General features: G+C 53.7%; 52 protein-coding genes, 1 tRNA gene and 2 other annotated features (1 of these 55 running past the window's edge). Of the genes, 3 read left to right on the top strand and 50 right to left on the bottom strand.

Annotated features, from left to right (window positions below; genetic code table 11):
* The 4 genes from ruvB to M6D81_RS20550 form a co-directional block, all read right to left on the bottom strand.
* Positions 1-596, bottom strand: the 5' portion of a protein-coding gene (ruvB, locus tag M6D81_RS20565) for a Holliday junction branch migration DNA helicase RuvB (RefSeq protein WP_262678893.1). It extends 409 nt beyond the left edge of the window; only the first 596 of its 1,005 coding nucleotides appear in the window; the start codon lies at positions 594-596; its stop codon lies off the left edge, out of view.
* Positions 597-614: 18 nt separating this feature from the next.
* Positions 615-1,244, bottom strand: a complete 630-nt coding sequence (gene ruvA / locus M6D81_RS20560) for a Holliday junction branch migration protein RuvA (protein WP_262678892.1) — start codon at positions 1,242-1,244, stop codon at positions 615-617.
* On the bottom strand, positions 1,241-1,744 hold the full coding sequence (ruvC, locus tag M6D81_RS20555; protein ID WP_262678891.1) for a crossover junction endodeoxyribonuclease RuvC: 504 nt from the start codon (positions 1,742-1,744) through the stop codon (positions 1,241-1,243). Before ruvC ends, ruvA begins: the two co-directional genes overlap by 4 nt.
* Positions 1,745-1,881: 137 nt before the next feature.
* Positions 1,882-2,535, bottom strand: coding sequence for a BofC C-terminal domain-containing protein (locus M6D81_RS20550; RefSeq protein ID WP_262678890.1), 654 nt, complete (start codon positions 2,533-2,535; stop codon positions 1,882-1,884).
* Between the two features lie 504 nt (positions 2,536-3,039).
* On the opposite strand from M6D81_RS20550, the gene M6D81_RS20545 reads away from it, so the two are divergent.
* Positions 3,040-3,261 carry a hypothetical protein gene (locus M6D81_RS20545; RefSeq protein WP_262678889.1) on the top strand — a complete coding sequence of 74 codons (222 nt, stop codon included), beginning with the start codon at positions 3,040-3,042 and terminating at the stop codon, positions 3,259-3,261.
* Between the two features lie 92 nt (positions 3,262-3,353).
* Positions 3,354-3,983 carry a TetR/AcrR family transcriptional regulator gene (locus M6D81_RS20540; RefSeq protein WP_262678888.1) on the top strand — a complete coding sequence of 210 codons (630 nt, stop codon included), beginning with the start codon at positions 3,354-3,356 and terminating at the stop codon, positions 3,981-3,983.
* Positions 3,984-4,298: 315 nt separating this feature from the next.
* On the opposite strand, the gene M6D81_RS20535 is transcribed toward M6D81_RS20540, so the two are convergent.
* The 46 genes from M6D81_RS20535 to M6D81_RS20310 form a co-directional block, all read right to left on the bottom strand.
* On the bottom strand, positions 4,299-6,485 hold the full coding sequence (locus tag M6D81_RS20535; RefSeq protein ID WP_262678887.1) for a LysM peptidoglycan-binding domain-containing protein: 2,187 nt from the start codon (positions 6,483-6,485) through the stop codon (positions 4,299-4,301).
* A 901-nt stretch (positions 6,486-7,386) separates the two neighbouring features.
* Positions 7,387-8,268 (bottom strand): branched-chain-amino-acid transaminase, encoded by an 882-nt coding sequence (gene ilvE, locus M6D81_RS20530; protein ID WP_262678886.1) that lies wholly within the window; start codon positions 8,266-8,268, stop codon positions 7,387-7,389.
* Positions 8,269-8,304: 36 nt separating this feature from the next.
* Entirely contained in the window at positions 8,305-9,177 is an 873-nt protein-coding gene (pheA, locus tag M6D81_RS20525) for a prephenate dehydratase (protein ID WP_262678885.1), read from the bottom strand.
* The gene (gene thrB, locus M6D81_RS20520; protein ID WP_262678928.1) at positions 9,174-10,178 is read right to left on the bottom strand and encodes a homoserine kinase; all 1,005 of its coding nucleotides are present in this window, start codon (positions 10,176-10,178) and stop codon (positions 9,174-9,176) included. Before thrB ends, pheA begins: the two co-directional genes overlap by 4 nt.
* A gap of 8 nt (positions 10,179-10,186) precedes the next feature.
* Positions 10,187-11,473 (bottom strand): homoserine dehydrogenase, encoded by a 1,287-nt coding sequence (locus M6D81_RS20515; protein ID WP_262678927.1) that lies wholly within the window; start codon positions 11,471-11,473, stop codon positions 10,187-10,189.
* A 31-nt stretch (positions 11,474-11,504) separates the two neighbouring features.
* Positions 11,505-11,942 carry an ACT domain-containing protein gene (locus M6D81_RS20510; RefSeq protein WP_262678884.1) on the bottom strand — a complete coding sequence of 146 codons (438 nt, stop codon included), beginning with the start codon at positions 11,940-11,942 and terminating at the stop codon, positions 11,505-11,507.
* A gap of 113 nt (positions 11,943-12,055) precedes the next feature.
* Positions 12,056-13,378, bottom strand: a complete 1,323-nt coding sequence (gene obgE / locus M6D81_RS20505; RefSeq protein ID WP_262678883.1) for a GTPase ObgE — start codon at positions 13,376-13,378, stop codon at positions 12,056-12,058.
* A 13-nt stretch (positions 13,379-13,391) separates the two neighbouring features.
* The gene (locus tag M6D81_RS20500; protein ID WP_262678882.1) at positions 13,392-14,129 is read right to left on the bottom strand and encodes a Spo0B domain-containing protein; all 738 of its coding nucleotides are present in this window, start codon (positions 14,127-14,129) and stop codon (positions 13,392-13,394) included.
* A 127-nt stretch (positions 14,130-14,256) separates the two neighbouring features.
* The gene (rpmA, locus tag M6D81_RS20495) at positions 14,257-14,568 is read right to left on the bottom strand and encodes a 50S ribosomal protein L27 (protein ID WP_262678881.1); all 312 of its coding nucleotides are present in this window, start codon (positions 14,566-14,568) and stop codon (positions 14,257-14,259) included.
* A 50-nt stretch (positions 14,569-14,618) separates the two neighbouring features.
* Complete coding sequence (locus tag M6D81_RS20490) at positions 14,619-14,954, bottom strand: ribosomal-processing cysteine protease Prp (RefSeq protein WP_262678880.1); 336 nt, start codon at positions 14,952-14,954, stop codon at positions 14,619-14,621.
* Between the two features lie 13 nt (positions 14,955-14,967).
* Entirely contained in the window at positions 14,968-15,279 is a 312-nt protein-coding gene (gene rplU, locus M6D81_RS20485; RefSeq protein ID WP_262678879.1) for a 50S ribosomal protein L21, read from the bottom strand.
* A gap of 16 nt (positions 15,280-15,295) precedes the next feature.
* Positions 15,296-15,372, bottom strand: a sequence feature (ribosomal protein L21 leader region).
* Positions 15,373-15,446: 74 nt separating this feature from the next.
* Complete coding sequence (locus M6D81_RS20480; protein ID WP_262678878.1) at positions 15,447-16,658, bottom strand: Rne/Rng family ribonuclease; 1,212 nt, start codon at positions 16,656-16,658, stop codon at positions 15,447-15,449.
* Positions 16,659-16,690: 32 nt separating this feature from the next.
* The gene (locus tag M6D81_RS20475) at positions 16,691-17,572 is read right to left on the bottom strand and encodes a M50 family metallopeptidase (protein WP_262678877.1); all 882 of its coding nucleotides are present in this window, start codon (positions 17,570-17,572) and stop codon (positions 16,691-16,693) included.
* Positions 17,565-18,629, bottom strand: a complete 1,065-nt coding sequence (locus M6D81_RS20470; RefSeq protein WP_262678876.1) for a M23 family metallopeptidase — start codon at positions 18,627-18,629, stop codon at positions 17,565-17,567. Before M6D81_RS20470 ends, M6D81_RS20475 begins: the two co-directional genes overlap by 8 nt.
* 188 nt (positions 18,630-18,817) lie before the next feature.
* Positions 18,818-19,966 (bottom strand): FtsW/RodA/SpoVE family cell cycle protein, encoded by a 1,149-nt coding sequence (locus tag M6D81_RS20465; RefSeq protein WP_262678875.1) that lies wholly within the window; start codon positions 19,964-19,966, stop codon positions 18,818-18,820.
* Between the two features lie 7 nt (positions 19,967-19,973).
* Positions 19,974-20,765: a septum site-determining protein MinD gene (gene minD, locus M6D81_RS20460; RefSeq protein WP_262678874.1), complete on the bottom strand. Its 792-nt coding sequence runs from the start codon at positions 20,763-20,765 to the stop codon at positions 19,974-19,976.
* Between the two features lie 99 nt (positions 20,766-20,864).
* Positions 20,865-21,497, bottom strand: coding sequence for a septum site-determining protein MinC (locus M6D81_RS20455; protein WP_262678926.1), 633 nt, complete (start codon positions 21,495-21,497; stop codon positions 20,865-20,867).
* 101 nt (positions 21,498-21,598) lie between these two features.
* A complete protein-coding gene (gene mreD, locus M6D81_RS20450; RefSeq protein WP_262678873.1) occupies positions 21,599-22,123 on the bottom strand; it encodes a rod shape-determining protein MreD in 525 nt (174 codons plus the stop codon).
* Entirely contained in the window at positions 22,120-23,001 is an 882-nt protein-coding gene (gene mreC / locus M6D81_RS20445; protein WP_262678872.1) for a rod shape-determining protein MreC, read from the bottom strand. The genes mreD and mreC overlap by 4 nt, the downstream gene beginning before the upstream one ends.
* A gap of 46 nt (positions 23,002-23,047) precedes the next feature.
* Positions 23,048-24,076, bottom strand: a complete 1,029-nt coding sequence (locus tag M6D81_RS20440) for a rod shape-determining protein (RefSeq protein WP_262678871.1) — start codon at positions 24,074-24,076, stop codon at positions 23,048-23,050.
* Between the two features lie 85 nt (positions 24,077-24,161).
* Entirely contained in the window at positions 24,162-24,851 is a 690-nt protein-coding gene (gene radC, locus M6D81_RS20435; protein ID WP_262678870.1) for a RadC family protein, read from the bottom strand.
* Positions 24,852-24,907: 56 nt separating this feature from the next.
* Positions 24,908-25,540, bottom strand: coding sequence for a Maf family protein (locus tag M6D81_RS20430; protein ID WP_262678869.1), 633 nt, complete (start codon positions 25,538-25,540; stop codon positions 24,908-24,910).
* 46 nt (positions 25,541-25,586) lie between these two features.
* Positions 25,587-25,829, bottom strand: a complete 243-nt coding sequence (locus tag M6D81_RS20425) for a DUF4321 domain-containing protein (RefSeq protein WP_262678868.1) — start codon at positions 25,827-25,829, stop codon at positions 25,587-25,589.
* 96 nt (positions 25,830-25,925) lie between these two features.
* Positions 25,926-27,230, bottom strand: coding sequence for an SPOR domain-containing protein (locus tag M6D81_RS20420; protein WP_262678867.1), 1,305 nt, complete (start codon positions 27,228-27,230; stop codon positions 25,926-25,928).
* A 1,197-nt stretch (positions 27,231-28,427) separates the two neighbouring features.
* The gene (murC, locus tag M6D81_RS20415) at positions 28,428-29,837 is read right to left on the bottom strand and encodes a UDP-N-acetylmuramate--L-alanine ligase (protein WP_262678866.1); all 1,410 of its coding nucleotides are present in this window, start codon (positions 29,835-29,837) and stop codon (positions 28,428-28,430) included.
* Positions 29,838-29,844: 7 nt separating this feature from the next.
* Positions 29,845-31,230 (bottom strand): bifunctional folylpolyglutamate synthase/dihydrofolate synthase, encoded by a 1,386-nt coding sequence (locus tag M6D81_RS20410; protein WP_262678865.1) that lies wholly within the window; start codon positions 31,228-31,230, stop codon positions 29,845-29,847.
* A gap of 19 nt (positions 31,231-31,249) precedes the next feature.
* Positions 31,250-33,892, bottom strand: a complete 2,643-nt coding sequence (locus M6D81_RS20405; protein ID WP_262678864.1) for a valine--tRNA ligase — start codon at positions 33,890-33,892, stop codon at positions 31,250-31,252.
* 52 nt (positions 33,893-33,944) lie between these two features.
* Positions 33,945-34,198: a binding site (T-box leader), on the bottom strand.
* A 142-nt stretch (positions 34,199-34,340) separates the two neighbouring features.
* Entirely contained in the window at positions 34,341-35,663 is a 1,323-nt protein-coding gene (locus M6D81_RS20400; RefSeq protein WP_262678862.1) for a LysM peptidoglycan-binding domain-containing protein, read from the bottom strand.
* A gap of 95 nt (positions 35,664-35,758) precedes the next feature.
* On the bottom strand, positions 35,759-36,745 hold the full coding sequence (locus M6D81_RS20395; RefSeq protein ID WP_262678861.1) for an RluA family pseudouridine synthase: 987 nt from the start codon (positions 36,743-36,745) through the stop codon (positions 35,759-35,761).
* A complete protein-coding gene (gene hemL / locus M6D81_RS20390) occupies positions 36,742-38,052 on the bottom strand; it encodes a glutamate-1-semialdehyde 2,1-aminomutase (RefSeq protein ID WP_262678860.1) in 1,311 nt (436 codons plus the stop codon). The genes M6D81_RS20395 and hemL overlap by 4 nt, the downstream gene beginning before the upstream one ends.
* Positions 38,052-39,053 (bottom strand): porphobilinogen synthase, encoded by a 1,002-nt coding sequence (gene hemB / locus M6D81_RS20385; RefSeq protein ID WP_262678859.1) that lies wholly within the window; start codon positions 39,051-39,053, stop codon positions 38,052-38,054. Before hemB ends, hemL begins: the two co-directional genes overlap by 1 nt.
* Positions 39,054-39,069: 16 nt before the next feature.
* Positions 39,070-40,620: a uroporphyrinogen-III C-methyltransferase gene (gene cobA / locus M6D81_RS20380; RefSeq protein WP_262678858.1), complete on the bottom strand. Its 1,551-nt coding sequence runs from the start codon at positions 40,618-40,620 to the stop codon at positions 39,070-39,072.
* Between the two features lie 3 nt (positions 40,621-40,623).
* The gene (gene hemC / locus M6D81_RS20375) at positions 40,624-41,586 is read right to left on the bottom strand and encodes a hydroxymethylbilane synthase (protein WP_262678857.1); all 963 of its coding nucleotides are present in this window, start codon (positions 41,584-41,586) and stop codon (positions 40,624-40,626) included.
* A gap of 4 nt (positions 41,587-41,590) precedes the next feature.
* Positions 41,591-42,244: a precorrin-2 dehydrogenase/sirohydrochlorin ferrochelatase family protein gene (locus tag M6D81_RS20370; RefSeq protein WP_262678856.1), complete on the bottom strand. Its 654-nt coding sequence runs from the start codon at positions 42,242-42,244 to the stop codon at positions 41,591-41,593.
* Positions 42,245-42,263: 19 nt separating this feature from the next.
* Positions 42,264-43,085 (bottom strand): cytochrome C assembly family protein, encoded by an 822-nt coding sequence (locus M6D81_RS20365; protein ID WP_262678855.1) that lies wholly within the window; start codon positions 43,083-43,085, stop codon positions 42,264-42,266.
* A 61-nt stretch (positions 43,086-43,146) separates the two neighbouring features.
* Positions 43,147-44,511 (bottom strand): glutamyl-tRNA reductase, encoded by a 1,365-nt coding sequence (gene hemA, locus M6D81_RS20360; protein WP_262678854.1) that lies wholly within the window; start codon positions 44,509-44,511, stop codon positions 43,147-43,149.
* A gap of 200 nt (positions 44,512-44,711) precedes the next feature.
* Complete coding sequence (gene speD / locus M6D81_RS20355) at positions 44,712-45,110, bottom strand: adenosylmethionine decarboxylase (protein ID WP_262678853.1); 399 nt, start codon at positions 45,108-45,110, stop codon at positions 44,712-44,714.
* Positions 45,111-45,468: 358 nt separating this feature from the next.
* A complete protein-coding gene (locus tag M6D81_RS20350; RefSeq protein ID WP_262678852.1) occupies positions 45,469-46,059 on the bottom strand; it encodes a non-ribosomal peptide synthetase module in 591 nt (196 codons plus the stop codon).
* Between the two features lie 227 nt (positions 46,060-46,286).
* A complete protein-coding gene (gene yihA / locus M6D81_RS20345) occupies positions 46,287-46,874 on the bottom strand; it encodes a ribosome biogenesis GTP-binding protein YihA/YsxC (RefSeq protein WP_262678851.1) in 588 nt (195 codons plus the stop codon).
* Entirely contained in the window at positions 46,871-49,246 is a 2,376-nt protein-coding gene (gene lon / locus M6D81_RS20340) for an endopeptidase La (RefSeq protein WP_262678850.1), read from the bottom strand. The genes yihA and lon overlap by 4 nt, the downstream gene beginning before the upstream one ends.
* Positions 49,247-49,283: 37 nt before the next feature.
* On the bottom strand, positions 49,284-50,987 hold the full coding sequence (gene lonB / locus M6D81_RS20335; RefSeq protein ID WP_262678849.1) for an ATP-dependent protease LonB: 1,704 nt from the start codon (positions 50,985-50,987) through the stop codon (positions 49,284-49,286).
* A gap of 170 nt (positions 50,988-51,157) precedes the next feature.
* Positions 51,158-52,270: a flavodoxin-dependent (E)-4-hydroxy-3-methylbut-2-enyl-diphosphate synthase gene (gene ispG / locus M6D81_RS20330; protein ID WP_262678848.1), complete on the bottom strand. Its 1,113-nt coding sequence runs from the start codon at positions 52,268-52,270 to the stop codon at positions 51,158-51,160.
* A gap of 92 nt (positions 52,271-52,362) precedes the next feature.
* Positions 52,363-53,619 (bottom strand): ATP-dependent protease ATP-binding subunit ClpX, encoded by a 1,257-nt coding sequence (gene clpX / locus M6D81_RS20325; RefSeq protein WP_262678847.1) that lies wholly within the window; start codon positions 53,617-53,619, stop codon positions 52,363-52,365.
* 24 nt (positions 53,620-53,643) lie between these two features.
* Positions 53,644-54,231 carry an ATP-dependent Clp endopeptidase proteolytic subunit ClpP gene (gene clpP / locus M6D81_RS20320; protein ID WP_262678845.1) on the bottom strand — a complete coding sequence of 196 codons (588 nt, stop codon included), beginning with the start codon at positions 54,229-54,231 and terminating at the stop codon, positions 53,644-53,646.
* Positions 54,232-54,464: 233 nt separating this feature from the next.
* Positions 54,465-55,754 (bottom strand): trigger factor, encoded by a 1,290-nt coding sequence (gene tig / locus M6D81_RS20315; protein WP_262678844.1) that lies wholly within the window; start codon positions 55,752-55,754, stop codon positions 54,465-54,467.
* Positions 55,755-55,842: 88 nt separating this feature from the next.
* Positions 55,843-56,718: a hypothetical protein gene (locus tag M6D81_RS20310; protein ID WP_262678843.1), complete on the bottom strand. Its 876-nt coding sequence runs from the start codon at positions 56,716-56,718 to the stop codon at positions 55,843-55,845.
* 450 nt (positions 56,719-57,168) lie between these two features.
* Here M6D81_RS20310 and M6D81_RS20305 point away from each other — a divergent pair.
* A tRNA-Arg gene (locus tag M6D81_RS20305) sits at positions 57,169-57,245 on the top strand.
* Positions 57,246-57,671: the final 426 nt, after the last annotated feature.

Genomic DNA, 57,671 nt, shown 5'->3' with positions numbered 1-57,671 from the left:
TCCAATATTTCCGCAGCACGCGATACAATAAAAGCCAGCTCGTCCACAGTATAAAATTCCAGTCGGCTGACGACGCCGAACCGGTCCCGCAACGGCGCGGACAGAAGTCCCGCTCTCGTCGTCGCGCCGATTAGCGTAAACGGCGGCAAATCCAGCCGGACGGAGCGTGCGCTTGGCCCCTTGCCGATCATTATATCCAAAGCGAAGTCCTCCATCGCAGGATAAAGCACTTCCTCAACCGTACGGTGCAGTCGATGAATTTCATCGATGAACAGAACGTCGCCTTCCTGCAAATTGGTCAGCAGTGCCGCCAAATCGCCGGGGCGTTCGATAGCCGGTCCCGACGTCGTCCTCAGGTTAACGCCAAGCTCATTGGCGATAATATTGGACAAGGTCGTCTTGCCAAGACCCGGAGGGCCGTAGAGAAGTACATGATCCAGTGCTTCCTTGCGGAGCTTGGCGGCTTCGATATAGATTTTCAAATTTTCCTTCGCTTTGCTCTGCCCGATATATTCCGCGAGATATCGGGGGCGCAAGCTCAGCTCGACGGCATGTTCATCCATCATCAGGTTCGCGGATACGATCCGGTCATCCATAGCTCCCTCTCCTTTCCGTTACCCTTTGAACAACTGCTGAAGCGCCCTCTTCATCAGGGCGTCTACCGTCTCTTCCGGAGTGACGGAATCTTTCATTTTGTTCCAAGCCGCATCCAGCTCCGAAGCGGTATAACCAAGCGCGGCAAGGCCGTCGCGGGCTTCCTGCCAGGCAGTCCCGTGCCCTTGTCCGCCATCATCGCCCGCAAGCTCCGATACAATTCCCGCTGCCGCAAGGCCGGCCGCATCAGAAGCTCCCAGAAGCTTGTCCTTCAAATCCAGGATCATGCGCTGGGCCGTCTTCTTGCCGATGCCGGGCAGCTTCGTCAGGAAACCGATATTCTCCTGTTGAATCGCGGCAATGACCGTCTCGGGACGCCCTGCCGACAGGATGCCAAGCGCCACTCTCGGTCCGATGCCCGATACGTCCAGCAGCTTGCGGAACAGCGTCTGCTGTTCTCGCGACAGGAATCCATAGAGTAGAATGGCGTCCTCCCGCACATGATGATGAATATAGATCGTCGCCGCTTCATCCTTCCCGGCGAATTCATAAGGATTGGGCGTAAAAACGCGATATCCGATATCGCGAACATCAACAACGACGTACTCTGCATCGATATGTATGATTTTGCCGCGCAAAAAATCGATCATGAACGGGTCACCTCGTTAATTTTTTGAGTCATTGTCGCGGAGTGGGCATGGCATATGGCTACTGCCAGCGCATCCGCCACATCATCCGGCTTCGGAACGGCGGACAGCTTCAAAAACATTTTCACCATCTCCTGCACTTGGCGCTTCTCCGCTTTCCCGTATCCTACGACGGATTGCTTCACCTGCAGCGGCGTATACTCCGCCACGGGCAGCCCGCGCTGTGCCGCGGCCAATATAATGACTCCCCGCGCCTGTCCGACAGCGAAAGCCGTCGTCACGTTGCGATTGAAGAACAGCTTCTCGACCGCAACGGAATCCGGATTATAGCGATCCATCAGCGCTCCGGCAGATTCATAGATTTGCAGCAAGCGTTCCTCCTGCGGAGTATGGGCTTCCGTCTGTATCGCGCCATATTGCACAGGAGTCAGCTTATGTCCTTGTTTATCAATAAATCCGAACCCCGCGATCGCTATTCCGGGGTCTATTCCCAACACACGCAAATTGCCAGCTCCTATCTCTCATCTCTTCATGCCTGCCCTTCATTATAGCAAAAGTTGCTTGAAATGAGAACGGACGTTTGATGGAGATTGAAGCCGGCGTATTCACTCGTGCCGGTAGATGCAGTGCGGCTTTACAACTATGGCGCAGTTCGGATCGGTTCCATCACTTTCGTGTTCTGCTCCATTGCAAAATCGCTAAACGTCGAAAGCACGCTATAGTATTCATCCATGTCGGAGATGCGAATGCCGGCCGTCAGAGAGCGAAGCTGTTCCTTGGGCAAGCTGCTCTCCATAAATTCGATATCCAGCTGAAAAAATGTCCTTAGCACCTTTTCTTCCTTTGGAAGCCCGTCATATAAGGAAAGATTGCCATCGCGATCTATGCCAAAGTAAGCATTGGATTTGCAATAGTCCGACAGGTCGTTAATTTCCTGAACAAGAACGGTCGTTGCATCTTTATTGGCGCCAACCTTCCATTCGCGGTGATCTTGAAGAAGAAGGGAAAGTTGACGGGCAGTCATTCGCCCAAGCGATTCCGTCTCCTCCCCGCAAATATAGACACGCTTCAACAGAACCTCCACTGCAGCTTCTTGCTCGGGTAAAGATAGGCTGAATCGCAGATTGTCGTTCACGCCGCCGTTCACGCTGGCAGCATGCAAGACGGGCTGGAATCCCAGCCCGCCTATCGCAATTACCAGCCATATGGCGGAGATCCCGCCCAATGCCCACAGCGGCCCCCGCGAGCGGCGCAAACGCTTTTTCAGTCGCTTCCACATTCGTAATGCCATCATAAGGATTGGCCCCTTTGCGCTTTTTTTGGATAGTTTGCGCGATTTGCACTTTATTATGCAGCCGAACAACGCATGCAGCAGCAGATCAACAATGCAGCATAACACGGATTGACACATTAGCGTTGCGGGAATACAATAACCAAAACAGACTACGCGGTCTGTTCTAGCAATTCCAAATTGACATGCTTGCTCCTTTAGGAGGTTGCCACGATATTGATTACGAGTATTCCATCGCCTTAACAACGTTTAAAGCCAGCGTCAACACAGATCAAACAGGGTAGTCTATTTTGATTGGTTCCCGCAATTGTGGGATTGGTTATTTCAAGCATTTTTTCACCTCCAAGAAACTGGATATACGCAAAATATGAAAGGAGCATCGGAATGAACAGAGGGATATGCTTAATAACGGGCAAGTAGACCTCGATGACGAAAATAACTGTGAACTGCATTCGTGTTACAAATGTTCAAGTGGATCTTTCACGATAAGGGAAGCTGAAGCCCTTCTTGGCATTTGTTTACAGATTGAAGAGCAGAAGCTCGCTTACGCCGGAGCAAATGGCAAAAACGTACACCTATCTGGCTGTCTCCCCAGAGCTCGGCCTAAAGTCGGATTGTTATTTCGATGAGAACAACCGAGAAGTAAAATATTCCAAATATTGTGAGGATAGAGACAATATACGGGAAGTGATGCAACTGACCTATAAATATATAACCGGCAAGCAGTAAAGGTTTGACAAGCGGTTTTTCGTGAAATACGATGAGTGGGGATTTTACAGTCAGACCTTTAAAACTGCAATTGCCGTTAGGAGGTTTTCGGATTGAGTGCAAGAAGAAGCAAGAAGCGGGAATTAATCGTTCAGCATGCTCTGATTGAGTTTTCTGAGAAGAGTTACGAGGAAGCGTCCATTAATCAGATTATTCATCAGTCACAATCCAGCAAAGGCGCTTTTTATCATCATTTCAATGACAAATTGGTGCTATACCTTACCGTGCTCAAAGAAGCTGCCGAGGCCAAGCGGGCTTATGTCGAGTCACGGCTCACGGAAGCGGCTCACGATATAGGGAAGATGGACATTTTCGAGTCGTTCAAGCTTCAGGCCAAGCTCGGTTTCGACTTCGCAACGGATCACCCCGTCTATGACCGGCTTATCCGCATGCTCATGAAGGAAAAAAGCGAGGCGGCGGTCCAGGCGGTTCGCCAGAAGCTGCAGGTGGATCTGAACGTGCAATTAAATGCGATGATTCAGGATGGGATTGACAGAGGCGAGCTTCGCTCCGATTTGCCGCAAGACTTTCTTGTTCGGGTAATCTCCTATATGCTTGCTGGCTTTAACAACCTATTTGTACCCGGTGAAGAACAAGACAAGGACGAAGTTATGAGCAATCTCGATCGTTATATTGATCTACTGAACGAAACCTTCCGAGCTAGCCCCTCGCTTGACACATAAGTACAACCAGCAATAGTCTTGGGCTAACGCTCATTTTGGTTACATACAGCTTTCTTACATGCCAATGATCCACAGAACCTTGCGGATTATCGCTCATTTTGGTTACATACAGCCTCTGCCAATTGCTCTTTTTCGCTAAGCAGGGGCAATCGGCCAAAACGTCGAAATGACGGTACCGAAGGGAGAAACACTCCCAACTGATACCGCCACTCCTCTAATTCGCTTCTTTAATTGATGGGCAACTACTCAAAGAGTCATGACTAGCTTGAGCGCAGCTCTATATTGGTAATCGTCTACATTCCTAAGTCTATATTCCTAATGATTAAGCCATGGTCTGCTTCCATATGTCGTTCTTCTCTTCGGCTTTGGCGCTATTGTTCGAATGACGGCTTTTTTCGTTTTTTTGCGAGTTTTTTTCTTCACTGGGGTTACTGATCCCGGGAGTCCATCCAATTCTTCTGCGTCTTCTTTCCGCTCACCACCGCAACCGCAGTCTCCCTTGGCATTGGTTTGAGCGGATTGTTCTTGATCGGCTTCCCCTGAGTAGGACCACATGGGAGGATAAGGTGGATATCCTTCTGTTGGATAGGCATTCGAGAATCCTTGAAATCCCTGCGGATACATGGCGGAGAGTTGTGAGATCGCTCCCGCATTCGATGCATTCGACAGCGGCGATATCATCCCCGCATTCGATGCATTCGACAGCGGCGATATCATGCCCGCATTCGATGCATTCGACAGCGGCGATACCATGCCCGCATTCGATGCATTCGACAGCGGCGATATCATGCCCGCATTCGATGCATTCGACAGCGGCGATACCATGCCCGCATTCGATGCATTCGACAGTGGCGATACCATGCCCGCATTCGATGCATTCGACAGTGGCGATATCATGCCCGCATTTGATGCGTTAGCCATAGGCATCATGCCGGGATTAGCCATATTGCCGCCCTGCTGCATAACGTTGACCATAGGATTGCCATAACCCCAGCCGGGACCTGCTCCATATGGCATTAAGGCTGGCTGCATCGGATACCCCATACCGGGCGGGCAATCATATCCCCCCATGTCACCGTATGGAGAAATCGTCGCCTTTTCTTTCAAGCCGTAAGCTGTTGCGTCCACTTCTCCTTTACCCATGGGCATATACATGTTCTCGTTAGGTGAAGATGGATAATCGTATTGCATCATATCGTAAGCGGGTGCTTGATACTGCTGAAACAGATTCATGCTCTGCATATATTCGGAATTGACCGGGTTTACTTCCTGCGCGCTTTGCTGCTGTAGCGGAAGCTCCTTTCCTTTCCCCTTACCGCTATATGGAGATACCTTCCCCGCATTTTCCGCCGAATATGGTGCAACATTAGACATCGGCTGCATATTGCCTCCGCTTGGACCCATATTGCTCAGCGGCTGCATATTGCCTCCGCTTGGACCCATATTGCCCAGCGGCTGCATATTGCCTCCGCTTGGACCCATATTGCTCAGCGGCTGCATATTGCCTCCGCTTGGACCCATATTGCTCAGCGGCTGCATATTGCCTCCGCTTGGACCCATATTGCTCAGCGGCTGCATATTGCCTCCGCTTGGACCCATATTGCTCAGCGGCTGCATATTGCCTCCGCTTGGACCTATATTTGAGCCTAGCGGCTCCATCTTTTTCGATTGAGGCATCACTTTCGCGGATTGCGCCTCTACCTTTGTTGACTCGGGCATCACCTTCGAGGCCAGTGGCTCTACTTTCTTCGCTTCCGGCTCCATCTTCTTTGCTAATGGCTCCACTTTCTTCGCTTCCGGCTCCATCTTCGTTGCCAACGGCTCCACTTTCTTCGCTTCCGGCTCCATCTTCGTTGCCAACGGCTCTACTTTCTTCGCTTCCGGCTCCTTCTTTGTTGCCAGCGGCTCCACCTTCTTCGCTTCCGGCTCTACCTTAGCTTCCGGTTTAGCAGGCGGTACAGGCGATACGATCGGACCCGTCGGTTTTTTCTCTGCCATTGGCGCCGTGTTTTTTTTGCCCGCCGCAAGCCCCGTTAACGTTTTCCCTACTACAGGAGCCGTCGACATCTTGCCGACAAAGCCCTGCACCCCTTGCATAAAAGACGACTTCGGGCTTGTCGATTGCGCCCCGTACTGACCTGTTGTAGCGGGAATTTGCGCGTTCGCTTTCGGAATGTTGATTACTTCTCCGGTAAGCAGGACATTTGGATTTTTCAAGTGCGGATTGGCGTGAATCATGGAAGCAAGCGGAACTCCCCACGCTTTGGACAGCTTCCACAATGTATCTCCTTGCTTCACGATATGCTGGTGCATAATGTCCATCTCGCTCATTCCGCCGCCGGATGCCGGATGTCCGGACGGGATTTTTATTTTCATCCCGACCTCCAGCGCATCCGGGTTCGATATTCCCGGATTCATATGCAGGATTTCCTCAAGCGAAACATTGTACTTCTGTCCGATAAAGTATAATGTGTCGCCCTGTTTCACAATATGGATTTTCACTCGACGATACCCTCCCGTCACGTTCTGGATAAGCAGGCAAGGCTAATGCCCGTTATCAATCTCTATATCCTATGCAGAACATGGGCGAGTGTCGCCTCTTTCCATAAAAATCTCTCCATTAATTTTATTGTCAGCAAACATGAGCCACTTTTAACCCGCACCGGTCCGGTCCGCACTCCCCATAAAGTACCGCTGCACGAACCCGCGCAGCACTCGACCAGTCCAAGTTGTTAGTGCGAAGATTGCTCTGACCAGATTCACCATCTGTTAAATAGATACCCTTCATGATGCTGATCAGCACTGTATCTATGTTTTGCGAACCTCCTCGCTCTCCCATTATCTCAGGAATAGTGTATGGATCAGTTGCTCACATGTGTTGTGGTCAATCGCCTGATCACTTTTAATTACTCTGCATACCCACTCTGATCATGCTGCATTCTCCCCCCATTACTGAGTTGATGGGAGAGCGATGCCTGTTCCAATACTCTAACTCTGATCATGCTGTATTCTCCCCCATTACTGAGTTGATGGGAGTGCGATGCCTGTTCGATTACTCTAACTCTGATCATGCTGCATTGTCCCCCCCATTACTGAGTTGATGGGAGAGCGATGCCTATTCCGATACACTGCTACTGATTATGCGACATTTTGCATGGTTGGATATCCCGTTTCGGCAGACAGATAGACAGACAGACGGACTGACACCTGGTAATGCAGCTTGTCTTCTGGTCCTCCGCACCCTGCCCCACGGCCAGCGCGCTACCAATTAGCTATGCGCTCCCGCCACCTCGCGGCGCGCTAGGGACTTTCACCTATTCGTACGAAGAGCTGCCAACGCACAAAGGACCGTCCCCAGCAGGAGACAGTCCTCTAATCGTTACCCAAATCATGTGTGTCCGACTTATTCGTAAACCTTGACGCCGTCGACAGTGACAATGCTGCGGAACTCCTTCAGCAAGTGAGTCGTGATCGGACCCGCTTGACCGGAGCCGATCGTGCGGCCATCCACCTCACGAACAGCGATAACCTCAGCCGCCGTCCCCGTGAAGAACACTTCATCCGCCACATATACGTCATGCAGCGTGAATGGCTCTTCCTTCAGCGCATAGCCGTGCTTCCGACACAGATCCATAATTGCCGCCCGCGTAATGCCTTCCAGAGCGCCGACATAACAAGGGGGAGTGAACACAGTGCCGTTCTTAATTATGAAGATATTGTCGCTGGAGCCCTCCGCTACGTACCCTTGCGAATTGAGCATGATCGCTTCTCCCACGCCCGCAAGATTCGCCTGGATTTTCACCAGAATGTTGTTCAGGTAGTTCAACGACTTGATCTTCGGATTGAGCGCATCAGGGATGTTGCGACGCTGCGATACAGAGACGGACACGAGACCATTCTTGTAAGCCTCCTCCGGATATATCGCCAGCTGCTCCACGATAATGATCACCCATGCCTGCGGACAACGCTTCGGATCAAGCCCCAGATTGCCCGGCCCGCGGGATACGATGAGACGGATATAGCCGTCTTGCAGCTCATTGCGGCGAATCGTCTCTACAAGCGCTTCCTGCATCTCATCCAGCGTCAACGGCATGTCCAGCATAATCGACTTTGCGGAATCATACAGTCTGTCCAGATGCTCCTTGCACTTGAAGATATTGCCGTCATAAATACGGATACCTTCGAAAATACCGTCGCCATACAGAAAGCCATGATCATATACAGATACTGTAGCTTCTTCTTTCGTTACGAATTCTCCATTCAGATAAATCCATTGCTGTGCCATACCTACGCCCACACCTCCGAATGATATACCCCTTTATTATAACAGCTGTTGATAAGAAAAGCTCGGATAACAACCCAAAATGCGAATTTGGCAGCCAATCGCTTCAATTTCCTGCAGTGCGGCAGGCAGCAGTACGGTATCCAGCGACATCTCAATCTCGATATAGAAATAGTAGTTGCCCAGCTTCTTCTTCGTCGGCCGTGATTCGATCCGCGAAAGATTGATCCGCCGCCAAGCGAATGCAGAGAGCACCTGATGAAGCGCCCCGGGATAATCCTCCGGCAGCGTAATCAGGATACTTGTCTTGATCCGCTCCGACTGCCGCGCCGTGTAACGCTCCGGCCCAACAAGCATAAAGCGGGTATAGTTGTTGTCGTGATCGGTTATCCCTTTCGCCAGCACGTCCAGCCCATTGTTCACCGCCGCTCTTCCCGTGCCGATCGCCACAATGCCTTCGCCGGGATGCTCCTTCACATACCGGACCGCCTCCGCCGTGCTGCCGGTATGCTCCTTCTCCGCATGCGGTATATAGGTGCGCAAGAACTGATGGCATTGCGCCATGGCGACGGGATGGCTGATTACTTTCCGTATGCAGGAATAATCGAAGCTGCCATTCCCGTCTTCCAGTTCGTCATGGCGGCCGATCAAATTCTGAATAGAGGGGTACACCCACTCCGCCTGCATCGGCAGATCCACTTCATGGACGATCCAGTCCATATGCAGGTTCACGGAACCTTCTATCGTATTCTCGATGGGAATGACGCTATAATGACAGTCGCCTCTCTCCGTTGCCTGGAACACGTCAGCGATGAGCCGATGATGCTCCCACTCCACTTCCTTGTCTCCGAAAAACTGCTTGGCTGCCTCGTCAGATACGGAACCTGCCGGCAACAACGCGATTCTTTTCATGCCTTGACTTCTCCTTTGACGACATCCAGCAGTGATTGCCATGATGGTTGATAGCTGCCGCTCTCAGGCGCGACCTCGTCGACGACGGTAATCTCCGGTCCGGCAGAGCATGGCGCCAGCCACATCGTCTCCGCCGCAATCCCTTCCTTCTGCAATGTCCGCTGCAGGAAGCTCTCCAGCGCCGCCTTCTCGCTGCCGGCGGCGTCCACGAATGCGATGAGCGTGGGCCCGGCCCCGCTAAGCGCCGCGCCAAGCGCGCCGTACTCGGCGGCGCGCTCCAATATCTCCGTCATGCCGGGGATGAGCGCCGCCCGATAGGGCTGGTGCAGCCGGTCCCGCATCGCATGACGGATAAGACCGAGCTCGCCGCTGGCCAGTGCGGCGACGAGCAGCGAGCTGCGGCCGACGTTGAACACGGCGTCGGCCATGCTTACCCCGGAAGGCAGCGCATGCCTCGCCTTCTCCGTGGACAGCTGGAACGCTGGGATGGCCACCAGCGTCTCCAGCTGGGATGGCGGCTCCAGGCGCACATGTTGCGCCGTCTCGCCGTCCCAGGCGGCGACGATAATGCCGCCGAATAGCGAAGCTCCGACATTGTCGGGATGCCCCTCCAGCGCCGTCGCCATCTGGAACAGCCGGTCCCTGCTCAGCGGCTCCCCGATCAGCGCATTGGCCGCCGCCAGCGCTCCGATAATCGCCGTCGCACTGCTGCCCAGACCACGCGTCAGCGGAATCTCGCTGTACATCGCGATTTCAAGCTCCGGCACGCTGACGCCTGCCTCGAGGAATACCATCTGGGCCACTTTGTACACCAGATTGGATTTATCCCGGGGCAACTCGTCCTTGCCTTCGCCATGCAGATGGAACACCGTCTCATCGGACTGCTTCATCTCGATCCACGTATAGAGCGACAATGCCATTCCGAGCGAATCGAATCCCGGTCCCAGATTAGCCGTGCTCGCCGGCACCTTGACGATCACTTTACGACCTTGCGCATTCATCCCGTTCATTAGCCTTCAACCCTATATACGCTCTTCACGTTGAAGATGACGTCCAGTTCCTCGAACGCTTTCAGCACCTTGCCGACAGATGCCTTACTGGCATCATGAGTAATGATGATGATCTCCGCCGCCGGATTGGCCGGATTCGGCTGCTGCAGCACCGCGTCCAGGCTGACCTCGTACTTCGCGAATATTTGCGTAATTTGCGCCAATACGCCCGCGCGGTCCGCTACATGGAGAAGCATGAAGTACTTCGAGGAAATCTGCTCATCCGTCTTCAGCTTCTTCTCCTTGTACGCAACTGCACTGTTCTTGCCGTTCACTCCCAGATTCAGGTTCTTCACGACGGCTACCAGATCCGCGACGACGGACGTCGCCGTAGGCAGCTCCCCTGCGCCGGGACCGTAGAACATCGTCTCGCCCACAGCTTCGCCATACACGTAGACCGCATTGAAGACTCCGTTCACGGATGCGATAGGGTGGGTGTTCTTCACCATCGTAGGCTGTACGCTAATGCTGATCAGATCGTCCTGGCGCTCGGCAATACCAAGCAGCTTAACCTCATAGCCCAGACGCTTCGCGTACAGAATATCCTCCTTCGTCACCTTCGATATGCCCTCGGTGGACACATCCGACAGGTCGACGTTGGCGCGGAAGCCGAGCGTCGCCAGAATCGTCATCTTGCGGGCGGCATCCAGCCCCTCTACATCGGAGGTCGGATCGGATTCCGCATAACCGAGCTCTTGCGCTTCCTTCAGCACATCGGCGTAAGCGGCTCCCTCCTGGCTCATCTTCGTCATAATGTAATTCGTCGTTCCGTTCACGATGCCCATAATCTTCGTAATGCGATCGGACGAGAAGCCTTCGATCAGCGTGCGGATAATGGGAATGCCTCCTGCTACGCTCGCCTCATACATGACATCACAGCCATGCGCCTTCGCCATCTCCAGCAACTCGGGGCCGTGCAGCGCCATCAAGTCCTTGTTGGCTGTCACGATATGCTTGCCCAGCGACAGTGCTTCCAGCAAGTATTCCTTCGTCTGCTGCACACCGCCCATCACTTCTACAATCACGTCGACGGCAGGGTCCTTGATCACTTCCCAAGGATCTTCCGTTAGCTTGTCGGGCGATACATTAATATCGCGCTCCTTGCTCTTGTTCTGCACCAATATCTTCTCAATAACGATCGGCGATCCTGAACTGTTCTGCAGGTCCTCCTGATGACCTTCTACCAGACGAACTACACCTGTGCCTACCGTTCCAAGCCCTAATAATCCTATCTTCACCGGTTTCATCTCTGCTTCATCCATCCTCTCTCATCCTCTGTTAGCCCTGCCCGATGACGATTGCCTTCCTGACGCCCGGCTGGCTGCCAAGCAGCGATATCAGCTCGGACAGCTCTCTGGTCACTTGCGATATATCCACGGATACAACGACGTTGGCATAGCCTTGCAGCGGTATGCTCTGATTCATCGTCAGGACGTTGCCTTCCAGACTGGCCATTAGTGCCAGCACGTTCGACAATACGCCGGAGCGATGCTCCAAGTCCATCGCGATCGTCACAATTCTCTCCCGACCGATTTCATTCAGAGCGAATACGCCATCCTTGTATTTGTAAAATGCGCTTCGGCTCAGCCCCGCCCGCTCCACAGCTTCATGAACGGTGGCCACCTCGCCTCTGTCCAGCATTTCCTTCACTTGAATCGTCTTCATCATCGCTTCAGGCAACAGCTCTTCTCGAACGACATAATAGCGCTCAGCCACATTCGTCCTCCCCAAAAAGACAATTGTTCTTCTATAGTGGACATTATAACCTTTGCGAGACATTACGGCAATAGGCTGCTCGAAAAAAAAGACGACAGCTGTCGTCTATAGGATTAATCGTACGGATTATAATCGGTGCCTTCAAAAAATTCAAAGGAATAGTCTTCGATGCGAACGACGTCGCCGTCCTTGGCGCCCCGCTTCCGGAGCGCGTCGTCCACGCCCATCTTCCGAAGCATACGGGCGAAGCGCATGACGGCATCGTACGAATTCAGATTGAATCGCTTCATATAACGCTTGATCTCCTCGCTCTCCACGACGTACTCCTCATTGTCGCGACGAATCGTGAAGTCCGCTTCCTTCTTGCTCTCGAACGTATAGACCTTGCGCTCCTCGACTTCCTTCACTTCTTCCACTTCTACGGTATCCGCCGTCTCATCCAGCACGTCCGCAGCCTTGTACAGCAGCTCCTGTATGCCTTGCTTCGTCAAGGATGAGATTGGCATGATCGTATAGTTCTGATAGCCTTCCTCCTGCAGCTGCTCCCGGAACAGCTCCAGCTGGTCGGCCGCATCAGGCATGTCCATCTTGCCCGCGGCGATGATCTGCGGCCGATCCGCAAGCTTCGCATTGTACAGCTTCAGCTCTTCATTGATCTTCTTCCAATCGTCGAAGGGATCGCGTCCTTCCGAGCCGCTCATGTCCACGACATGGACAATCACCCGTGTCCGCTCCACATGGCGCAGGAATTCATGACCCAGTCCTACGCCTTCATGCGCGCCTTCGATCAGACCGGGAAGATCCGCCATGACGAAGCTGCGGCCATCCCCTACATCCACCACGCCCAGATTGGGCGACAGCGTCGTGAAGTGGTAAGCGCCAATCTTCGGCTTCGCGCCGGATACTACCGACAGCAGCGTAGACTTGCCCACACTCGGGAAGCCCACCAGCCCTACGTCGGCCATCACCTTCAGTTCCAGCACAACCCACCGCTCTTCGCCTTCTTCGCCATTCTCCGCGATATAAGGTGCCGGATTCGTCGGCGTAGCGAACCGGCAATTGCCGCGTCCGCCGCGTCCCCCCTTGGCGACAATAACCTTCTGACCGTGACGCGTCATATCTGCGATCGTCTCACCGGTATCGTCATCTACGATGACCGTGCCCGGCGGAATGCGGACGATCGTGTCATCCGCGCTGGCGCCATGCATGCTTTTGACCTTCCCGCGTTCTCCGCGCTGCGCCTTGAAGTGCTTCTGATAGCGGAAGTCCATCAGCGTGCGCAAGCCTTCGTCCACCTGGAATACCAGATCGCCGCCATTGCCGCCGTCGCCGCCCGCAGGGCCGCCATTCTCCACGTACTTCTCACGGCGGAAGGATACGATGCCGTCTCCCCCGTCGCCGCCTTTCACAAATATTTTCGCTTTATCGACAAACATGTCTTGCCTCCGTTCAGGCGCGCATCTCCGCCCGAAGCAGCATACTTGTCACAGTATGCTCTTTGCCTACAGGCTTCATGGGTGCGCCCATCAACTGCTGTTGTATTTTTTGCTTCCATTGCTGTTCATTGATCAGTTCGCCTTCATAATAGAAAGCCGCATACAATGCAGCATCGTCGTGACTGAGTTCCACCCTCAGCATGCTTGGCGCCTCGTAGCCCGTCTTGGCTGCGAAGCGATATGCGTTGATCGTCTCCATAATCGTATGTGCGACACCTTCCTCATCCAGCGCCATATCCCTCAGATTAAGGCCTTCCTGAATGACTACTTCAAGGGTTAAGGAATTGGTCAGCGTTCGGAACGACTGGATATAGCTGACGAGCGATGGAACGCCGAGCTTGGCGACCGCGCTTTCGCCGATCATTCTCTCTCTTATCTTCTCCACATATTGTATGCTCTTATCCAGCTTATCCAGCCTTATGTAGCCATAAAGCACCTGAAGATCGTTCATCCAGTCATGCCGGTGATGATTAAGCGTACGGATGCCTGCATGTTGCATCGCATGGACAGTTCTGCTCATCCGATCCTGGCAGTTCATTCTCTCCGCCTTGATCCACAATGCGGATACAGCGATAAGCCAGGCAATTAAGACGGCTACGATCCATAGCCTTCCCGGCCACATTAGCGCAGCGCTAACCGGCAGCAGAAGGGATGTCGCCGCAACATACTTGAGTGATGCTAAGCGTCCCATTGCACGAACCCTACCTTCGTCTAATTTCCTAGCTTATCCAGTATAACATGCCGGGTCTGCCCGGTCATTACCAAAAAACGAAAAGCCCCGGACCAAGCGTTGTCGGCCGAGGCTTTTCCTATGTGCATTATACTTCCACTGCTGCGGCTACAGGAGCCTGTTCAACCGGGTATACGCTCACTTTCTTGCGCTCGCGTCCCCAACGCTCGAATTTCACTACGCCGTCCACTTTCGCGTACAGCGTGTCGTCCTTGCCGATGCCTACGTTCGTTCCGGGATGGATCTTCGTTCCGCGCTGGCGATACAGAATGCTGCCGCCGGATACGATTTGACCGTCCGCACGCTTAGCGCCAAGGCGCTTGGATTGGGAGTCGCGTCCGTTCTTCGTGGAACCTACGCCCTTCTTGGAAGCGAACAACTGAAGATTCAGTTTCAACATGAGATGTTCCTCCTTCCGATAGTTACTTATGCCGCACCGTGGCAGGAAGCTTACAGCTTCTCTTCGCGGATAGCGACATACTTGCCGTATGATTGAACGATGGTATCCAGCATCACAAGCATGGATTCAAGAAGCAGCTGCACCTTGCCGTCGAGATCGGCATCCGGAAGCTCCGGAATTTCCGAGGACAGCCAGCCGTTCTGCATCTGTGCCGGAAGCTGAACCCCCGCCAAAGTTTCAATCGCGTTGACAGTGCCTACCGATACGGCCGACACTCCTGCACATACAATATCCTTGCCGGGCTTTGCATACTTGGCATGTCCCGTAATGGCGAACGATACGATGCGTCTTTGCTCGCCGCTTCTCACGATGCTAACGTTTATCATCGGAACAATCCTCTTACGCCTGGATTTTCTCGATCGTTACTTTCGTGTAAGGCTGACGATGACCTTGCTTGCGACGGTAGTTCTTTTTCGCCTTGTACTTGTAAACGATGATCTTCTGGCCTTTGCCGTGCTTCTCCACTTTGCCAGTGACGCTAGCGCCGGACACAACAGGGGAACCTGCCACCAGACCGTCCTTGCCGGATACAGCCAGCACGCGGTCGAAAGTAACGCTTTCGCCTTCGCCGCCTTCAAGCTTCTCGATGTAGATCACATCGCCCTCTTGAACTTTGTATTGCTTGCCGCCAGTTTCAATAATTGCGAACATATTCGGTGCACCTCCTTATTCTACGAAGACTCGCCTAATTCAGGTGGCGGTATGAGCCGCGCTTTGTCTACCCGATCCGAGCGGTACCGGCACATGTCTCATGTCAACATGAGAAACATACACCAAAACAGTTTATCATATATAATAGCCTATGGCAAGATAATTTACTAGAGCGGCCGCCGCGGCGCGCCAATCAGTTCTCTGACGCTGCTGCTCCGCGCTTTCTTGCGGGTCAACTCCATCAAGCCGAGCCGGGTCCAGCCGACGACCGTGCACTTGGCGGCATCCTTGCGCGCCTCCTGCACCATGCTTTGAAAGATGCTCTGCCTGTTCGACTCCCGCTCCATGTCGATGAAATCGACAATGACAATGCCGCCCGTATCCCTGATTCTGAGCAATCGCAGTATAAGTGTCGCAGCTTCCGTATTGGTCCGGAACACGGTGTCCTCCAGGCTAGCCGTACCGGTGTAGCCTCCCGTATTCACATCGATGACCGTCAGCGCCTCGGTCTCCTCCCATATGAGGTAGCCGCCGCTGTCCAGCGGTATCCGACGAGCGAATGCCTCTTCGAGCTGCTGCCAGACGCCATAATGCTGAAGCAGTCCGCCCCGCGTCCGATACAGCCTAAGCCGCTCTCTTCGGGACGGCGCAATCGTGCCGAGCATTGCAGCAATCTCCTCCAGCTTGTCGGACCTGTCCGCCCATATTTCATCCAGGTCCATCGTGAAATAATCGCGTACACCCCGCTGCAGCAAGCCGTCTTCGGCATGGAGCAGCGCCGGTGCAGCTGCCGTCTCGTTCGCGGCCAATATCGCTAACCACAGCTTGCGCAGCCGCTTCGCATCGCCGCTCAGCGCCTCTTGCTCCGCACCGGACGCAGCCGTGCGCATAACGATGCCTTCTTCACCGGTCCGCAGCGATTCGCCGATTTCTTTCAGCCGTTCCCGCTCCGCATCGTCGTCAATTTTTTTGGAGACGGCCACATAATCTGCAGACGGCATATACGCAAGCCAGCGTCCCGCCAGGTTGAAGTGCGTCGTCACACGGGCTCCCTTACCGCGAATGGGGTCTTTCACGACTTGCACCATAAGCTCCTCCCCGGGGCGGACGGTATCCGCAATGGAAGGTTTATGGCCGGGCTGCTTGTCCAGATTGGGATGGAGCAGATCATTGATATACAGGAAGGCGTTTTTGGCCAGACCGATATCGATGAAGGCCGCCTCCATGCCGGGCAGCACGTTGACGACCTTGCCCCGGTATATGTTGCCGACAAGGCTTGCGCTATGGCTGGTCTCCAGATGAAAATCGATTAGCTTGCCATCCTGCAGAACAGCGGTTTGTATTCTGTCGCCGTCCACTTGCACAAGCATTTGCTTCATTAACGTTCCTCCCGATCCTCTTTCCTACTATTCTAACGCAAAAGCTCCGACACTGCACGACCTGGATTCTCGCCGGACAAGCACCCCGCTACAATCGCCTCTTCAGCCAGCACCCTCAATTCCTTCGCAGCGGGCTCCAACACATACACCAGATGATATCTCTCCCGATTGAAGCGGCGTGCCACGGACAGCACGGATTGTCCTCCTTGCACGATCAACGGGCTGGCTTCCCTGCCCAGTTCCGTTAAGCGTCTCGCAAGCCGTTCCCGCTGCACCAGGAACCGATAGAATAGAAATGGAACATGCCTCATGTACGTCCAATTCGACGCGATCAGAAAAACGCCAATAATAAACAGGTTGAGCTGGACGCCTTCTCCGTGCAGCAGGACGGGCAATAAAGCGGACAGCGTCATCGCGCCGCTAAGCGTCAAGCTGATTCTGGCGGTCCACAGCAGCGCTTGGTAGTAATGAAGAAAATAACTTAACAGAGACTGCATCAGCTTGCCTCCGTCCAGCGGATGAATCGGCAGCAGATTGAATGAACCGATAATGACATTGGCCATCATTACATATTGGGCCCATTCAGCATCCCAAATGCCAAACGCGCCACAGCCCCAGGCAGCGGCCGCCATCCAGACGTTCTGCAGCGGGCCGGCAATGGCGACAATTGCATCTTCCTTGGCGCTTGCACCGCCCGCCTCCTCGACTTCGGCGACTCCGCCGAACGGCAGAAGCTTCACTTCCTTGACAGTCCATCCCAGGCTTCTCGCCACCAGAACATGTCCCATCTCATGAACGAGCACGATGATGAATAGCGTAATCAACTCCGCGAAGTAGCCCGTTACGGCGGAGGCCACCATGATCAGTACGAATAACGGATGGATGGACCAGCGAATGCCGCGCCATTTAATCAAGAGGAATCACACCTACGGGATCAACATACTGATTGTCTTGCTTGATGGCGAAATAGAGCGGGCTGTGGCCTTCTTCCGGTGCCTCTCTCAAAACGCCGATGACGTCCCCCGCTTCGACCCAATCGTCCACCTTTACATCACTGCTCCCCAGCTTGCCGTATATGGTCATTCGGCTGCCGGCGTGCTGCAGCAGCACGCTGTCTCCAGCTCGTGACACCATGACCACTCTCCCGCGCTCCGCGGCTACAACCTGTGCCCCGGAATCGCCGGCGAGCTCGATCCCGTTGAGCAGTTCGGCGAACGTGCGCAGCAGCACGCCGCCTTCCAACGGCGAGACGACCGTCGTCTTCATCTTCCCGTCTACACCGATTGCCTCATTATTGCTGTCCTTGAATATAGGGATGAAGGAAGGCGCACCCGCGAACACGCTTTTGTACCAGCCGGCGACCGCCGCGAAGTCTATCTCCTCCGTCAGCGCTTCCTTTACCACCGTCTGCGCCTTCACGGTCCAGGGATGCTGCCATTGGAAGATTCCCCACACTGCAATGAACAGCACGATTGCAATGGCGAACTTTCGTACAAGCTGCTTTCGAAAGTGATGACCTCTCTGCGGATATGGCGGTTCAGGCTCGTAATGGTCTCGCAGTCCGACGCTTCTCCCCTGCGTTCCGCCTCTGTCAGAGTACTCCCCCCATCTCTCCCATGGATTTGGATTCCGCTTCCATTCCAATTCGGGATCGACGAGCCTCGCCCCGCTATGCGACGTGCCGGTCCGTCCCTCCGATTCTTCGAACGATTGCCGTTCGCGCTTGCCGCCTTGTGCCTGATCGAACAGCATCCTGTTTTTTTCCTTGCTCGCATAGCCAGTCGCACTCATGCCGATCGGCTTGTGAATCGCGTCTTCCTCCCGGTAGAAGGCTCCATTATGCGAGATTCGTTCCCAGTCCGGCTCATCGGGCCTTTCCGCTTCCACCCGTGCCGTCCGGTCGGCGTATTGGCGGGTTAAGCTTTCTATCTTGTGCTGACGGCGTTTCTTCACATCGTCTCTTGTTCCCATATCCTCGTCCTCCCTCTTCGTTATATGCCGTATGTTCCTTACAGAATAGTTACAACATATGTATGAAGAAGCCGGGACAAGTATGCGAGATGCCTGGACGAACGGTGCACTTCCTTGCATCAATAGTAAAGAGGCGGTGTCGGGAATTCCATACCCGCACCGCCTCTTTCATGCTTCCCTATATTTTGCTAATCCGCCACCAGCTCATATACTTCCTGATGTGCTTTAATGCTTAGCACAAGTCCGATAGACAGCATATTGAGCAGCAGCGACGTGCCGCCATAGCTGACGAAGGGCAGTGTAATGCCCGTAATCGGCATTAAGCCGATCATCATGCCGATGTTCTGGAACACTTGGAAGACGAACATCGACACAATGCCGATAATGATATAGGATGCCCGGCGGTCGTAGCACTTGAATGCAATCATAATCATTCGGTATATAAGCAGGAAGTACAGCATGAGCAATATCGCCGAACCCTGGAATCCGAACTCCTCGCCGATGACGACGAATATGGAATCGGAATACGTATAGGGAATAAATCCGCCATTTTTCATGTCTCCCTGAAGGAAGCCATCGCCGCTCAGTCCGCCCGAGCCAATCGCAATCATCGCATTTTCCGATTGATGGCGTGCGTCGGCGCTGGCTTCGTTCGGATTAATGAACGTATTGATTCGGTCGTACCAATGTGTTTTTTCCGCATTATCCAAGTAGTTGTAGATCTGCTCATTGAACATGTTGAACAGCATGACGAACAATACAAGTCCCGCCACGAGAGCGGTAATTCCGATCAATACATGGGTATACTTCACATTGCCAATCCATAGCATGCCGACCACGATGACCAGGTAGATGATCGCATTGCCGAGATCCGGCTGAATCATAACGAGCAGGAACGGCAAGAAAGCGAACGCGCCGATCGGCAGCAAATCCTGCGAGAAATTCAGCTTGTCGCCTTGCCGCTTACCCATCAAGTAGGCTATTCCGATAATAAGAATGATTTTGACGATTTCCGCAGGCTGGAAGGAGAAAGCGCCCAGTCTGAACCAGCCTTTCGCCCCATTAACGATGCCGCCGAAGAAATAGACCGCGATTAGCAAGGCGATTCCAACGCCGTACATGACATGCCAGAGCTTCAGCACAATACGATAGTCGAACAATACAGATACAATGGCAACTCCAAATCCCAATCCGTAGAACATCAGCTGCTTCACTACACTGCCGCTGTACTTGGGTGTAAACGCTGTTGCGCTGTGAATGGCTACGACACTGACGGCCATTAGCAGACCCAGGATTAGGAGTATGCCCCAGTCCAGCTTCTTCAGTTTATTCAGCACGAAGCCATCATCCTATTCCAAAAAACTTGCGGAACCGCTTGAAGGCACCAACCTTCTCGTCCAGCACCATTAGCGGAACCATATCTCCTAAAATGCGCCGCGCAATATTCCGATAGGCGATAGCCGCACGCGATGCCGGATTCATCACCGTCGGCTCGCCGTTATTGGCGGCGGAGATCACTTTCTCATCATCCGGCACAATGCCAACGAGGTCAATCGACAGCACTTGGCATATTTCATCCACATCCAGCATCTCGCCGTTCTTGACCATTTTCTGACGTATACGGTTAATAACCAGCTTGGATGGAATCTTCTCCCCCTCCAGAAGGCCGATAACACGGTCGGCGTCCCGTACGGCGGCATTCTCCGGCGTCGTCACGACGATGGCGTGATCCGCACCGGCAATGGCGTTGCGGAACCCGTGCTCGATGCCTGCAGGGCAGTCGATCAGAACATAGTCATGCTCATTTTTCAGCTCCTGCACAATCTTCCGGATCTGTTCAGGCTTTACCGCATCCTTATCCTTCGTCTGAGCGGCCGGCAGCATGTAGAGCTCCTCGAAGCGCTTATCCTTCACAAGCGCCTGATTCAGCCTGCAGCGTCCCTCCGTTACGTCGATCAGATCGTAGATGATCCGATTTTCCAGGCCCATCACGACATCGAGATTGCGAAGCCCGATATCCGTATCGACCAGGCATACCTTCTTTCCAAGCAAGGCAAGAGCCGTTCCGATATTGGCCGTTGTCGTCGTTTTGCCGACGCCTCCTTTGCCCGAAGTTACTACAATCGCTTCTCCCATACTCTACACCCCTTTAAATATCCCCACAAAGTGGGGCTTCTCTTCGAAGCTTACCCAGGTACTTTGCGGGGACCCCGAAACTGATCAACTCTATAATGTTTAAAAAGGAATCGGCTTCTGCCTGATGCGATAAAGCTGAGACAGCTTGTCGATCTGCATTGTGCCTTCGTTCAAATAAGCGAACTCCATGGATGCGTCGCCCGTGGCCCATTCCTCCGGCGGCCTGCTTACGACATCGCCGATGCGAAGCTGCGTTGGGCGCATGAGCGATGTAGCAATAATGACATCTTCGCGTCCGCCGGTTCCGGCATGCGCCATACCCCGCAGCGCTCCCAGCACATATATATCCCCGGTGCACAGCAAGCTGGCGCCTGGGTTGACATCTCCGATCAGAAGCAGGTCTCCGTCATGCTCCACGGTCTGCCCGGAGCGGACGATGCAAGTCATGACCTTCAGCTTCTCTTTATCGTTAACGTCAGCCCCGCCTGACGACTTGGATTCTATTGAACCGATCATCAGATTGCCTTGCGCTCGAATGATGCTCGTTAATTGTTCCTTCTGCTCATCTGTCACGTCCCTTGCGCCCAGCTTGATGTGAACATGGATTAACGGTCCGGAGAGCAGTTGTTGATGCGTCTTCTCCAGCTTATGCCGCAGTTCTTGAAGCAGGGCTTCGAATGTGCACTCATCATCGAGAAGGAACAGCAGACCTTCTTTTACGCCTTTTATCATAATATGTTGCTTATCGGCCACGACTCGTCCCTCCCCAACCTATAAAATTCTTGGCCGACGCCGCCAATTCCTGCATCCCGGGAAGATTTTTACCGGTTGTCTCATTCTTCTTCGTCGTCAGCGCCATTCGACATGCGGGATTGGAACATGCGGCGCAGGGGAATGTATAACGCAAGTGCGAAAGCCAGCTGCAAGAACAAGCTTGGAAGAATGTAATGGATGAGCGACCAGGCATAGGAGGCATTGGTAATGCGGAACACATAATAGATGCCGAACAAGACAGAATCGTATACGATGCAACACAGCCCGACGACCGATATCGCCATTAGCAGCGTTACTCTCTTCTTCTCCAGCAGCAAGCCCGTGAAGTAGCCTATAATCGCCATCAAGAAAAAATGAACGCCGAGCATATGTCCGTAATACACGATGTCCTGCAGTAAGCCGAAGCCAGCGCCAATCATAAGCGAGGCAAATCGCCCCCGATACAGCGCGGCAAAAATAACCATTACAAAAATAAAGTGCGGTATGATACGGTCGTCAAAACTATCCGGAATAAGCCAGGGCACAAGCGCGCCTTCAAGGACGAACAGCAGAGCCATGATCGGAACGATTCGATTCATGCTCATCGCTCCTGCTCCTCCATCTCAGGCGGCTGAACGACGAACACTTCGTACAAACGGTCGAAATCCGCAGCAAGCTTCACTGTGGCTGTATACGTAAGCCCCATGTCGCCAACTTGCTTCGTCTCTACCGTACCGACAACCATTCCTCTCGGATACACATTGCCAAGCCCTGAGGTAACGACCTTGTCGCCGACCTCCAACTTATCCGTTTCTTCGATTCTGGTCATAACAAGCCGCTTCTTCTCTTTGTCATAATAGCTGAGAATGCCGAAGGAGTCGTCCTCTCTCCCTTCGATCGTCGCGGCGATGGAATTTCCATTCGTAGTAGGAGAAGACTCATTCAATTCGGTAATTGGCGTAATCGTGGAGGTGAACGGCGACACAGAGCTTACCAGGCCGATCAATCCGTCAACCGTCGTAACTGCCATATTCGGCTTGACCCCGTGCTTCGAGCCGAGATTGATGTTCATGGTACGGTTGTTGGCATCGTTGCTGACGGATACAACTTGAGCAATCAAGTAGTTGTAATTGTACATTTGCTTCTGTTGCTTCGTGAATGCAAGGTCCTCCATAAGCCGCTCGTGTTCCAGCTTAAGGAAGTTGTACTCTACTTTATCCCGAGAGTAAGCAGCCGCCACGCTTCTGAGCCGCTCGTTTTCCTCGTAGACTTCTTTCAGTCCCCTGATATCCTCAAAGAAGCCCGCTATAGAGCCAGCGGGCTTGTAGAACCATTGCTGAACGTAGCCAAAGGTATCCTTCAGAAATTTTTCAGGCCAGGAGAGTTCTTTGCGATCGCTTAACGAGAAACCGATAATCGCAATTGTAAGAATCATTCCGATCATGAGCATGAACAGACGTTTATTTCTGAATAGATTAAGCAATCCCTCACCCCTAAATCCCCTTGTCCGTGCTACTTATAGCGATAGCTTATCGCCGTGAGCGTGAGGAGCCCCTGCCTTTGAACATATGAATGTGATCCAAAGAACGTCCGGTTCCGATCGCTACACAATCCAGCGGATTGTCCGCCACGATGACCGGCATGCCCGTCTCGCGCTGCAGCAGCTTGTCCAAATTCCGGAGCAAGCCGCCTCCGCCCGTTAATACGATTCCCCGATCCATAATGTCCGCCGCAAGCTCTGGCGGGCATTTCTCCAGCGTTACTTTTACTGCTTCCACGATGGAATTAACGGTATCGGACAAGGCGTCCGTAATCTCGTCGGATGTGGTAGGCAGTGTCTTCGGCAAGCCGGATACGAGATCCCGGCCGCGAATCTCCAACGTCTCAGGCTTGTCCAGCGGCAGCGCGGAGCCGACCTCCATCTTCAACTGCTCCGCCGTGCGTTCGCCAATCATCAGATTGTATTGACGCTTGATGTATTGCATGATCGCTTCGTCCATGTCGTCGCCGGCGACGCGGATAGAACGGCTTGTAACGATGCCGCCGAGCGAGATAACCGCAACTTCCGTCGTACCGCCGCCGATATCCACGACCATGCTGCCCGTCGGCTCCCATACGGGAAGATCGGCTCCGATTGCCGCTGCGAACGGCTCTTCGATCGTGTAAGCCTCGCGCGCTCCGGCTTGCTTCGCGGCATCTTCGACAGCGCGCTTCTCTACGGCTGTAATGCCGGACGGTACGCATACCATCACATTGGGATGACGGGGGAACAGCGACCTCTGCTTCTGGGCAGATCGAATAAAATACTTGATCATCGTAGCCGTCGTGTCATAATCGGCAATAACGCCATCCTTCATCGGACGAACGGCGCGAATATTGCCGGGTGTGCGCCCGATCATCTTCTTCGCCTGCTCGCCTACGGCTTCGATCGTTTTTGTATCAGTACGCAAGGCAACCACCGACGGCTCCCTCACGACAATTCCTTTTCCTTTCACATATACAAGAGTATTGGCTGTGCCCAGATCAATACCCAAATCTTTCGTAAAGCTCCCAAACATACTGCTGCTCCCTTCTTCACTGAAACGATATCATCTATCGATTACTCGTTCAAATTCGGTTCATAAACCGACTCTTATTATTATATTACAGATATCCCTGCTCCTTCAAACTGACAAAGCTGCCATCGCCTATTACAATATGATCAAGTATGTCAATGCCCACAAGCTGGCCCGCTTCCGCTAGCCGCTTCGTCAAGTGTATGTCTTCGGGACTTGGCGTCGGGTCGCCGCTTGGATGGTTATGCGCGCAAATGATGGATGCGCTGCTGCATTTAATAGCTGCGCGGAACACCTCTCTGGGATGAACGAGAGATGCGTTAAGGGTGCCCATCGACAAGGTTTCCCGGGCAATAATATGATTCTTCGTATTGAGGAACAAGCAGACGAAATGCTCCTTCTTCAAATAACGAAGATCCTCCATCAAATAGTCGGCGGCATCCTTGGGGCTGCGTACGGACAAGACGTCGGGCAGCTTGCTCCTGATCATGCGCCTTCCTAGCTCGATGCCGGCGCGCAGCTGAACTGCCTTCGCGGGACCTATGCCTCGTATGGCTGTTAATTCTTCCATGCTCATATCCATCAGATTGCGCAGACTGCCGCATTGTTTCAATACGGCTCCCGCCAGGTGAACTGCCGATTGACGCTGCGTTCCCGTTCGAAGCAGAATAGCCAGCAGTTCCGCATGGCTAAGCGCTTCAGCCCCATATCTCATCATGCGCTCTCTTGGACGTTCTTCATGGGGGACATCACGCAAATTGCTGCTTTGCATCTCCATGTCCCATAACCGCCTTTGTGTTCATAGTTGGCGTGCAATGCCCGCCGCATCGCAATTCAATATGCCTCAATGCCATACCGCCTCAGCATATCGGACAGCAGCGATACGGGCAAGCCGACCACGTTGAAATAACAGCCTTCAATTTCATGAATGAACATTGATCCCAGTCCTTGGATGCCATAGCCGCCAGCCTTATCTCTCGGTTCACCCGTTGCTATATATCGGCTGATATTGTCTTGGCTTAACGGCTTCATATGCACTTTCGTCAGGCGATGACAGACTGTATCCTCTCCGGAAGCCGTCGGCAGACAAGCGACGCCAGTATAGACTTCGTGCCAGCGCCCTTGCAGCGCCGTCAGCATCTCTCTGGCATGCCCATCATCCTCCGGCTTGCCAAGCGGAATCCCGTCCAGTACGACGATCGTATCGGCAGCGATGACAAGATCAGATGACACAGGACCATCTTGCTTCCTGAGCCTGTCCCTGACGGCATTGCCCTTGCGAATGGCCAGCTCCTGCACGGCTTGCTCTGACGACCATGACGGATCGATCCATTCCTCTACGTCCGCAGACAAAATAGAAACCGGCAAGGAAAGGTCCATAGCTGCGACCAGTTCCTTCCGGCGCGGAGACGATGAAGCCAGGACAATCCGGCTTATCGGATGTGAATATGCGAGTTGGTCTGTCATAACTGCCTTCTCCTTGTAAGCTTGCTTATTCTAGGTTATTAAGTCGCTAAAGCTTGCGATAAAGCCATATTGCGATAACTGCACCAATTATGCTCAGCAAGCTGATGCGAATATCGAGGTTCATGGCAAAGTCCAGCACATACAAATCAATGGCAGGCGATATTGTCGCTTCGATTGGTTTGGTCAGGAAGGCTGTTCCCGGAACGGATTCCAGCCAGTGCGAAAGCAGAGCTCCCGCAAGCAAACCCAATATGACGAAGAGTAGGAGAGTCCAACCGCTTTTCTTCAATGCATTTCCCTCCCTACCGTGCAACTACCACTTTTACACGCCTGTGACACTTAGCTATTTGACACCTTTCACTATTATACGCTCCAATTCCTTTCTTTACAATGCGCCCATCGTCTCAAACCATTCTTTTTGTACCAGCACCGCTTCCATTAATGCGGCTTGCGCTTCCCATAACGGTGCACTGGACGGCTTCTTATTATAGGCGGCAATAGAGGATGCCGTCTTCTCCATTGCAGCTGTCAGCTTTTCCAGATATGCGCCGCCCTGCTTGTCATTCATTCCCTTGCTCATCGCCTCTGCGATCTCTCTCCACTGCGAATGCCGCTTCTCCCAAGCGTCGGTAGCAGCATCACCCAGTCTGGAGAGAGAATTCTGCTCGAATTGAGCCGTAATGAGATTGCTCCAGACCGCAATAAGTCCGTTCGTTTGTTCGAAGAATGCTTTAGCGTCCTCTTGTGTACCCGTAAAGTTCATTGAATCCGGCGATTGCAGCCGCACTTCCTTTCCGTACAGGATCAGCCCCGATAGTTTGTTCTCAAGCGTCTTCAAGTCTTGTGCATCGGCGGCTACGCCTGCAAACACGGCATACTTGCTTTCGCCGCTGCGAATGGAAGCGGAAGCAAGTCCTTTGTCGCGAAGCTGCTTCAAGGCGGCATCCATGCCTTCCGTATTGCTGAACACGCCGTATTGCAGCATGTAGTAGGTAAAATCCAGTCCGTCAATGGCAACCGCAGAGCTGCCAGCGGAAGTGTCGATAGCAACTGCGCCTTCCTGATCTATGTTTTCCTTACCCGACTGCGTCGTTCCTTTGTTGATACTTAAGCGATCCGTTCCTTCCTCCGAAGTACCGGGCCAAGTCTCATCACTTTGCTGCATCGCACTGTCGCTTGAAGCGGAACGTTCCTTGAACGGCCACAGTTCTGATCCCGTGAACAAGCTTAGAATGATATAGCCGAACAACGCGCCAGTTGCCAGCGCTCCTGCGACCGACAGGAATACATTAAACCATGAGGGGCCTTGACCTCTCCGCACATGAGGACCATCCTCCTCAAGGTAATCGAAGTTCCCCCTATACTCCGATTCAAATTGCTTGTCCTCCTCGTCGTGAAGATCGTTAGTATGCGAGGATGCGCCTGTGCTTCTGTGCGCATACAGCTCATCCCCCCATTCATCGCTATCCCGCCGCCTTGGCTTGCCATTCTGCCATCCCTCGTTATCCGGTCGTTCCTCGCTGTTGTGCCATGCCGTGCCATGTTGACGTATCGCGTCATCCCGCTTCCGCTCGTTATCCGTCCATTCCCTTCCGTTCTGCTCGGTCGTGCCAGCTTGTCGTGTTTTGCTATTCAGCCGTGTCTCATTATCCTGACTTACTTTACCACCATGCCATGTTGTGATATTCATACTTTCCTTTTCGTCCTGCTTTTTTTTGCTTTCACGTCTTGGCTCCCTATCCCCCCATGTGGCGTGTCCAGGCATGACATCGACTTCATTGTCGCGAGACCGCTTCTTATCGCGATCATGTGTAGAATTCCTGATCAATTCTTCCAATTTGCTGATGTCTTCTTGATAAGGGCTTGTCCAATACTCGCTTTCATGTATAACATTCGCAGCATGCGACGGGTATAAGGGGACAACATTTGAAGTTCCATTAATTCCCGTTTCCCCATGTTGAGCATGGGCTGCTGGCTTCGCATTACCATGCATTATATTACCGCTACGGTCGAATCGATAAGTTATTCGGTTGGAAGGCTTCTTGTTCATGTCGATCACTCCCTTGATTCCAATGTTATGTCTACTATCATTCTATGAAATCAAATTACGAGATATGCCGATGCTGGAAGACTCCTTCCTCTGTCTGACACAAAAGATCTGCTCTGAGTAGAGCAATTCAAGGCAATTCATTTTGTTGAATAACAGCAGCCGCGTTGTTAATTGAGCTAAGTCCGAACTTCATCACTATCCCCATGTCTCAGAAGCGAATCATCTGGTTCATTCTTGCTCCTCACTATCCCCTTGTTTCAGGAGTGCAACATCTTGACTCACTTCCCCCGCTCATTGTGTTCTTCTTTCAGGAGCATGATAGCGTGATTCTCCGATGGTCATCTTTCTAATTAAATTATTTATTAATAGTCATTTCCATCGAATGCCTGAGCTGAAGGAAGAGTGAGGCCTTGCCACAACCAAGCACATGTAAACTATTCGAGTTCCTGAGTTGAAGGGAGAGTGAGGCTTCGTCATAACCGAGCACCTGTAAACTATTCGAGTTCCTGAGTTGAAGGGAGAATGGAGCCACGTCGCAGTCAGGTACTTGCAACTAATCATGATCCTGAGCTGAAGGGAGCGTGAGGCCTCGCCATAACCGAGCACCTGTAAACTATTCGAGTTCCTGAGCTTGGGAAGGAATGGGGGTAAATGACTCTCTTCCAGTTCATCCGACAGATTCAGCTAACGACAGTAATAATGACGATAAGCAGAAAGGGCGGCGCAAGGATTATCATCCCTGCACCGCCCCTATTTCATCCTGGTAAACCATCCTTCAAGTGAGTCAGCTTCCTGATGGGTTAGTCTATTGCTGAATTTGCTGCGTTATTGTTGTTGCTACGCTTCGCCTTGTGATGCTTGCAGAGACTTGGCCAGAGCATCCGCTACCTTCCATATGTCGCCGGCGCCCATTGTAATGACCAGATCGCCTGGCTTTACACGTTGTTGAAGCGCCGCCAGCACCTCATCCTTCGTGGGAATATACTCCGCCCTGGCATGACTGTTATTCCGAATCAATTCCACCAGCTTGCTAGAGCTGATACCCTCTATTTGCTGCTCGCCGGCAGGCGAGTAAATATCGGATATGATAACCTCGTCCGCTTCCGGAAAGGCTCTGCTGAACTGCTCGAACAGGAAGTACGTTCTCGTATAACGCTGCGGCTGGAAGACGGCAATGATTCGTTTCCCTGTCGCCTTGGCAGCACTGATTGTTGCCTGGATTTCCGTCGGGTGATGAGCATAGTCATCAATGACGAGTATGTCGTTCACTTCACCCAACACCTGAAAACGCCGCTTCGCGCCGCGGAACAGCTTGATTGCTTCCTTCACGGCTTCGAAAGACAAGCCTGCCTCTATGCATGTAATGACCGTCGCCATCGCATTGTATACATTGTGGAGTCCAGGAACAGACAGTTCAACGCGACCGAGAGGCTCGCCCTTGCAAAGCATATCGAAGGAAACTTTACGATCGCCCAGCACGATGGCTTCCGCCCTGTAGGTAGCGTCATGTTCAACGCCGTATGTGATTAATAGAGGCTCATCCGCTCCGTCCTCCCGTTTGCGGGCCCTCGGCAATATTTCCTGTATCGCTGTATCGTCCGCGCATACAATCGCCTTCCCGTCAGGCTTTACCTGCTGAAGGAATTGGACATAGGCCGCTTTCAGCTTCTCGTAGTCGCCATCGTAATTTTCCAGATGATCCGGTTCGATGTTGGTTACGATCGCAATCGCGGGATGATAGTGCAGGAAGGAACCGTCGCTCTCATCCGCTTCCGCTACGACATATTCGCCTTTGCCCGCTTTCGCGTTCGTGCCGACGTTGACAATCTCGCCACCGATAATATAAGTAGGGTCCGTCTTGCATTCTTCCATGACAAGCGCGATCATGGAGGAAGTCGTCGTCTTCCCGTGCGCTCCGGCAACGGCGATGCCTTTGCCCGCATTCATCAGCCTGGCCAGCATTTGGGAGCGGTGCAACACCGGAATATGCAAGGCTTCCGCCGCTTTTCGCTCCACATTGTCACTAGGCAGCGCTGTCGAGTATACGACGAGGTCCGCTCCTTTCACATGCTCCGGCTGATGGCCGATGAAGATATCTGCTCCCTTCGCAGCGAGCTTCTCCGTTAACTCCTGTCGCGCCACATCCGAACCTGTTACCTTATATCCCTTCTCCAGCATCACGCGGGCAATGGCACTCATTCCATAACCGCCGATTCCGATGAAGTGGATGTGTTCTGCCGTATTCAAAGACGGTTCACCAACCTTTTTCAGAATCCGAGTTGTACAACATATAGGAGCGTACATCCGCTATCAAATACAGCGTGCCTGTCACGACTCCAAGGTCCGTCTCCCCGGTTGCTTCCTGCAATTTGTTCAGCGCTTCCTTCCAATCCTTCGCAACGACTAACTGAAACGACGGCGCCGGAGACCACGATTCCCGCATCTCCTCTGCCAGCCGAGCCAGTTCGTCCGCATCCTGCTTCATGCGATAATCAGGCTCGGTTACAATAAGCATATTCACTATGGGTAGTATATGCCGGAGCGTCGCCCGATGATTCTTATTCTCCAGCATGCCCATCATAACGATTAACCGATCATACTTGTAAGTATCGCGCAAGGCCGCCGCCAGTGCTTCCGCTCCTTCCGGGTTATGCGCGCCGTCAAGCAGAATGCGCGGCTCATGACTTACCAACTCCATCCGTCCCGGCCATGTCGCGCTGCGAAGCCCTTCGCGGATCGCATCCTCATCCAGAACCAGCGCTTGATATTGTCGCAGCACTTCCAGCGCCATAAGGGCAGTGACCGCATTCGTTACCTGATGTGCCCCGCTAAGTCCGATCTTCAGCTCCGGGAGCTCCCGGAACAAGCCGCTGAAGCGGAAGGACTGTTCCTCCTCGCCGGCTTCCAGTCGCTCGAAGCGGAATTGGTCGCCCAGCATGTATAACGAGCTCTTCTTCCGCTCCGCTGTCTCGCGAATGATGCTCACGAGCTCAGGCTGGGAGACAGCGCTGACGACAGGCACGCCGGGCTTGATAATGCCAGCCTTCTCCGTTGCTACCTGCTCCAATGTGTCGCCTAACCGGTCCATATGGTCATGGCCGACATTCGTAATGATCGAGATGACCGGACAGACTATATTAGTTACATCCAATCGTCCGCCAAGTCCGGTCTCCCAGACCACGTAATCGGGGTAGCTTACTTTGGCGAAATAGAGAATAGCCAGCGCGGTAGAAACTTCGAACATGGTAGGCGATCCCAGCTCCGTTCCCGCCAGCTCGTCCACATGAGGCTTCAGTTTCTTCGCAAGCGCAAGAAGGGTCTCCTCCGGGATATCCTCGCCATTATATTGAAATCGATTCGTAAACTTCGTGATGTAAGGGGACGTGAATGTCCCCACATCGTAACCTCCTCGCATGAGCGCACTTGTCAAATAAGCGCAAACCGAGCCTTTGCCGTTCGTGCCGGCGACATGGATAAACTTCAGCCTGCGATGCGGATTGTCCAACCGCTCCAGCAGCTCTTCAATCCGCTGCAGTCCCGGTCTTATGCCGAATGGAATCAAGCTCGTAATCCAGGAGACAGCCTCATTGTAGGTGGCCAAGCCGCTGTTGTCGCTTCCCGTTTGCCTTTGTTCCGTCATCTTGCATCCCTTCTTCCCGTTAGCCCTGCAGTTCGGCTATCCGCTGCAGCACTTTATCCCGCTTCTCGGCATAATCCTTCATCTTCGCCCGTTCCTCGTCGATAACCTTCGCCGGCGCTTTCGATACGAAGCCCTCATTGGCAAGCTTCTTCTCGACGCGCTGCACTTCGGAATTCAAGTGAGCCAGCTCCTTCTCCAGCCGCGCGATTTCTTGCGTTATGTCGATCAGACCCGCAAGCGGCAAGTACAGCTCCGCACCGGTGACGATTGCAGTCATCGCTTTATCCGGAGCAGCGATATGCATACCCGTCTCCAGAAGCGAAGTGCCGCAGAAGCGTCTCACGAATTCTTCATTGCGGGCAAGTATAGCGGCATTGCTCTCGCTGGAAGGCTTGATAAGAAGCTCGATCTTCTTGCTCATCGGCACGTTCACTTCAGCGCGAATATTGCGGACGGCACGGATCATCTCCATAAGCAGGTTCATCTCTGCAACGGCATCCGGCGCTTCCAGCGAAGCATCGTACTTCGGCCACGCTGCCAGCGTGATCGTCTCCCCCTCATGAGGAAGATGCTGCCATATTTCCTCGCTAATGAACGGCATGAACGGATGAATAAGCCGTTGTGTGCGATCCAGTACGTAAGCCAGTACGGACTGCGTCGCACGCTTCGCCGATTCGTCCGACCCGTTCAAACTCAGCTTCGAGAATTCGATATACCAGTCGCACAAGTCATCCCATATAAAATTGTACAACACGCGGCCTGTCTCGCCGAATTCATAGTTATCCATCAGCCTGGTTACGTCGCGCGCCGTCTCATTGAACCGGTGCAAAATCCAGCGGTCAGCTGTGCCCAGTTTAACCATGATGTCAATATCCGACGCTTTGAAGCCTTCCAGATTCATAAGCGCGAAGCGTGAAGCGTTCCAGATCTTATTGGCAAAATTGCGCGCTTGCTCCACCTTCTCGATCCGGAAACGCAAGTCCTGACCGGGCGTGCTGCCCGTCGATATCATGAAGCGGAGCGCATCCGCGCCATATTGCTCAATAATTTCGAGCGGATCGACACCGTTGCCCAGTGACTTGGACATCTTCTGTCCGTCCTTATCCCGCACCAATCCATGAATCAGCACGTCTCGGAACGGCTTCTCGTCTGTAAATTCCAGTGCAGTGAAGATCATTCTGGCTACCCAGAAGTAAATGATGTCGTAGCCTGTTACAAGCACGTTGGTCGGATAGTAACGGCTTAGATCCTCGCTCTGGTCGGGCCATCCAAGCGTAGAGAACGGCCACAGCGCAGAGCTGAACCAAGTATCCAGCACATCTTCGTCCCGACGCAGATGATCGCCGTCCATATCCTTGCGGGATACGTGAAGCTCGCCCGTCGTATCGTCATACCAAGCCGGGATGCGGTGACCCCACCACAGCTGGCGGGAGATGCACCAATCGCGCACATTTTCGATCCAGTTGAGATATATTTTCTCGAAGCGCTCCGGCACGAACTGGACGCCTTTGCCCGACTTCTGCGCGGCTATCGCCGCTTCTGCCAGCGGCTTCATCGCGACGAACCATTGCGTGGACAGATACGGCTCCACAACAGCACCGCTGCGCTCGCTATGGCCGACCTGATGAACATGGTCCTCAATCAGTACGCATACGCCCTGCTCCTGCAAGTCCTTCACGAGCTTCTTGCGGCACTCCGCTCGGTCCAGCCCCTGATATGGGCCTGCCTCGGCATTCATTGTGCCCGTCTCGTCCATAACTGTGATCTGGGGCAAGCTATGGCGCTCGCCCACCTCGAAGTCGTTCGGATCATGAGCAGGCGTAATCTTCACCGCACCGGAACCGAAGTCCTTCTCGACGTACTCATCCGCGACAATCGGAATTTCTCTGCCGATGACCGGCAGCACAAGCGTCTTGCCGATCATGTCCTTGTATCGCTCGTCTTCCGGATGAACCGCAACCGCCGTATCACCCAGCATCGTCTCCGGTCTTGTCGTCGCAACCGTCACGAAGCCGGAACCGTCCTTGAGCGGATATTTCAAATGGTACAGATGTCCATTAACTTCCTTGTACTCCACTTCAATGTCGGATAGTGCAGTCCGTGCTGCAGGGTCCCAGTTAATAATTTTTTTGCCGCGATAAATAAGCCCCTTCTCATACAACCGGACGAATACTTCCCGCACCGCTTTGGACAAGCCTTCATCCATTGTAAAGCGTTCCCTGGAATAGTCCAGCGACAGCCCCAACTTCGACCACTGGTCGCGAATGGTGCCGGCGTACTGCTCCTTCCACTCCCATACCTTCTCCAGGAAGGCTTCACGCCCCAGCTCGTGGCGCGACGTACCGTTCTCGCGCAGCTTCTGCTCCACTCGCGTCTGAGTAGCGATACCGGCATGGTCCATGCCCGGCAGCCATAGCGTGTCGTATCCTTGCATCCGCTTGGCGCGAATGAGAATATCTTGCAGGGTAAAGTCCAACGCATGGCCGATATGCAGCATGCCAGTCACATTGGGCGGGGGGATGACGATCGTATAGGTCTCCGCCTCGGGTCGCTTGCCTGCTTGAAAGAAATTCCCTTCCATCCAGTAAGGATACCATTTCTGCTCGGCTGCTTTCGGATCATAAGTTGTCGGCATTGCTTGATTGCTTTGATTTTCAGACATATGCTCCATCCTCCACATCAATCTGGGTATATGCAAAAAAACCTTCCGCCCTGTAAAGGACGAAAGGTCTAACTCCCGTGGTACCACCTTTGTTCCGCGAATGAGCTCGTATAAGATCTCCCGCGGCACTCTTACAGATAACGGCTGTTACCGGCTTTACCTAGGACGGGCAGGCTGCAAAGCTTCCCGCTTCAATAAAGCGACTCCGGGGCGACTCGCATGCAGGTTCATCCTGCAGAACCTCTCAGCGCAACGGTCCTGCTCTCTGAAGGCATAGCTGCTGCTATTCCCCTTCCACGTCGTTATAACGCATATACTTATCATCATACCTCTATACGACGCGATAGTCAACCTGGCGATTGGCGTATACGATATTCGCTTCGCACGTACCTAATAAGGCGGTACCTGCGCCAGAGCGCAAGCCCGCCTTATTCGTAATCGGTATCTTTTATGGAATGTACAATACTTGCCCCTCTTCTATGGCAGATTCATGCAATCCGTTGTGAACAAGTATTTCCCTTGGGTTCAAGCTGTAGCGGGTCGCAATTTCTTCCAGCGTCTCTTCGCGCTGAACGATGCACATTCTGATCTTCCTGAACTCCGAGTCGCCTTCCTGCTTGCTGAGGAACAATCGCTTCCATTCGATCTCTTCCTCAGCCTCCTGGACGGCTTCCGCCCGCTCCGCTTCCTGCTCCACCTGCGACTGCTCTGCCGCTTCCCGTACTGCCCTCTCACGCTGACTGGACTGAAGCAGAGACCTAATCCCCACCTCCGGACTGCCGTCGCTGCGTTCCGGAGATTTGCCGGAGAACGCAATCTGCACCTCCGGCTTGACAGGCTCTGCGGGAAGAGGCTCTTGTTCCGCTGCGAATGCAGAAGGCTGCGACAGGTCTGACGCGTCCTCGTCTTCCTGTCTTTCCTTCTCCAGCAATGCATAACCATCATGCTGGGCTTGCTCCTGATGGGATTCCGGCTCTTCCGCCTGGTGTCCTTCATCCTGAATCGCAGCTTCAACAGCTTCAGAAGCTTCAGCAGTGTCTAAGAACGGCTGCCGCGCCGCAACCTTTTCGTTACTATAGGATTGTCCTGCTTCAGGCTGCTGAATAGGCTGATACTCCCACGATGAAGAAGACGCCTGATCACTTTCCCGTTCAGTTTGTCCCTCATAATACTGCTCGCCTGGTTCCTCCGCTGCCTGAGCTTCCATCGTCACTTCCTGCTCCGCTTCCGCTTCGCCAGCAGTATAGTCCTCTGCACTCTGTGCGCCGCGATCCACTATGTACGTCGCGTTCACTTCTTCATCAGCTACATCCGATACCTGAGACATATCCCACTGCTTCTGTTCACGCTCATGTACAGCTGTGAAGGCATCCTCCTCCCACCCTCCCTGTTCTTCCTGAGGGGGTTCCATCGCTATTCCGCGAAGCGATAACACACCCGTAATATTCAATGTACGGGCCGACAGCAGGTCAACGTCGAAGTTGTCAATCTCGATAGAGATGTCATCGAGCCGGGACACCCGATTCATTGGCAACGAGATTTCCACCGGAATCCAGTGCTCCAGCGTCAGCGGGCCGTCTGCTGCATTCTGCCCCCGATATACGCCGCTGAGCAGCAATTGCCCCTTCAATACCGCTTGATCACCTTGATCGATAACTTGTATACGAGGTACCAGTTCAATCTCTTCCAGCTCGTCGATGGCAGCTACGTCGTCAGGCATATGGACCCTCTCGTATACATCAAAGCGCAATCCGTTCATCCCATTAGACACGCCTAAGTCCTCCCTTCACTTCCTGAATGCTTGGGCTAGCGTTACATACACTACTTATCTATATGGTTGGATTGCCGAGAGCATGACTGTCTTTTTCAAACCAGGTCAATTCTGTCCAATAGCCTGACAAGCCAATCCGGTCGCGGCGATGCGGCGCTAATCTTCCCGCCGGTCAACGGATGGGCGAAGATCAGCTCTTCGCCATGCAGCGCCTGATGCTTGAGCATGTCGATTGATCCCCCATACAACTCGTCACCTAGCAAGGGGTGTCCCATATGGCTCATATGTACGCGAATCTGATGGGTGCGCCCGGTTTCCAGTTCAAGACGGACCAAGGAGTAACGAGAGTTGGAAGCGATCATCTCGTATCGCGTAACCGCCTTGTCGCCATTCGAAGACACTCTCCTGCGCGTGGAATGATGCCGATCCTTGCCGATCGGCTCGCGAATGATCCCGGATCGATTGTTCAGGCGCCCGTGCACAACCGCAACATATCGGCGATGAATCTCCTTCCCGCGCATTGCTTCGTCCAGCCGCAGCTGCGCGAGATCGTTCTTGGAATATAGAACGGGGCCCGACGTATCGTCATCAAGCCTGTGGATATGACGCACCGGCAACGGGTCGTCACAGGCCAGCAGATGCCTCGCCGCAGCCTCGTCCAGCGTCCCTCGACTCTGTCCAACTTCACCGGAACCATGAACGGCCATGCCAGCCGGCTTGTCGAACACAAGACAATAGTCATCCTCGTACAAGACAGCCGGTCGCTCTCCGCAAGACGACGACTGCTTCGCCCTTCGATACAGCGGGTCGTCGTTAACTTGTGCCGCCGGAAAGCACTTGAGCGCAAGCTTCTCTTCGTGCCACCGTATTCCGCCGACGGAGAAGAGCCGGTTCACCCACTTCTCCGGGAATAAAGAAGAAGCCGCCAGCCATTGCCGCACCAGGTGCGGATGGCTGCCGGTCTCCGGCTGAGCAGGAGCTGCTCCGGGTTCCGGGAAAGCTGCCAGACCGGCAAGCTTCTCCCATGGCAGCTCCAGCCATTCCCCATGGCGGACGGCTTCCTCCCAGCCCTTCGTCATCATGCCTTCTGAAGCCTTTCCAGCGCCGCATCATGCGCCCGAAGAGTCATCTCAATGTCGGTATCGCTATGGACGGCGGACACGAACATCCCTTCGAATTGGGAAGGCGCTATGTTGATGCCCAACTCCAGCATGGAAGCGAAGTAGGCCTGGAACTGCTCCAGATTGCTGGTTCTCGCGACATCGAAGTTAATGACATGCTGTTCTGTGAAGAATGGACATACCATGGAGCCTACCCGATTGATGGTGGAAGCAACGCCACGCTTCTTCGCATTGTCCTCCATGCCCGCTTGCAGCTTGGCCGCCTGGCGCTCCAACTGCTGGTACACTTCCGGCGTTAGCAGCTTCAGCGTCGTATAGCCCGCCGCCATCGCGAGCGGATTGCCGGACAAGGTACCGGCCTGATAGATCGGTCCGCTTGGCGCAATCTGCTCCATCAGCTCCCGCCGTCCGCCGTACGCCCCTACAGGCAAGCCCCCGCCGATGACTTTGCCGAAGCAGGTCAGGTCCGGCGTTATGCCGTACAGCCCTTGCGCGCAATGGTAAGCGACACGGAAGCCCGTCATCACTTCGTCGAATATGAGCAGGCTGCCGTATTGTGATGTAACATCGCGCAAGCCTTGCAGGAACCCCGGCAGCGGCGGAACGACGCCCATGTTGCCGGCAATCGGCTCGACGATAATGCAGGCAATCTCCTCGCCATACTTGTCGAATGCAAGCTTGACCGCTTCAATATCGTTGTAAGGAACGGTGATCGTATGGGAGGCAACCCCTTCCGGAACGCCGGGACTGTCCGGCAGGCCGAGCGTAGCGACGCCTGAACCCGCTTTAATCAGCAAGCTGTCCGCATGTCCGTGATAGGAGCCTTCGAACTTCAGAATGCGGCTTCTGCCTGTATATCCTCTGGCCAGTCGAAGCGCGCTCATCGTCGCCTCCGTACCGGAATTGACCATCCTCACAATATCCACTGACGGGACGCGTTCCACGACAAGCTCCGCCATTAGCGTCTCCAGCTCGGTAGGCGCGCCGAAGCTCGTGCCTTTCTCTGCCGTCTTGCGCAGCGCTTCTACCACTTCAGGATGGGCGTGACCCATAATGAGAGGTCCCCACGACCCTACATAATCGATATAGCTGTTGCCGTCGATATCGTATATTCGGCTTCCTTCGCCTCTCTCCACGTAGACGGGCGTCAAGCCGACGGACTTGAACGCTCGCACCGGGCTGTTCACGCCCCCCGGAATAACCTTCTTCGCTCTTGCGAACGCTTCAGTGGAACGGCTGTCGCCTCTTCTTCCCAGACCTTGCTCCATTACACATCCTCTCCCTTCAGCCAGCGAGCGGCATCCTTGGCATGGTAAGTGATGATCATGTCGGCGCCTGCCCGCTTCATGCCGGTCAGCGTCTCCAGGACGACGGCACGCTCATCCAGCCATCCGTTCTGCGCCGCCGCCTTCACCATGGCATACTCCGCGCTGACATTGTAAGCTACGACAGGCAGATCGAACTGCTCCTTCAGCAGTCTTACCACATCTAGATAAGCGAGCGCAGGCTTCACCATAAGCATATCCGCGCCTTCCATCACATCCGCTTCCGCCTCCCGCATCGCTTCCCTGCTGTTCGCGGGGTCCATCTGATACGTCTTGCGGTCCCCGAATTGCGGAGTGGAATGCGCGGCATCGCGGAACGGGCCGTAATACGCCGAAGCGTATTTCACGGAATAGGACATGATTGCGATATCATTATAGCCTGTCGCGTCAAGCCCTTCCCTTATCGCATGGACGAATCCGTCCATCATACTCGACGGCGCGATAATATCGGCGCCCGCCTCCGCCTGCGACACGGCCGTCCGAACAAGCAGCTCCAGCGAACGGTCATTGTCTACCACGGCATGTCCGCTCCGCTCCTCCTTCACGACGACGCCGCAATGGCCATGATCCGTGAATTGGCACAGGCATGTGTCCGCAATGACGACCAGCTCAGGCGCCCATGACTTCACGGCGCGAATCGCCTGCTGCACGATGCCGTTCGCGTCGTAGGCGGAGCTTCCTCGATCATCCTTATGCTCCGGCACGCCGAACAGGAGAACTGATTTGATGCCCGATGCGACGATATCCTTGATCTCTTCATGCAAGACGTCCAGCGAGTAATGATACACGCCCGGCATGGACGGTATTTCTTCCTTCACGTCGTTCCCATGAGTCACAAACAGCGGATAAATAAAATCATCTACCCCGAGCGCAGTTTCCCGCACGAGACTGCGAAGCCCCGCACTGCGGCGAAGCCGCCGATTTCTTACGATTGGATAACCCATCTGTCACCATTCCTTCCTAGTTGCTGTTTCGGTTTTTGTTATAGTCTGCAATGGCATCAAGCAGTCCCTCGATCGTAGACGTCTTCGCTTCGACCGTAAGCGCAAGTCCCGCCTCGGCAACCGTCTGTGATGTGATGGGTCCGATGCTCGCAACGGGTATGCTCTCCAGCAGGTCGACGGGATCGTCGCAGCCGTTCCGTCGCAGCACCTCCAGCAGATTGCCGACGGTGGACGAACTGGTGAAGGTAATCATGTGTATCGCTTTCTCCCGCAGCCATTCCATTACCATCCCATCCTGCGTGTCGGCAACAACGGTCTCGTATACGTTCGCCTCCACCGCTTCCACACCCCTTGCCGCCAGCTCTCGGGGAAGCACCTCGCGAGCCAGATCGCCGCGTGCCAAGAGCGCCTTCTCACCGGGTTGCATATGCTGTTCCAGCTGGCTTAGCAGACCTTCGGCGACATACTGCTCCGGCAGCTCGTCCACGAACAATCCCCGCTCATGCAAGGCTGCGGCTGTCTTGGGCCCTACAGCGGCAATTCTCGCCTTATGGAATCTTCTTATATCGATGCGAAGCTCCTTCAGCCACCTGAAAAAGTACTCCACTCCGTTAACGCTTGTGAAAATAACCCAATGGTAGTCTTCCGCAGCTTCCAGACGCTCGCGCAATGCCCGTACAGCTTCAGGCTCCTTCGGCAGCCGCGTCTCGATAACGGGGAACTCGCACGGCTCTCCGCCCATCTCTTCGATTAGATCTGTCAATGCACTCGCTTGAGCTCTTGCCCGCGTAACGAGTATCCGCATGCCGAACAACGGCTTGTTCTCGTACCATCTTAGCTTCTCCCGCTGCAGCACAACCTCTCCTACTACAATGACGGCGGGAGGCTGGAAGTTCCGCTGCTTCACAATATCCGCGATCGTCTCCAGGGTGCCGACAACCGTCTCTTGCTCCACCCTTGTTCCCCAGCGGACCAGGGCGACGGGCGTATGCGGCGGCTTGCCATGCTTCATAAGCTGGGAAGCAATATAGTCGATCTTGGCCACGCCCATCAAGAAGAGCAGCGTGCCCGTCGCATTCGTCACCTTGTCCCATTGAATGGACTGATCCAGCTTCTCCGGGCTTTCGTGCCCGGTCACGATCGACAGGGAGGAAGCAAGCTCCCGATGTGTGACCGATATGCCTGCGTATGCCGGAACGGCTATCGCGGAAGTAATGCCGGGAACAATCTCGAACTCTACGCCATGGTCGTACAGCAAGCCGGCCTCTTCGCCGACACGGCCAAATATGGTTGGATCGCCGCCCTTCAACCGCGTTACCGTCTTCCCTTCCAGAGCAAGATCGACAAGCAGCCTGTTGATCTCCTCCTGCTTCATCGTATGGCGATCCGGCAGCTTGCCCACGTAGATGAACTCCGCGCCGGCCTTCGCATGACGCAGCAGTCGCGGGCTGGCCAGCCGGTCATACACGATAGTATCGCTTTCCTTCAGGCATTGCAGTCCCCGCAACGTAATTAGTCTGGGATCTCCCGGACCGGCGCCTACCAGATATACCTTCCCCTTGTTCATTGGCTATCCCCCATATTGAGCCAATATGTCTTCCGCTCCTTCTGCCCTCAGAGCTTCCGCCACATCCTTGCCCAGAGCTGTCGGATCGGTTCCGCGCTTGATCTCCTTCAGCATCACCGTTCCGTCCGGCGTGCCGACAATTCCCGTCATTTCCAGCAGCGGCTGGCCGTCCTGCTCCCCTATGATGGACGCATATGCGCCTATTGGCACCTGACATCCGCCGTTCAGTGCTCCAAGGAAGCTGCGCTCCGCCGCAACGGCAATATCTGTATCGGCGTCGTTCAACAAGCCGAGCAGCTCCCTTACTCCTTCATCGTCCTCTCGGCATTCAATGCCGAGCGCACCTTGGCCTACAGCAGGCACGCATACGTCCTGGGGCAGCAGGGCCGATATTTTGTCCTGCCAGCCCATACGGCTCAGTCCCGCTGCGGCCAGTACAACGGCATCGAAGCCTTCCGTCTCCAGCTTGCGCATGCGGGAATCGATATTGCCGCGTATCCACTCCAGCTTCAGATCGGGTCGGGCATTCTTCAGCTGGCAGGAGCGTCTAAGGCTGCTTGTGCCCACCTTCGCTCCGTGCGGCAGGTCCTGCAAGCTGCTTCCGCTGCGCATGATCAGGCAGTCTCTGGGGTCCTCGCGCTTCGTTGTCGCCCCATTGCACAAGCCCTGCGGCAGCACGTATGGCATGTCTTTCATGCTATGGACAGCCATGTCGATCTCCCCTGCCATCAACGCAGCTTCAATCTCCTTGACGAACAGCCCCTTGCCTCCTACCTTGGATAACGTCACATCCAGTATGCGGTCGCCTTTCGTCACGATCCTCTGTATCTGAAAAGTATAGGGCAAGCCGTGCCTCTCGCAAATCTCCTCCAATTGCGCAATGACTTGCCCCGTCTGCGTGAGCGCCAAGGAGCTCTGCCTTGTGCCGACCGTAATGACGCGATGCGTTCCACTTGTACCAGTCATACAACTACCTCCCCCTTATCTTGTCCGCCAATTCGTTCAGCCATTGTTGAATATCATTATGCTCGTTCCCACCTGCCAGCGCTTCACCGGCAGCTTGCTCCAGCACGGCCCTCCGGAGCTTCCCATCTGCCAACTGTTCCAGTGCCAGCTCCCTTAATTGTCCCAGTCGCTCAACGGCTCTTCCATACTCATCGCCGTAGTGCTCTTCCAGCTCTTTCCTGAGCAGCCGGGAGAAGGAAGGACTGTTGCCGGATGCAGTGACGGTCATGAGCAGTTCCCCCCTCCGTAGAATGCTAGGTGTAATAAAGCTGCCCAACTCGGACTCGTGCGCTACATTCGTAAGCCTGCCGCTGCACTCCGCAAGCCGTCCGATGGAGGCGTTCAGCTCCTTGTCGCCGGTAGCGGCGAACACTAGCCACGCCCCAGCCAGATCCTCCTCGCGATAGCGCCTCCGTTCCCAACGAAGCCGCCCGGCTGCGGCCAGCTTCTCAATCTCCGTCGTCGCATCGGGACTGACGAGGACGATGTCGTCCGCGGCTGCGGCCAGAAGCCCCTCAAGCTTGCGCTCCGCTACGGGACCGCCGCCTACAATGAGACAGCGCTTGCCTTGCAGCCGCATCATAATCGGGTAATAATCGCTCGGCGTCGTTTCGCTCATTGCGGCAATCCTCCGCTTTCTAATGAAATGATGACAACGAGCTCGTCATGAAGTTGAAGACAAGAATGACGAACGCGACAATATTGAGCTTGGCCAGCTGTTGTCCGGGATACTTGTCCAGCGCCCGCATATAGACATAGATGACGAAGATGAGGAGCGACAAGAAGGAAGTAATCACTTTCCAATCAAGCAGCAGAATCGCTTTGCCCTCCACAAGAAGGGATATAATCGCAATTGCAAGCGACAAGGCCAGCAGTGGCACACCGATGACGATGGTGCGGTCCATATACCTTTCGATCCGATCCAAGCTGGGGAAGCGCCGCACAGCCTGCGACCAGCGCTTGCTCTTGAGCCGATGGTGCAAGTACAAGTACATGCCGGCAAGAACGGCGCCGATGGTCAATGTAGCGTAGGCGCATAAGATGAGGCTAATATGTACGAACAGCAATTCTCTGGTCGCCTGCCAGATATCCAGCGACTGTCCCTCCGCCGTCCCGCTGTACAAATGCAGGGCGAATACGGCAAAACCGATAATATTGACAAAAAACACAACATAATCGATAAAGAAGAATTGATGAATGACTAACGTAATTGTGATCATAAGCCAGGAAAAAATAAACCAATATTCCAGCCCGCTCAAGCTGACTATATCCATCTGGATGAGCGATGTGAGCCGTTGGACCAGATAGGCGCTCTGCAAAACCCATACAAAAATAAGCAGCCCTGTACCTATCCGTTTCGCCCTCCGGTTCGCATGCATAAAGTCGGAGAAATAAAACAGTAAGCTCAGGGCATAAATATAAAGCACTGCATCATATATCCACTTGGCTGTTCCCATCATCCTACCACCTCGCAAGCTTGCTGGAATCTGCGTCTCCTTCTCTCCTGTCAGGAGGAAGGAGTCACGTACGAGCCAGAGCTGCTGCCGGCGCTTTCGAATGAGACGCGCTGCCTCCGGATTTGGCGGCTTGCGGCTTGGCGGTCTCTTGCTGCTCCAAGAGCTGACCTTCCAGTGCGAACAACTTCACGAACATATCCATCGCTTCCTCTGCCCGTCTCTCGCCAGCCGCTTCCTTAATGCGCAGGATGGGATCATGCATCATCTGGCTGACCATACTCTTCGTAAGCTTGCGGATGACCTTGAGCTCATGCTCTTCCAGAGCAGGAAGCTTGTTCGTCAGACTGGCCATCGTCTCCTTGTGGATATCTTCCGCCTTCGTCTGAAGAGCGCGGATAAGAGGAACGACGCCAAGCGTTCTGTACCATTGCTGGAACAGCTCCATCTCTTCGCTGATCATCGCTTCAATCTTCGCGGCTTCCTGCCTGCGCATCTCCAGATTGCTCTGCACGATACCCTCCAGATCGTCTATGTCATACAGGAATACATTCTCGATAGAAGCAATGGAAGGATCAATATCTCGCGGAACCGCAATATCGATCATGAACAGCGGCCTCGACTTGCGCCGCTTCATCGCTTCCGCTACATTGTCTCGCGCAAGCACGTAACCTTGCGAGCCGGTCGAGCTAATGATGATATCCACCTCTTGCAGTTTGTGCCGCACCTCCTCCATGGAGCAAGGCACGCCATTGAACTTGTCCGCAAGCTGCATCGCCCGATCGAATGTCCGGTTCACGACGATGACACGGTCGGCCCCATTCGCATACAGATGCTTCGCTGTCAGTTCGCCCGTCTCTCCTGCGCCTATGACCATGACCGTCTTCTTCGCGAATTGGCCGAATATCTGCTTCCCAAGCTCAACCGCCGCATAGCTGACGGATACGGCGGCTTCCCCGATCAACGTCTCGGAATGCGCCCGCTTGGCCATCGTCACGGCCTGCTTGAACAGCATATTGAATACCGTGCCCGTCGTCTTCTCACGCTGCGACAGCAGGAATGCGTCCTTCACCTGCCCCAATATTTGCGTCTCGCCGATAACCATGGAATCCAGGCCGCTTGTGACGCGGAACAAATGCTCTATCGCTTTATCGTCTTCGTACATGTATAAGTGGTTCGTGAAATGCTGACGTTCCAGCTTGAACCAGTTCTCCATAAAGCTGCGGATATAATGACCGCATATATGATGCCTGTCCACGACGGCGTACAGCTCGGTCCTGTTGCAGGTGGCGACGATGACGCATTCCAGAATGCTCTTCGTATTCATCAGCTGATGGAGCGCATGCGGCAGATCGCTCTGGCTGAATGTGAACTTCTCCCTGACTTCCACCGGCGCGGTTCGATAATTGAGCCCGACAGCAATAATATGCATCTCTCGCTTCACCTGCCCCCTTGTGATTTCTGTACGACCCTTGTTTATCAACGAATATTATAGCATAATTCGACATGTACTCTAGATTCATTTATGAATAATGTTTGAAAAATACAACATCATTATTCCCCATATCTGCAAAGAAATAACCATGGATCAAGTCCATGGTTATCCCAATATCGTACACTATCCGAGCAAACCTATACCAGCTCGGTTTGTTTCATTTTCGGCTCTTCCACTTGCATCTCGCCCAGACCGCGCACAAGCTTCTTGGCATGTGTCGTCGTCGGCTTCAATACGGAAAGCATGTAATCGATCGCCAGCTGAGGATCGACGGTTTCACCGCAAGTGTAACAATCCAGCGCGGCGAATCCTCTCTCAGGATACGTATGGATCGAGAGGTGGCTCTCAGACAGCAGCACGAGCACTGTCGCTCCTTGAGGTTCAAATTGTTTACCTTGCACCGATAATACTGTAGCACCGCATGCCTCGGCGGCTTCTACCATGTGTGACTGCAAAAACTCAGCGCTGTTCAGCAAATCAAAATCTACACCCCAAGCATCAACAGCAACGTGTCTTCCGAAAGTTGAATATTCCATCTTCCGGTTCCCCCTTCCTAGGAATAAAATGTTTGAAAAATTTCATCCGCTAGGACCTACGTCATTCACTTCCCGAGGGTTTAATCTCTCGCAACATATCCATGTCCTGAGTGAATCCTGGTTCCTAATTTTGTTCAATAAGCAATGTTTTCAACGAAAATAAAAATAACATCTATCCGCGATAATTGCAACAGTTATTTTTGTTTTCACCCACAATTGGCAAAAATTCATCTCCGAAACTAATGTATGTGCGACCGAAGCGTGTTGATACACCTTGCCCGTATCGTTGCGTACTTAAAAAAATCCGGACCACCATTGGGTGGCCCGGCCCGGAATGCATCCGCCTATTGCGCAGACATTAAGCTTCCAATACGAACAGCTTGCGCGTCAACTCTCGCAATCGCTCGTCGATTGCGGCAAGCTCGCCGCGATCCCGCGTCTGATTGCGCAAATCCAGCAGTTCATTCACAGCGCCTTGCAGTAGGCCGATCTCGCGTTCCACCAGCCGGCTCTGGAACAACCGCTCCAGCGCGCCAAGCGTATCCTTGTGCTCGAATACGATGCGCTCGCCTGCTGCCGTGCTTTCGATAATTTTGTGAACTGTGCCGTTCCTATAGTGATAGATCATCGTATAATGGCTATAAATCCGGTTGACGATCGCATTGCCGCGGAATGTAGATACCGCTTTGCGCAGCGCATTGGTCAGCCTTGGTTGTACAACACGGCAATTGAGCTTGCATACGTAGTAGTGATGCTGCCGCTCAAAGGTTAGACGAATTTCCTCCCTCCCTGCTACATCCTGAAGAACGAGCCGCTGGCTGCCATGATCCAGCACCAGCACCTGAAGCCGCAATTGTTGATCCTCCATAAATGCAATAAATCGCGTCATCTCTTCATTCGTTAACTGCAGTTTGGCATTTACATACTCTGTGGCTAGCCGCTTAGCCATAAAAATCTCCTCAATTCTTTTGCTTTCGCTGCACTTGAGCAGCGTCCGCCTTTTGCACTTCCATTCTTCTATTATACGTGATCTATGCGATATATTCCTGCCTTGCGAGTCATCAAATTTGAGCATATTTCAAGAAATTTCGGAGTAATTCAAGAGGAATCCAAACTTTTTTCATCTATGCTCCGCTTTATTTAACAACTTCCTGAACTTTCTCCCCAATGTTGCGATTAAGTAGCTGCACGCTCCGCAATCATTTGCCAAAGCTCATCCCGCCCGAGACCCGATTCCGAAGAGAACAGCACCATCGTATCTCTGGCGTCCATGCCGAGTGTCTCCCTGACCAGCTTCATGTGCTTCGGCCATTTGGATTTCGGCACTTTGTCCGCTTTCGTCGCGACGACGCAAGTCGGAATATCGTAATGCTTCAGCCAATCGTACATGAGACAGTCGTCCGCGGACGGCGCGTGGCGAATATCGACGACGAGCAGCTGAAGCTTGAGCAGCTCGCGTTCTCTCAGATAAGTTTCGATCATCACGCCGAACTTCTCGCGCTGCACCTTGGACACTTTGGCATATCCGTATCCCGGAAAATCGACCAGGTAAACCATATCGTTGACCCGATAGTAGTTCAACTGCTGCGTTTTGCCCGGCTGAGAGCTCGTTCTTGCCAAATTTTTGCGCATAATCATCGTATTGATGAGGGAAGACTTCCCCACATTGGACCGCCCCGCCAGGGCAATCTCCGGCAAGCCGTCCTCCGGATATTGCTCTGGCCTGACAGCGCTAATTACAAATTGCACGTCTTTAATTTTCATGATAACGGGTTTAAAGCCTCCTCCTTCTCTCCCTCTTGCTCCGCCGGCAGCAGCGCATGCTCCAGCACTTCATCCATGTGAGATACGGGCACGAAGGTCAGCTCTTCCCTTACACTGTCCGGAATATCCCGCAGATCGCGTTCGTTGTCCTTCGGCAGCAGCACCTTCTTGATGCCCGCTCGGTGAGCGGCGAGAGACTTCTCCTTCAGTCCGCCTATCGGCAGTACGCGGCCGCGCAGCGTAATCTCTCCGGTCATCGCCACCTCTCTCGATACGTAGCGTCCCGTCAGGGCGGAGATGAGTGCAGTAGCCATCGTAATCCCCGCCGAAGGACCGTCCTTCGGTATCGCTCCTTCCGGAATATGAATATGAATATCGTTCTTCTCATGGAACCCGGGATCGATGCCGAGCGCCTCGGCCCGCGTCCGGATATAACTGAATGCGGCCTGCGCCGATTCCTTCATGACATCGCCCAGCTTGCCGGTCAAGGTGAGCTTGCCGCTGCCCGGCATGACCGTCACTTCAATCACGAGCGTATCGCCGCCGACCTCCGTCCATGCAAGCCCCGTAACGGCTCCCACCTGATTTTCCTGTTCCGCAAGGCCGTAGCGGAATTTAGGAGGACCAAGCCATTCCTTCACCTGCTCCACATCGACCACAATGGCGCCTTCGCCTTCATGGTTATTGGACACGAATTGCTTGGCTGCCTTGCGGCATATGCCCGCCAGCTGCTGCTCCAGGTTGCGGACGCCAGCTTCCCTTGTATATTCGCGTATAATTAGCCGCAGCGCTTCATCTGCAAGCTCCAGCTGCCCCTCTTCCAACCCGTGCTCTTCCATCTGCTTCGGGAACAAGTATCGTCTGCCGATCTCTTCCTTCTCCAGCTCCGTATACCCCGGAATGTAGAGTACTTCCATACGGTCAAGCAGCGGACGCGGAATATTGTGTATCGCGTTCGCCGTCGTCACGAACATGACATGGGACAAATCGAACGGCACCTCGATATAATGGTCGCTGAACGTGCTGTTCTGCTCCGGGTCCAGTACTTCCAGAAGCGCTGAGGCCGGATCGCCGCGGAAGTCCATTGCCATCTTGTCGATCTCGTCCAGCAGGAAGACGGGATTCCTGCTTCCCGCCGTCTTCATGCCCTGCATAATCCGCCCCGGCATCGCTCCTACATAGGTGCGACGATGACCTCTGATCTCCGCTTCGTCGCGAACGCCGCCTAGCGATATACGGACGAACTTGCGTCCGAGCGACTTGGCGATGGAGCGCGCCAGAGACGTCTTGCCGACTCCCGGAGGGCCTGCCAGACACAGAATCGGTCCCTTCAGCTTCTTCACCAGCTGCTGCACGGCGAGATACTCCAGCACTCTCTCCTTCGGCTTCTCCAGACCGTAATGATCGTCGTTCAATATTTCCTCGGCTTTGCTTATGCTAAGATCGTCCTCCGTGCGCTTGCTCCACGGCAAGGACAATATCCAATCGATATAATTGCGGACGACGCCCCCTTCCGCAGAAGCGGACGGCATCTTCTCCAGGCGGTCGATTTCCTTGTTCACCTTATCCCGCACACTGTCCGGAACCGCGGCTTCCTCCAGCTGGCTTCTCAGCTCTTCCGCTTCACCCGCCCGGCCTTCCTTCTCGCCAAGCTCCTTCTGGATCGCCTTCATCTGCTCGCGCAAGTAATATTCCTTCTGCGTCTTCTCCATCTGCTTCTTCACGCGCTGGCTAATCTGCTTCTCCAGCTCCAACACTTCCCGTTCATTGTTCAGCAGATCAAGCAGCCTCTCCAGCCTAGCCGAGACGTCGATCGTCTCCAGTATATCCTGCTTGTCTTTAATCTTCAGCGTCAGGTGGCTCGTAATGACATCTGCCAGGCGGCCGGGCTCGTCGATGTCCGATACGGCCGCATACGTCTCAGGTGTCACCTTCTTGGACAGCGAGATATAGTGCTCGAATTGATTCAGTACAGAACGCATCAGCGCATCTACCGCGGGATCGTCCGTCACCTCTTCCGGCAGTTCCTTTGCCAGCACCTCGTAAAACTCCTCATTGTCCAAGTAGCTCTGCACTTCGGCGCGAATTTCGCCCTCCACCAGAACGCGGATCGTGCCGTTGGGCAGCTTCAGCATCTGTCTTACTTTCGCAACGGTGCCGACCTTGTATATATCCTCGCGGGTCGGCTCCTCAATGTTCACTTCAGACTGCGAACAGAGCAGTATTCTATGATCTTCAACCATCGCGCGCTCCAGCGCGCGCACCGATTTGTCCCTTCCCACATCCAGGTGGAGCACCATGCTGGGATATACGAGAAGCCCCCTAAGCGGAAGCAGGGGCAATCGGCGGCCCTTCCCTTTGCCAGTTCCCATCCTTGGCACCTCCAATCATTAACATCACTTTATTGTATCACTCCGTTGAATCCGCCTGCAAATATGGAATGCCCGGCGCGATGTACACATCCGATCCCGCAGGCTTCTCCATCCCCTCCGGAACGACCTTCTCTTCCGGGAATACGTACTTGAATACTTCCTCGACACGATCTACAGGGATGACCTGAAGGCCTTCCAGATCCTTGAAGATCGCTTGCCAGTTCTCCCTCGGAACAATGACGCGCACCGCCCCCGCCTGGAATGCAGCCTCCACCTTCGCCAGTACACCGCCGACAGGCTTGACGTTCCCGTGTATGCCAACTTCGCCCGTCATCGCCAGCTTATTGTCAACCGGAACCCTTCTTATGGCCGAAGCAATCGCAGTCGCCATAGCAATGCCCGCGGAAGGTCCGTCAATCGGCGTGCCGCCGGGGAAATTGATGTGCAAGTCGTAGTCGTAGGGATTGAATCCGATGCGGCGGAGTATCGTAAGCACATTCTCCACCGAGCCCTTCGCCATGCTCTTGCGGCGCAGCGTCCTGCTGCCGCCGCCCAGCTCTTCTTCGTCCACGACGCCTGTAATCGTAAATACGCCCTTGCCGGCTGCCGCAGGTATCGCACTCACTTCAATTTCCAGCAGCGTACCAAGATTCGGACCGTACACAGCGAGCCCGTTCACGAAGCCGACCTGCGGTTTGTCCGGCACCTTGCGATCCGGTCGCGGCGGAATCTGGCTGCTGTTCACGACCCATTCGATATCCGCAGCGGCGATGCTCTCGCGCTTCTCCGACAGTGCCACGCCGGCGGCCAGTTGAATGACATTAACCGCCTCGCGACCGTTCGTCGCGTATTTCTTCACCACGTCAATCGCTTCCGGGCAGGGCCCGAAGCCAATCTTCTTGATTGCATTCTCCGCGACGAGCGCAATCTCATCCGCCAGCAGCGGCCGGAAGTACACCTCCATGCAGCGGGAGCGAATGGCGGGCGGAATATCTCCCGGCGAGCGCGTAGTAGCTCCGACAAGCCGGAAGTCCGCCGGAAGTCCATTCTGGAAGATGTCATGAATGTAAGTCGGGATATTGCTGTCTTCCGAGTTGTAATAAGCGCTCTCCAGGAACACTTTGCGATCCTCCAGCACCTTTAACAGCTTATTCATCTGCACGGGATGCAATTCACCGATCTCGTCAATGAACAGAATGCCTCCGTGCGCCTTCGTCACAGCGCCTGGCTTCGGCTGCGGAATGCCCGCTACTCCCATCGCTCCCGCACCTTGATAAATAGGATCATGGACGGAACCGATCAGCGGATCGGCAATGCCCCGCTCGTCGAAGCGGGCGGTCGTCGCATCGATCTCCGTAAATTTCGCTTCAGGAAGGAAGGGAGAAGAGGGATTCTTCTTCGCTTCCTCCAAGACGACGCGCGCCGCCGCCGTCTTGCCTACGCCGGGAGGACCGTATATGATGACATGCTGCGGGTTTGCGCTGCAGAGCGCAGCCTTCAGCGCGCGCAATCCATCCTTCTGCCCTACAATATCCACCATGGATTGCGGACGCGTCTTCTCGGCCAGCGGCTTCGTCAGCGATATCGATCTCAGCTTTCTCAGCTTATCCATCTCTTTGCGGGATTCACGGTCGACCGCCGACCGGTTCGTCTTCTGATTGCGCAGCAAATTCCAAAAATAAATGCCTATCACAACGGCGAAAAACACTTGCACTAACATTAACACGAGACTCAAATTCATGCTCTATCCGCCCCTTTCAAGCGTGACGGCTCCTCGCTGACCGTCATAGTTATCCGTATTATGACAGTATTGCCTCTTGAAAGTCGGAATAACCGCACAGACTGCATTCCACGCGCAAAAAAAGCGGCTTATCCCGCCCCTTCTTCATGGGGCGACGATAAGCCGCTTCTCTATCCGCTGTGAGAATGCTGCTTGCGTCCCGGTATTTCTCCGGTCTCTTCATAGACGCGGACAATCTCGTCTATCTCCTGCTTCAAGGCGTCCAGAAGGTCCGCCTCCGGCACCTTCCGAACGATCTCGCCGTACCGGAACAGCAGTCCTTCGCCTCTTGCACCAGCGATGCCGATATCCGCTTCTCTCGCTTCGCCGGGTCCGTTCACGGCGCAGCCAAGGACGGATACTTTGATCGGCACTTTAATCTTAGAGATGTAATCCTCCACCTCATTGGCGATGGAGAACAAATCAATATCCAACCTTCCGCAAGTCGGACAAGATACGAGAGTCGCGGCATTGGTTATCAGTCCGAACGATTTCAACAGCTCGCGGGCCACCTTCACTTCCTCTACCGGATCTGCGCTTAAGCTGATGCGAACCGTATTGCCGATTCCCATAGCCAACAATGCGCCGATGCCGGCGGAGCTCTTGATCGTACCGGCGTGCAGCGTGCCCGCCTCCGTAATGCCCAGATGGAGCGGATACTTGATCTTCTCGGCGGCCATGCGGTAGGCGGCGATCGCCATTGGCACGTCGGAAGCTTTCAGAGACACGATAATGTCGTGAAAGTCCAGCTCCTCCAATATGCCGATATGGAACAGCGCGCTCTCCACCATCGCCTCGGGCGTCGGATAGCCGTATTTCTCCAGCAAGTGATTCTCCAGAGAGCCTGCGTTCACTCCGATCCGGATCGGGATGCCCTTCTCCTTGCACGCCTGCACGACAGCTTCCACCTTCTCGCGGCGGCCGATATTGCCCGGATTGATGCGCACCTTGTCGACACCGTTCTCGATGGCAGCCAGAGCCAGCCGGTAATCGAAATGAATATCGGCCACCAGCGGGATATGAATGCGCTGCTTAATCTCCTTGATTGCGTCAGCGGCTTCCATATTGTTCACCGTTACGCGGACGATCTGGCAGCCCGCTTCCTCCAGACGCAATATTTCGGACACCGTCGCCTCCACATCGGCCGTTTTGGTCGTACACATGCTCTGAATAATAACTTCGTTGCTGCCGCCGATCGTCAGATCGCCTACTTTGACCGCTACCGTATCTTGACGTAAATACATAAGTTATCTCTCCCATGAACGCCAAAGTCCACCCGCTGTCCGTAGTGGTGCCTCCCGGCAGGGGTGGATGCTTTGGCTGTAATAAACGTCGATCAGGCGCTCTCTTCCTTCTTCTTGCCTTTCTTGGTCGAAAGCTCCGGCATAATCTTCTCGCGCACCGACTTCTCAGTAATGAGGCAAGTGCTCACATCGTCGCGGGACGGCACGTCGTACATGACATCCAGCATGATGCCTTCGATAATCGCCCGCAGACCGCGGGCGCCCGTATTGCGCTTGATCGCTTCCTTCGCGATAGCGTCCAATGCGGCAGGCTCGAAGTCCAGCTTCACATTGTCCATTTCCAGCAGCTTCTGATACTGCTTCACCAGCGCGTTCTTAGGCTCCGACAGAATGCGGACCAGCGCCGGCTCGTCGAGCGGCTCCAGTGTGGAGATGACCGGCAAGCGGCCCACAAATTCCGGAATCAATCCGAATTTCAACAGATCCTCCGGCAATACCATGGACAGATATTCGCCCGGCTTCAAGTCCTTCTGAGTCTCGCCGGACGAATTGAAGCCAATTACCTTCTTGCCGATACGACGTTTGATCAACTGCTCCAAACCGTCGAACGCTCCGCCGCAGATGAACAGAACATTCGTCGTATCGATCTGAATGAACTCCTGATGCGGATGCTTGCGTCCGCCTTGCGGCGGAACGGAAGCGACCGTGCCCTCCAGAATCTTAAGCAGCGCTTGCTGTACGCCTTCACCCGACACGTCGCGGGTAATGGACGGATTCTCGGATTTGCGCGCAACCTTGTCGATCTCGTCGATATAGATGATGCCCCGCTCCGCTTTCTCTACGTCATAGTCGGCAGCCTGGATCAGCTTGAGCAGAATGTTCTCCACATCCTCGCCCACATAACCCGCTTCCGTCAATGAAGTAGCATCAGCAATCGCGAACGGCACGTTCAATATTTTGGCCATCGTCTGAGCAAGCAGTGTCTTGCCCGAACCCGTAGGGCCGAGAAGCAAAATGTTGCTCTTCTGCAGCTCTACATCTTCAATCTTGCTGCCGGAATTGATCCGCTTGTAATGGTTGTATACGGCGACCGACAGAGACTTCTTCGCGGATTCCTGCCCGATAACATAAGAATCCAGAATCGCACGGATCTCTTGCGGCTTCGGAATATCCTTCAGATCCAGATCCTCTTCGCCACCCAGTTCTTCCTCCACTATCTCCGTGCACAATTCGATGCACTCATCGCATATATAGACGCCGGGTCCGGCGACAAGCTTACGAACCTGTTCCTGCGACTTGCCGCAGAACGAGCATTTTAATTGACCCTTCTCGTCGTTGAATTTAAACATGCGCTCACCCCTTCAATTAAAACATTACAATACAGGAGAAGTAATGACCTTGTCAATCAGACCGTACTGAAGCGCTTCTTCGGCGCTCATGAAATAGTCGCGGTCCGTATCCCGGTCGATTTTCTCATATGGCTGACCCGTGCGATCCACGTAGATTTGATTCAGCTTCTGCTTCGTCTTCAGGATCCAATCGGCATGAATCTTGATATCCGTAGCCTGGCCGCGCACGCCGCCCAGAGGCTGGTGAATCATAACCTCGGCATTGGGAAGCGCGAAGCGCTTGCCTTGGGCGCCTGCAGTCAAGAGCAGTGAACCCATGCTAGCCGCCATTCCCATGCAGATCGTGGATACATCCGGCTTGATGTATTGCATCGTATCATATATTCCCATTCCGGCAGTGACAGAACCGCCTGGAGAGTTGATATAGAGATGGATATCCTTCTCCGGATCGTCGGCCGCCAAAAAAAGCAGCTGAGCGATAACGGAGTTAGCAACATCGTCGTCTATCGCGCTCCCGAGAAAAATAATGCGATCCTTCAGCAATCGGGAGTAGATATCATACGATCGTTCCCCGCGATTCGTCTGTTCAACTACGATCGGTACCAGATTCATGCGACCAACCTCATTTCTTTTTTGGACTTGAATAGCACTTTCATTGTAACATGTTCGGTTTGTGATGTCATTTTCCAATACTACAGTATACGGCTGCGGTTCATTCATATGTATGGAGATTGCATGCTAAAGTTCTCAACTTGAGATATGTAAGGTCAAAATAAGGCACGTATCATACACGCGCCTTATCTTGGGTAAAGCCATTATGTGGTTCAAAGGCTACCAGCCTTTGTTTAAGCTGTTTGGCTGTTTTCAAGCAGGAAGTTGATCGTCTTGCGAAGCAGCACATCTTCGTTCAGGCTGTCCAGGTTGCCGTTCTTCTCGAAAATACTGCGCAGTTCCTCTACAGGACGGTTGTACTGCTTGGACAGCTTCTCCAGTTCTTCCGTCAGATCCTCGTCGGACACCTCGAAGCCTTCCGCTTTCGCAATAGCTTCCAGAACCAGGTTGTTGCGAACGCGCTTCTCCGCATCGCTGCGCATCTGACCGCGAAGCGCTTCTTCGTTCTGTCCGGAGAACTGGTAGTACAGGTCAAGGTTCATGCCTTGCATGCTCAGGCGCTGCTCGAAGTCCTTGAACATATAGTCGATTTCCGTATCGATCATCGCTTCCGGAATTTCCACTTCAGCAGCTTCGGCAGCTTTCTCGACAACGGATGATTCGCGCGCCTGCTCGGCTTCCTTCTCCTTGCGCTCCTGCAGATTCTTCGACAGGTCTTGCTTGTATTCCTCCAGCGTGTCGAACTCGCTGACATCCTTGGCGAACTCGTCGTCGAGCTCAGGCAGCGATTTACGCTTCAGCTCATGCAGCTTCACCTTGAATACGGCTGGCTTGCCCGCAAGCGCTTCTGCATGGTAAGTCTCAGGGAAGCTGACTTCAACGTCCTTGAAGTCTCCAATCTCCATACCGACTACTTGCTCCTCGAAGCCCGGAATGAACGAACCGGAGCCAAGCTCCAGGGAATAGCGCTCAGCTTTTCCGCCTTCGAACTGCTCGCCGTCCACATAGCCGTCGAAGTCGATTACAGCGGTGTCGCCGCTTTGCGCTGCTCCTTCTTCCACGACGTTCAGCTCGGCGTGACGCTGTTGCAGGCGCTCCAGTTCAGCCGCAACTTCCTCTTCCTTCACTTCTGTTTCCACCGCTTCAATTTCAATGCCCTTGTATTCGCCAAGCGTTACTTCCGGCTTAACGGTTACTTTCGCATTGAATTTGAAGGATTCGCCTTTGCCGATTTGTGTAACGTCGATCTCGGGACGATCGACCGGCTGCAGCTCATTCTCCTTGATAGCCGCAGTGTAAGCCTCGGGAAGCATGATGTCGATTGCATCCTGATACAGGCTCTCCACACCGAAGCGGGACTCGAAGATGCCGCGAGGCACTTTGCCTTTGCGGAAGCCCGGTACGTTAACTTTGCTGACTACTTTTTTGAACGCTTGATCAAGCGCTACCGTTACTTTGTCCGCTTCTACCTCAACGTCCAAAGAGACGATGTTCTTGTCTATTTTTTCCCATGTTGCTTTCATTTTATGCTTTCCCCTCCAAAAATGCTCATGCTTAACATGTATTCACGTTCCATAAACCATTCTAGTATAAACAAGTTGGACCAGCTTTTCAAGGCTGAGGTTCGTCTTCCTGCTGAAGAAGCGAGGCAATTCCTCTCAGCGACCTGCATGCCTGCTCGTATTGAAACCTTAGCGCTTCCGTAATCCCGTAGGCATCACGGATGTCATCGTCGTTGGCCGAGCCGTATACAGTCAGCAGCAACGTAAGATGAAGCGCCGCGGCAAAGCAGTCTATCGCACCGTCATCCTCCCGCAGCATCCATTGATAAGAAGAGGTTCCATATAGAAATTGCAAGCTTTCCTTCCACAGCTCTTGGGCAAAATGTGGCAGCGTAGGATCGTCCACTTCCACAGCTTCGGAGGTCCTCTCCAAAATGCGAAGTATAGGAGATGGAAACTCATCAATCGACAGCGGCGTCTCTTCGATACGCAGCTTCACTTCCTCGCCCAGCCGCTCAACCGTTATCTCCCCGCTCTCCCCCCGCTTCTTCAGGCATTGCAGAGCCTTGAACTGCAGGACGGGATGCAGCTGCTTGTCCGCCAGCATGGTGCGGATTCTGTGATGAACTTCATCCGATTCTATGTATGCAGCTCGTTCCAATGCGAGCATACGCTGGTCGATCATGGGATGGTGCTCCATGACATGCAGGACGCCGTTAATGTAATCCCTGTCCTGTCTGGCGGGCTGCAGCGCTTGCTCGCGAAGCTCTTCTTCGTCTCCTTCGCCGTATTCCGCTTCCTGTCCATTCTCGGGGAAAGCGACATCCAGCCATCCCAGCAGGCTGTCCCATTCCTCGTAATGCTGCTTCTCCTGGCCTTGGCATTGCAGCAGGAAGCGAAGCAGACGCTTGGCCTCGTCATACCGTTCCGCCTCCAGCATGCGGGTTAAGCTGATCTGGTACTGATCAAGCATGCTCGGGAACAAGTAAATATTATCTTTATGTTCTTCTGGTGGATCTTGAGGAGTTGTAATGATAACACCGCCTTAACCGATAAACGCATTATAAGTACTGTTGCCTTGCCGCCAGAGTTCAAGCTCAATGGATATAGTTATGTACAGCCTCGCGTAAGATTATAACATGACGCGTACTATTGAGAAACCTCTTTTGGCTCTGTCTCATTGCTTCTTCGTGTTAACACCCAAGCTAGGGCCTCCTCGCTTAAGACGCTGGTTGTGGCGACGCCTCCCTTGCGCAGCAAATTTTGTCTACTCCTTTATGTCGATTCATTGTCCTTCCCCTTTCGCGCACTCTCCAAGCTTGCTGATTGTTGATCGTAGGAGTCGTTGGTGGAGCCAGAGCAGAATAGGTAATCTTATTTTTTTTCAAAAAAAGGGTTGCAATCAACAGGCATCGCATGTTATATTATTGCTCGTGTCCCAGTAGCTCAGTCGGATAGAGCACTCGCCTTCTAAGCGAGTTGTCGGGGGTTCGAATCCCTCCTGGGACGCCATTACGTTCCGATACGTCACGATAGATGAGATACATAAATCCCCTGAATTCCTTGCTATGACAAGGATTCAGGGGATTTCGTTCGTTTTCGTGTTTTCATTTGACTCTCATTAAGTCGCCAAGCAACTATCGCTCCCCACTCATTGCCGCCGATCGTCGCTTTTTACATGATTCCCCACATAATGTTACCCACATTCGCCCAGCTCAGCTACTTTTGTATGAAATTTCATACAAAGTCACTCACCACCACCACAACCCAGCCACTTTTGTACGAATTTTCATACAAAGTTACTCACCACCACCGCATCTCAGCTACTTTTATACGAAATTTCATACAAAATCACTCGCCACCACCGCATCCCAGCCACTTTTGTACGATTTTTCATACAAAGTCACTCGCCACCACCGCATCTCAGCTACTTTTGTA

Source organism: Paenibacillus sp. J5C2022 (assembly GCF_025567625.1).
In the GTDB taxonomy this organism is placed as follows: Bacteria; Bacillota; Bacilli; order Paenibacillales; family Paenibacillaceae; genus Pristimantibacillus.
The sequence above is the reverse complement of the archived record's forward strand: the minus strand, read 5'-3'. Positions and strand labels throughout refer to the sequence as shown.

What these genes read in the sequence shown, in the direction of transcription:
- ispG (WP_262678848.1), bottom strand. Translation starts at nt 52,270, where the DNA reads ATGTATTTACGTCAAGATACGGTAGCGGTCAAAGTAGGCGATCTGACG.
- yihA (WP_262678851.1), bottom strand. Translation starts at nt 46,874, where the DNA reads ATGAAAATTAAAGACGTGCAATTTGTAATTAGCGCTGTCAGGCCAGAG.
- M6D81_RS20500 (WP_262678882.1), bottom strand. Translation starts at nt 14,129, where the DNA reads ATGGGACGCTTAGCATCACTCAAGTATGTTGCGGCGACATCCCTTCTG.
- M6D81_RS20410 (WP_262678865.1), bottom strand. Translation starts at nt 31,230, where the DNA reads ATGACGGAACAAAGGCAAACGGGAAGCGACAACAGCGGCTTGGCCACC.
- M6D81_RS20370 (WP_262678856.1), bottom strand. Translation starts at nt 42,244, where the DNA reads ATGAGCGAAACGACGCCGAGCGATTATTACCCGATTATGATGCGGCTG.
- minD (WP_262678874.1), bottom strand. Translation starts at nt 20,765, where the DNA reads ATGGGAGAAGCGATTGTAGTAACTTCGGGCAAAGGAGGCGTCGGCAAA.
- hemL (WP_262678860.1), bottom strand. Translation starts at nt 38,052, where the DNA reads ATGGAGCAAGGTCTGGGAAGAAGAGGCGACAGCCGTTCCACTGAAGCG.
- M6D81_RS20550 (WP_262678890.1), bottom strand. Translation starts at nt 2,535, where the DNA reads ATGATGGCATTACGAATGTGGAAGCGACTGAAAAAGCGTTTGCGCCGC.
- rplU (WP_262678879.1), bottom strand. Translation starts at nt 15,279, where the DNA reads ATGTTCGCAATTATTGAAACTGGCGGCAAGCAATACAAAGTTCAAGAG.
- M6D81_RS20430 (WP_262678869.1), bottom strand. Translation starts at nt 25,540, where the DNA reads ATGACAGACCAACTCGCATATTCACATCCGATAAGCCGGATTGTCCTG.
- M6D81_RS20470 (WP_262678876.1), bottom strand. Translation starts at nt 18,629, where the DNA reads ATGGGAACAAGAGACGATGTGAAGAAACGCCGTCAGCACAAGATAGAA.
- M6D81_RS20490 (WP_262678880.1), bottom strand. Translation starts at nt 14,954, where the DNA reads ATGATAAACGTTAGCATCGTGAGAAGCGGCGAGCAAAGACGCATCGTA.
- obgE (WP_262678883.1), bottom strand. Translation starts at nt 13,378, where the DNA reads ATGTTTGTCGATAAAGCGAAAATATTTGTGAAAGGCGGCGACGGGGGA.
- M6D81_RS20455 (WP_262678926.1), bottom strand. Translation starts at nt 21,497, where the DNA reads ATGATAAAAGGCGTAAAAGAAGGTCTGCTGTTCCTTCTCGATGATGAG.
- M6D81_RS20420 (WP_262678867.1), bottom strand. Translation starts at nt 27,230, where the DNA reads ATGAATATCACAACATGGCATGGTGGTAAAGTAAGTCAGGATAATGAG.
- lonB (WP_262678849.1), bottom strand. Translation starts at nt 50,987, where the DNA reads ATGAATTTGAGTCTCGTGTTAATGTTAGTGCAAGTGTTTTTCGCCGTT.
- rpmA (WP_262678881.1), bottom strand. Translation starts at nt 14,568, where the DNA reads ATGTTGAAACTGAATCTTCAGTTGTTCGCTTCCAAGAAGGGCGTAGGT.
- thrB (WP_262678928.1), bottom strand. Translation starts at nt 10,178, where the DNA reads ATGAATGCGCAAGGTCGTAAAGTGATCGTCAAGGTGCCGGCGAGCACG.
- hemC (WP_262678857.1), bottom strand. Translation starts at nt 41,586, where the DNA reads ATGACTGGTACAAGTGGAACGCATCGCGTCATTACGGTCGGCACAAGG.
- hemA (WP_262678854.1), bottom strand. Translation starts at nt 44,511, where the DNA reads ATGCATATTATTGCTGTCGGGCTCAATTATCGAACCGCGCCGGTGGAA.
- M6D81_RS20480 (WP_262678878.1), bottom strand. Translation starts at nt 16,658, where the DNA reads ATGAAGCAAATGCTTGTGCAAGTGGACGGCGACAGAATACAAACCGCT.
- ruvA (WP_262678892.1), bottom strand. Translation starts at nt 1,244, where the DNA reads ATGATCGATTTTTTGCGCGGCAAAATCATACATATCGATGCAGAGTAC.
- M6D81_RS20395 (WP_262678861.1), bottom strand. Translation starts at nt 36,745, where the DNA reads ATGATGACGAAGGGCTGGGAGGAAGCCGTCCGCCATGGGGAATGGCTG.
- tig (WP_262678844.1), bottom strand. Translation starts at nt 55,754, where the DNA reads ATGAAAGCAACATGGGAAAAAATAGACAAGAACATCGTCTCTTTGGAC.
- mreD (WP_262678873.1), bottom strand. Translation starts at nt 22,123, where the DNA reads ATGAGCATGAATCGAATCGTTCCGATCATGGCTCTGCTGTTCGTCCTT.
- M6D81_RS20350 (WP_262678852.1), bottom strand. Translation starts at nt 46,059, where the DNA reads ATGGCTAAGCGGCTAGCCACAGAGTATGTAAATGCCAAACTGCAGTTA.
- radC (WP_262678870.1), bottom strand. Translation starts at nt 24,851, where the DNA reads ATGGAGATGCAAAGCAGCAATTTGCGTGATGTCCCCCATGAAGAACGT.
- lon (WP_262678850.1), bottom strand. Translation starts at nt 49,246, where the DNA reads ATGGGAACTGGCAAAGGGAAGGGCCGCCGATTGCCCCTGCTTCCGCTT.
- hemB (WP_262678859.1), bottom strand. Translation starts at nt 39,053, where the DNA reads ATGGGTTATCCAATCGTAAGAAATCGGCGGCTTCGCCGCAGTGCGGGG.
- M6D81_RS20515 (WP_262678927.1), bottom strand. Translation starts at nt 11,473, where the DNA reads ATGAAACCGGTGAAGATAGGATTATTAGGGCTTGGAACGGTAGGCACA.
- pheA (WP_262678885.1), bottom strand. Translation starts at nt 9,177, where the DNA reads ATGAAAAGAATCGCGTTGTTGCCGGCAGGTTCCGTATCTGACGAGGCA.
- M6D81_RS20365 (WP_262678855.1), bottom strand. Translation starts at nt 43,085, where the DNA reads ATGATGGGAACAGCCAAGTGGATATATGATGCAGTGCTTTATATTTAT.
- speD (WP_262678853.1), bottom strand. Translation starts at nt 45,110, where the DNA reads ATGGAATATTCAACTTTCGGAAGACACGTTGCTGTTGATGCTTGGGGT.
- cobA (WP_262678858.1), bottom strand. Translation starts at nt 40,620, where the DNA reads ATGAACAAGGGGAAGGTATATCTGGTAGGCGCCGGTCCGGGAGATCCC.
- ilvE (WP_262678886.1), bottom strand. Translation starts at nt 8,268, where the DNA reads ATGGCACAGCAATGGATTTATCTGAATGGAGAATTCGTAACGAAAGAA.
- M6D81_RS20440 (WP_262678871.1), bottom strand. Translation starts at nt 24,076, where the DNA reads ATGTTTGGGAGCTTTACGAAAGATTTGGGTATTGATCTGGGCACAGCC.
- M6D81_RS20405 (WP_262678864.1), bottom strand. Translation starts at nt 33,892, where the DNA reads ATGTCTGAAAATCAAAGCAATCAAGCAATGCCGACAACTTATGATCCG.
- clpP (WP_262678845.1), bottom strand. Translation starts at nt 54,231, where the DNA reads ATGAATCTGGTACCGATCGTAGTTGAACAGACGAATCGCGGGGAACGA.
- clpX (WP_262678847.1), bottom strand. Translation starts at nt 53,619, where the DNA reads ATGTTTAAATTCAACGACGAGAAGGGTCAATTAAAATGCTCGTTCTGC.